Source organism: Mesorhizobium sp. M1406 (assembly GCF_040317555.1).
GTDB lineage: Bacteria > Pseudomonadota > Alphaproteobacteria > Rhizobiales > Rhizobiaceae > Mesorhizobium.
In genome coordinates this window covers 57,224-114,894 of record NZ_JAMYKW010000011.1, presented here as the reverse complement: position 1 = coordinate 114,894, position 57,671 = coordinate 57,224, and the positions used below count along the sequence as shown (strand labels likewise).

50 protein-coding genes and 1 pseudogene (2 of these 51 running past the window's edge) are annotated in these 57,671 nt (G+C 61.2%); 19 read left to right on the top strand and 32 right to left on the bottom strand.

Annotated features, from left to right (window positions below):
- The 4 genes from NKH03_RS12685 to NKH03_RS12670 all read right to left on the bottom strand — a co-directional run.
- Nucleotides 1-332 carry the 5' portion of a rhamnan synthesis F family protein gene (locus NKH03_RS12685; protein WP_352968611.1) on the bottom strand. 2,485 nt of this gene lie to the left of the window's left edge, so 332 of the gene's 2,817 nt are visible here — the first part of the coding sequence; the start codon lies at nt 330-332; its stop codon lies beyond the left edge, outside the window.
- Nucleotides 329-1,717, bottom strand: coding sequence for a class I SAM-dependent methyltransferase (locus NKH03_RS12680; RefSeq protein WP_352968610.1), 1,389 nt, complete (start codon nt 1,715-1,717; stop codon nt 329-331). Before NKH03_RS12680 ends, NKH03_RS12685 begins: the two co-directional genes overlap by 4 nt.
- 19 nt (nt 1,718-1,736) lie before the next feature.
- On the bottom strand, nt 1,737-2,756 hold the full coding sequence (locus NKH03_RS12675) for an NAD-dependent epimerase/dehydratase family protein (RefSeq protein ID WP_352968609.1): 1,020 nt from the start codon (nt 2,754-2,756) through the stop codon (nt 1,737-1,739).
- Between the two features lie 229 nt (nt 2,757-2,985).
- The gene (locus tag NKH03_RS12670; RefSeq protein WP_352968608.1) at nt 2,986-5,028 is read right to left on the bottom strand and encodes a hypothetical protein; all 2,043 of its coding nucleotides are present in this window, start codon (nt 5,026-5,028) and stop codon (nt 2,986-2,988) included.
- A gap of 11 nt (nt 5,029-5,039) precedes the next feature.
- On the opposite strand from NKH03_RS12670, the gene NKH03_RS12665 reads away from it, so the two are divergent.
- Nucleotides 5,040-5,570 carry a hypothetical protein gene (locus NKH03_RS12665; RefSeq protein ID WP_352968607.1) on the top strand — a complete coding sequence of 177 codons (531 nt, stop codon included), beginning with the start codon at nt 5,040-5,042 and terminating at the stop codon, nt 5,568-5,570.
- A 345-nt stretch (nt 5,571-5,915) separates the two neighbouring features.
- Here the strand turns inward: NKH03_RS12665 and NKH03_RS12660 are convergent, their stop codons facing one another.
- On the bottom strand, nt 5,916-6,146 hold the full coding sequence (locus tag NKH03_RS12660) for a hypothetical protein (protein ID WP_352968606.1): 231 nt from the start codon (nt 6,144-6,146) through the stop codon (nt 5,916-5,918).
- 30 nt (nt 6,147-6,176) lie between these two features.
- On the bottom strand, nt 6,177-6,620 hold the full coding sequence (locus tag NKH03_RS12655; RefSeq protein ID WP_352968605.1) for a phytanoyl-CoA dioxygenase family protein: 444 nt from the start codon (nt 6,618-6,620) through the stop codon (nt 6,177-6,179).
- Between the two features lie 89 nt (nt 6,621-6,709).
- On the opposite strand from NKH03_RS12655, the gene NKH03_RS12650 reads away from it, so the two are divergent.
- The gene (locus tag NKH03_RS12650; protein WP_352968604.1) at nt 6,710-8,266 is read left to right on the top strand and encodes an ISL3 family transposase; all 1,557 of its coding nucleotides are present in this window, start codon (nt 6,710-6,712) and stop codon (nt 8,264-8,266) included.
- Between the two features lie 538 nt (nt 8,267-8,804).
- On the opposite strand, the pseudogene NKH03_RS12645 reads toward NKH03_RS12650, so the two are convergent.
- Together NKH03_RS12645 and NKH03_RS12640 are read right to left on the bottom strand one after the other, a co-directional pair.
- Nucleotides 8,805-9,103, bottom strand: a pseudogene (locus NKH03_RS12645) (glutathione S-transferase family protein); the annotation flags it as partial.
- Between the two features lie 48 nt (nt 9,104-9,151).
- Nucleotides 9,152-9,910 (bottom strand): SDR family NAD(P)-dependent oxidoreductase, encoded by a 759-nt coding sequence (locus NKH03_RS12640; protein ID WP_352968603.1) that lies wholly within the window; start codon nt 9,908-9,910, stop codon nt 9,152-9,154.
- A gap of 168 nt (nt 9,911-10,078) precedes the next feature.
- Between NKH03_RS12640 and NKH03_RS12635 the strand changes: the two genes are divergently transcribed.
- A complete protein-coding gene (locus tag NKH03_RS12635; RefSeq protein ID WP_352968602.1) occupies nt 10,079-10,942 on the top strand; it encodes an AraC family transcriptional regulator in 864 nt (287 codons plus the stop codon).
- 44 nt (nt 10,943-10,986) lie between these two features.
- Here NKH03_RS12635 and NKH03_RS12630 read toward each other — a convergent pair whose 3' ends face one another.
- The 3 genes from NKH03_RS12630 to NKH03_RS12620 form a co-directional block, all read right to left on the bottom strand.
- Nucleotides 10,987-11,601, bottom strand: coding sequence for a TetR/AcrR family transcriptional regulator (locus NKH03_RS12630; protein ID WP_352968601.1), 615 nt, complete (start codon nt 11,599-11,601; stop codon nt 10,987-10,989).
- A 143-nt stretch (nt 11,602-11,744) separates the two neighbouring features.
- Nucleotides 11,745-14,855: an efflux RND transporter permease subunit gene (locus NKH03_RS12625; protein ID WP_352968600.1), complete on the bottom strand. Its 3,111-nt coding sequence runs from the start codon at nt 14,853-14,855 to the stop codon at nt 11,745-11,747.
- Between the two features lie 2 nt (nt 14,856-14,857).
- Nucleotides 14,858-15,922 (bottom strand): efflux RND transporter periplasmic adaptor subunit, encoded by a 1,065-nt coding sequence (locus NKH03_RS12620; protein WP_502913511.1) that lies wholly within the window; start codon nt 15,920-15,922, stop codon nt 14,858-14,860.
- A gap of 129 nt (nt 15,923-16,051) precedes the next feature.
- Here NKH03_RS12620 and NKH03_RS12615 point away from each other — a divergent pair, with 129 nt between their 5' ends.
- The 8 genes from NKH03_RS12615 to NKH03_RS12580 all read left to right on the top strand — a co-directional run bounded on the left by NKH03_RS12615 (nt 16,052) and on the right by NKH03_RS12580 (nt 22,770).
- Entirely contained in the window at nt 16,052-16,630 is a 579-nt protein-coding gene (locus NKH03_RS12615; RefSeq protein WP_352968641.1) for a TetR/AcrR family transcriptional regulator, read from the top strand.
- A gap of 46 nt (nt 16,631-16,676) precedes the next feature.
- Nucleotides 16,677-17,945, top strand: a complete 1,269-nt coding sequence (gene fabF / locus NKH03_RS12610) for a beta-ketoacyl-ACP synthase II (RefSeq protein ID WP_352968598.1) — start codon at nt 16,677-16,679, stop codon at nt 17,943-17,945.
- 178 nt (nt 17,946-18,123) lie between these two features.
- Nucleotides 18,124-19,116 (top strand): cell division protein FtsZ, encoded by a 993-nt coding sequence (gene ftsZ / locus NKH03_RS12605; protein WP_352968597.1) that lies wholly within the window; start codon nt 18,124-18,126, stop codon nt 19,114-19,116.
- Between the two features lie 128 nt (nt 19,117-19,244).
- A complete protein-coding gene (locus NKH03_RS12600; protein WP_352968596.1) occupies nt 19,245-20,105 on the top strand; it encodes an alpha/beta fold hydrolase in 861 nt (286 codons plus the stop codon).
- Between the two features lie 157 nt (nt 20,106-20,262).
- Entirely contained in the window at nt 20,263-20,832 is a 570-nt protein-coding gene (locus tag NKH03_RS12595; RefSeq protein WP_352968595.1) for a TetR/AcrR family transcriptional regulator, read from the top strand.
- Between the two features lie 49 nt (nt 20,833-20,881).
- Nucleotides 20,882-21,856 carry an oxidoreductase gene (locus NKH03_RS12590; protein WP_352968594.1) on the top strand — a complete coding sequence of 325 codons (975 nt, stop codon included), beginning with the start codon at nt 20,882-20,884 and terminating at the stop codon, nt 21,854-21,856.
- Between the two features lie 57 nt (nt 21,857-21,913).
- A complete protein-coding gene (locus tag NKH03_RS12585; RefSeq protein WP_352868753.1) occupies nt 21,914-22,264 on the top strand; it encodes an MbcA/ParS/Xre antitoxin family protein in 351 nt (116 codons plus the stop codon).
- 8 nt (nt 22,265-22,272) lie between these two features.
- Nucleotides 22,273-22,770, top strand: coding sequence for an RES family NAD+ phosphorylase (locus NKH03_RS12580; protein ID WP_352968593.1), 498 nt, complete (start codon nt 22,273-22,275; stop codon nt 22,768-22,770).
- A gap of 299 nt (nt 22,771-23,069) precedes the next feature.
- On the opposite strand, the gene NKH03_RS12570 is transcribed toward NKH03_RS12580, so the two are convergent.
- Genes NKH03_RS12570 through NKH03_RS12560 form a run of 3 tightly spaced genes read right to left on the bottom strand, consistent with a single transcriptional unit; the run spans nt 23,070 to nt 27,367 of the window.
- A complete protein-coding gene (locus tag NKH03_RS12570) occupies nt 23,070-24,287 on the bottom strand; it encodes an efflux RND transporter periplasmic adaptor subunit (protein ID WP_352968592.1) in 1,218 nt (405 codons plus the stop codon).
- A gap of 3 nt (nt 24,288-24,290) precedes the next feature.
- Nucleotides 24,291-26,654 carry an ABC transporter permease gene (locus NKH03_RS12565; RefSeq protein ID WP_352968591.1) on the bottom strand — a complete coding sequence of 788 codons (2,364 nt, stop codon included), beginning with the start codon at nt 26,652-26,654 and terminating at the stop codon, nt 24,291-24,293.
- Between the two features lie 5 nt (nt 26,655-26,659).
- The gene (locus NKH03_RS12560; protein ID WP_352868763.1) at nt 26,660-27,367 is read right to left on the bottom strand and encodes an ABC transporter ATP-binding protein; all 708 of its coding nucleotides are present in this window, start codon (nt 27,365-27,367) and stop codon (nt 26,660-26,662) included.
- 309 nt (nt 27,368-27,676) lie between these two features.
- Here NKH03_RS12560 and NKH03_RS12555 point away from each other — a divergent pair, with 309 nt between their 5' ends.
- The 4 genes from NKH03_RS12555 to NKH03_RS12540 all read left to right on the top strand — a co-directional run bounded on the left by NKH03_RS12555 (nt 27,677) and on the right by NKH03_RS12540 (nt 30,984).
- Nucleotides 27,677-28,315 (top strand): CBS domain-containing protein, encoded by a 639-nt coding sequence (locus NKH03_RS12555; protein WP_352968590.1) that lies wholly within the window; start codon nt 27,677-27,679, stop codon nt 28,313-28,315.
- A 26-nt stretch (nt 28,316-28,341) separates the two neighbouring features.
- The gene (locus tag NKH03_RS12550) at nt 28,342-29,703 is read left to right on the top strand and encodes a glucoamylase family protein (protein WP_352968589.1); all 1,362 of its coding nucleotides are present in this window, start codon (nt 28,342-28,344) and stop codon (nt 29,701-29,703) included.
- A gap of 352 nt (nt 29,704-30,055) precedes the next feature.
- Nucleotides 30,056-30,634 carry a hypothetical protein gene (locus tag NKH03_RS12545; protein WP_352868769.1) on the top strand — a complete coding sequence of 193 codons (579 nt, stop codon included), beginning with the start codon at nt 30,056-30,058 and terminating at the stop codon, nt 30,632-30,634.
- Nucleotides 30,635-30,636: 2 nt separating this feature from the next.
- Nucleotides 30,637-30,984, top strand: coding sequence for a hypothetical protein (locus NKH03_RS12540; RefSeq protein ID WP_352868772.1), 348 nt, complete (start codon nt 30,637-30,639; stop codon nt 30,982-30,984).
- 137 nt (nt 30,985-31,121) lie between these two features.
- On the opposite strand, the gene NKH03_RS12535 is transcribed toward NKH03_RS12540, so the two are convergent.
- From NKH03_RS12535 to NKH03_RS12485, 11 genes are all read right to left on the bottom strand, one after another.
- Complete coding sequence (locus tag NKH03_RS12535) at nt 31,122-31,568, bottom strand: pyridoxamine 5'-phosphate oxidase family protein (protein ID WP_352968588.1); 447 nt, start codon at nt 31,566-31,568, stop codon at nt 31,122-31,124.
- 63 nt (nt 31,569-31,631) lie between these two features.
- Nucleotides 31,632-32,198, bottom strand: a complete 567-nt coding sequence (locus NKH03_RS12530; RefSeq protein WP_352968587.1) for an MFS transporter — start codon at nt 32,196-32,198, stop codon at nt 31,632-31,634.
- Nucleotides 32,143-32,910: an MFS transporter gene (locus NKH03_RS12525; RefSeq protein WP_352968586.1), complete on the bottom strand. Its 768-nt coding sequence runs from the start codon at nt 32,908-32,910 to the stop codon at nt 32,143-32,145. Before NKH03_RS12525 ends, NKH03_RS12530 begins: the two co-directional genes overlap by 56 nt.
- Nucleotides 32,907-35,327: a heavy metal translocating P-type ATPase gene (locus NKH03_RS12520; protein ID WP_352968585.1), complete on the bottom strand. Its 2,421-nt coding sequence runs from the start codon at nt 35,325-35,327 to the stop codon at nt 32,907-32,909. Before NKH03_RS12520 ends, NKH03_RS12525 begins: the two co-directional genes overlap by 4 nt.
- Before the next feature lie 46 nt (nt 35,328-35,373).
- Nucleotides 35,374-36,801, bottom strand: a complete 1,428-nt coding sequence (locus NKH03_RS12515; protein ID WP_352968584.1) for a multicopper oxidase family protein — start codon at nt 36,799-36,801, stop codon at nt 35,374-35,376.
- Between the two features lie 89 nt (nt 36,802-36,890).
- Nucleotides 36,891-37,559, bottom strand: coding sequence for a methyltransferase family protein (locus NKH03_RS12510; protein ID WP_352868784.1), 669 nt, complete (start codon nt 37,557-37,559; stop codon nt 36,891-36,893).
- A gap of 2 nt (nt 37,560-37,561) precedes the next feature.
- Complete coding sequence (locus NKH03_RS12505) at nt 37,562-37,867, bottom strand: DUF2933 domain-containing protein (RefSeq protein WP_352968583.1); 306 nt, start codon at nt 37,865-37,867, stop codon at nt 37,562-37,564.
- On the bottom strand, nt 37,864-38,328 hold the full coding sequence (locus NKH03_RS12500) for a hypothetical protein (protein WP_352968582.1): 465 nt from the start codon (nt 38,326-38,328) through the stop codon (nt 37,864-37,866). The genes NKH03_RS12505 and NKH03_RS12500 overlap by 4 nt, the downstream gene beginning before the upstream one ends.
- Nucleotides 38,329-38,347: 19 nt before the next feature.
- Nucleotides 38,348-38,626, bottom strand: coding sequence for a DUF5676 family membrane protein (locus NKH03_RS12495; protein WP_352968581.1), 279 nt, complete (start codon nt 38,624-38,626; stop codon nt 38,348-38,350).
- Nucleotides 38,627-38,638: 12 nt separating this feature from the next.
- Nucleotides 38,639-39,376: a CopM family metallochaperone gene (gene copM, locus NKH03_RS12490; protein ID WP_352968580.1), complete on the bottom strand. Its 738-nt coding sequence runs from the start codon at nt 39,374-39,376 to the stop codon at nt 38,639-38,641.
- A 28-nt stretch (nt 39,377-39,404) separates the two neighbouring features.
- Nucleotides 39,405-39,782: a hypothetical protein gene (locus NKH03_RS12485; RefSeq protein WP_352877509.1), complete on the bottom strand. Its 378-nt coding sequence runs from the start codon at nt 39,780-39,782 to the stop codon at nt 39,405-39,407.
- 465 nt (nt 39,783-40,247) lie between these two features.
- On the opposite strand from NKH03_RS12485, the gene NKH03_RS12480 reads away from it, so the two are divergent.
- The 3 genes from NKH03_RS12480 (at nt 40,248) to NKH03_RS12470 (ending at nt 45,223) form a co-directional block, all read left to right on the top strand.
- Complete coding sequence (locus NKH03_RS12480) at nt 40,248-42,668, top strand: phosphoketolase family protein (RefSeq protein WP_352968579.1); 2,421 nt, start codon at nt 40,248-40,250, stop codon at nt 42,666-42,668.
- Nucleotides 42,669-42,719: 51 nt separating this feature from the next.
- Complete coding sequence (locus NKH03_RS12475) at nt 42,720-43,934, top strand: acetate/propionate family kinase (protein WP_352968578.1); 1,215 nt, start codon at nt 42,720-42,722, stop codon at nt 43,932-43,934.
- A gap of 287 nt (nt 43,935-44,221) precedes the next feature.
- Nucleotides 44,222-45,223: a TerC family protein gene (locus NKH03_RS12470; protein WP_502913510.1), complete on the top strand. Its 1,002-nt coding sequence runs from the start codon at nt 44,222-44,224 to the stop codon at nt 45,221-45,223.
- 88 nt (nt 45,224-45,311) lie between these two features.
- Here the strand turns inward: NKH03_RS12470 and NKH03_RS12465 are convergent, their stop codons facing one another.
- From NKH03_RS12465 to NKH03_RS12450, 4 genes are all read right to left on the bottom strand, one after another.
- On the bottom strand, nt 45,312-45,863 hold the full coding sequence (locus NKH03_RS12465; protein WP_352968577.1) for a L,D-transpeptidase: 552 nt from the start codon (nt 45,861-45,863) through the stop codon (nt 45,312-45,314).
- A gap of 89 nt (nt 45,864-45,952) precedes the next feature.
- On the bottom strand, nt 45,953-46,597 hold the full coding sequence (locus NKH03_RS12460; protein WP_352968639.1) for an invasion associated locus B family protein: 645 nt from the start codon (nt 46,595-46,597) through the stop codon (nt 45,953-45,955).
- A gap of 7 nt (nt 46,598-46,604) precedes the next feature.
- Nucleotides 46,605-46,778: a hypothetical protein gene (locus tag NKH03_RS12455; RefSeq protein ID WP_352968576.1), complete on the bottom strand. Its 174-nt coding sequence runs from the start codon at nt 46,776-46,778 to the stop codon at nt 46,605-46,607.
- Between the two features lie 473 nt (nt 46,779-47,251).
- The gene (locus tag NKH03_RS12450) at nt 47,252-50,053 is read right to left on the bottom strand and encodes an autotransporter family protein (RefSeq protein WP_352968575.1); all 2,802 of its coding nucleotides are present in this window, start codon (nt 50,051-50,053) and stop codon (nt 47,252-47,254) included.
- A 1,111-nt stretch (nt 50,054-51,164) separates the two neighbouring features.
- Between NKH03_RS12450 and NKH03_RS12445 the strand changes: the two genes are divergently transcribed.
- A complete protein-coding gene (locus NKH03_RS12445) occupies nt 51,165-51,737 on the top strand; it encodes a recombinase family protein (protein ID WP_352968574.1) in 573 nt (190 codons plus the stop codon).
- 343 nt (nt 51,738-52,080) lie between these two features.
- On the opposite strand, the gene NKH03_RS12440 is transcribed toward NKH03_RS12445, so the two are convergent.
- From NKH03_RS12440 to NKH03_RS12430, 3 genes are all read right to left on the bottom strand, one after another.
- Nucleotides 52,081-52,617, bottom strand: a complete 537-nt coding sequence (locus NKH03_RS12440) for an invasion associated locus B family protein (protein ID WP_352968573.1) — start codon at nt 52,615-52,617, stop codon at nt 52,081-52,083.
- Nucleotides 52,618-52,693: 76 nt separating this feature from the next.
- The gene (locus tag NKH03_RS12435; RefSeq protein ID WP_352968572.1) at nt 52,694-52,948 is read right to left on the bottom strand and encodes an autotransporter outer membrane beta-barrel domain-containing protein; all 255 of its coding nucleotides are present in this window, start codon (nt 52,946-52,948) and stop codon (nt 52,694-52,696) included.
- Nucleotides 52,945-57,671, bottom strand: the end of a protein-coding gene (locus tag NKH03_RS12430; RefSeq protein ID WP_352968571.1) for an autotransporter-associated beta strand repeat-containing protein. The gene runs 5,359 nt beyond the window's last position; only the last 4,727 of its 10,086 coding nucleotides appear in the window; the start codon falls outside the window, past its right edge; the stop codon is at nt 52,945-52,947. Before NKH03_RS12430 ends, NKH03_RS12435 begins: the two co-directional genes overlap by 4 nt.

Genomic DNA, 57,671 nt, shown 5'->3' with positions numbered 1-57,671 from the left:
AGCCGCAAGTCGGATGCAACCTGCTCGGCTTCGCGCCTGTTCGCGGGCAGCGCCCCCCCCAACAGAGCCGAGAGTTCTAGCCAGACATACGCAGGCGGCCTGAACATCCCTGCCGTCTCGTAGAAAGGGCGCAAGAAATCGCCGTTGAATCGCGCATTAGGCTCCAATCCAATCCGCCAGCCAATTTCGGCATAGTGCCCCACCGGATCCCGCAGTTCCGGCCGGTTAAGGGAGGAACGATAATAGTCGGCATCTACGAACCCCGTCATTTCCAGCATTGCGATGAATTCATGGCGAATTTCATCAGCTATAACGCTATCGCGACTATTCATTGTGTGCGTCCCGGCCCAAGAATACGATTACGGACAAAGGCGCGGAGCGGGCGAGGAAAAAGCCGCGACGCGCCAACTATCCCAAAGCGTTTCAGAATGACGATGAGGCGGCCGCGCAGGCCAAAGTAGCGTTGCTCCCATTCGGCAGCCCTGCTTTCCAATTCCGCAACCCGGGCTTCCCATTCAGCATTTTGCTGTCGTAGACGCGATCCAGCGAGGAGGTTGGCGTGGCCCCGGAAAGACGTTCTCAACACGTCTCGCTGCACGGCTGTCACGGCCAGTTCGGAGCGCACTTGCATCAACTCGGACCGTAGCCGCTCGAGTTCAGCCGAGGATGCGGACGCTGAAGCTTGAATTTCGGTTGCCGCCGCATCAAAGGTCCCGGTGGGGTGCTGCTGGTCCTTGGCGATTTCGGCGGCGCTGCGCAGCCCCTCGACACTGCTCCCCGACTGGGCCAAGGCCAAAGAGGCTTCTGCTTTTTCGGCCCGTTCGACTTGTGCCTTGATGGTTTCACCAGCCGTTTCAATCTCGCTGCGAAGACCGGAAGCTAGCAATTCCGTCTGCCCCATGTAGCTGCGAAGCTCCGCCTGGGCGGCTGCGCCACTCTCTGCTCGCGCCAGAATTTCGCCGATCTCGCTTGTTTCGATGAACAACGAATTAGGAACGCTGGGAAGTTCCGATTCGGACGCAATCGCAATATTGTAGGGCGGCCGAGGCAAGCCGTGACTGACCTCGTAATGCTTCTCTCCTCGTCGCTCGAACGTTAGCGTTCTCGATATTCCAGCCTCGTCATCTGCGATAAGCGTTGATCCGAGCAGCGGTCTCTGAAGGAGTATCAAGACATTGCGAAACGTCCCCTTCAGCAGGGCCTCGAACTCGACACGCGAGAGTTCGTGCACATGATAGGGATTGGCAGGGCTTCCGACCGGAGAATAAACATCTCGTTCAGGAGATGAAAGGATGAGAAAACCGGCTGGCCGCAAAACGCGCCTAACCTCGGCGATAAACAGATCATGTTCAAGGAAATGCTCAAGCGTTTCGAACGATACGACCACGTCGACACTCGCATCTTCCAAAGGCAGCTTGCGAGCGTCTCCTTGCTGGTAGCGAAGGTTGGAAGCGACGTAGCCCCTCTGGGCGTGCGCCACCGCGTCCTCGGACAACTCGATACCGACAACCGATCGCGCGACTTGGGCCAGAAGAGCGGAGCCGTAGCCCTCACCTGAGGCCACATCGACAACATCAAGGCCGCGGCAAAGAGCCCGGGCAAGAAAATAGCGGTGAAGGTGCTCGACCTCCACCTGACCCGCTGTAGCGGTTGTCAACCGTTCGCCGGTCCACTCCAGTGCTTGTTGCGGCAGGACCCGTTCGAATATCTCTCCCATTGATTTTCTTTTCCCTGGTCTAATGTGCCGCGCCACTTACCGCTGACCTGTCACGATGCGTTGCGCTACCTCCAAGATCCGCGAGTGTCTGGCTCAAGCCTTCGGAAAAGGAGAGAGTGGGTCGCCACCCCAGCGTCTCCCGAATGAGCGAGATGTCGAGCACGCTCACTGGAACATCAAATTTCCGACCGCGCTCATAGCGAACGTCCAATCTAAGTGAGAGTTTTGATTCAAGTTCGGCGATGATCCCGTTGAGGCTGACCCCCTCCCCGCTCCCGATGTTGAATACCTGATGGCCGTCGAGCGGCGCCGCGCATGCCAGCGCAACAAGGCCTGCGGCGGCATCGGAGATGTGAATGAAATCACGTATGACCTCGCCATCGCCCCAGACGATTATTGGCTGATGCGACAATGCGTGATGCAGGAACGTCGTCACCGCACCGAGGCCTTTTGCCAAATTCTGCCCTGCTCCAAAAGGATTGGCCAGACGCGCCACACGACAGTCGAGCCCGTAGAGGGCTCGATAGGTGCCCAGATACAGTTCAACCGCAGCTTTGCCGGCCCCGTAGGCGGTTATTGGGTTTAGGCGGTGATCTTCATGCACCGGAACGCGCAGCAGTTTGCCGTAAACCGTGCCGCCGGACGACGCGAAGATCAGCCGCGGCGCCTGGGCGCCTTTTTTTCGAAGCGCATCCAGCAAAGCCAGCGTTGGCGCCACATTGGTCGATAGATCAAGGGTGGGGTCGTTGTTGGCGCTGGCAGGAACGGACGACCATGCATAATGGTGGATGACCGTGACTCCTTCGATCAGGCTATCCCATTGCGCGTTGGCAAGATCGAAACTACGCCATGCGATTCGCTCGTCAAGCGCAGGCGCAAATGTCGGCTTCGAAAGAGAGCGCCCGGCCAGGACAACTTCATGCCCGCGTTGCACCAGGAGTGCAGCAACATGTCGGCCAATGAAGCCGCTTCCACCAAGAATCAGATGGCGTTCGACGACGTTGGGCTTTTCTACCTGAGATGACATGCGGATGTGCACTGCCGCTCCGAGTACCGTTGACTGCGATTGCGCGAACCAGAATAGTGAACCGCAATTTTTGACGGGCAGAAGTTGTAGCCCTGCCCAAGCAGGGCCGTACCCCGACTTCGCCAGCACGTCAAAGCATATTGGTGAAGGATAGACATTATCAGAGCCGTCGCGCGTTCTACCACGGCGCGTCACGGCTTGCTGTCTCGAAAAAGACCGTGAAGGCCTGTTTTCCGGCGCGCTACTTTTCAAACCGGAACAGCAGCCACTCGCCGGCCTTCAGGTCCGCTTTGGCCCCGGTCGGGTCCCATTGCGGCGGGCGACTGCTGTTTACCAGATACCATCGTATCCCGGCTTGTTCCAATAGTGAGGCGGCCTTGTCGTAGCTGCTTGCCTCCTCGACGGACTTGAGGAGAAGCAGCCGCTGCTGAACCGTTTTCGCGAAGCTGTCCGATCTTAGCGAGTATACTTTCACTCGACTTACGAAGGCCGGCATGCCCGTCAGAGCAGTGACCACGGTTGCTTGATCCGCGAGCGTGACTTCCGGGTCAGGCCTGTCGAAGGTAAGAACATCACCAGCGCCTGCGTGAATACGAAGGTGCTCGGCGAGAGAAAAAAGCGCGGGGTCGACCCGGGTATTGAAAAAGTCCACCGCCCATGCAAATCGCGGCGTCGACATTTGTTGGCCAAAGAGCATGGGAACGGCAATAGCGATGACCGCCGCCAAGCAGGAAACGAGATTTGCAAAGGTCCTGTTCGGGGGAAATAACTGTCTCCAAAAATCGACGACAGCGAGGACGGCCCAGGGCACGATCATCGCATAGACGAGCACAAAGCCACGATGTTTCAGTTCGGTGATGTCGCCAGTCCAGGGAGTAGGTGCCAGAACTGTGACTGCGACAAGCGACAGCACGAACAGGCCTGGAATGAAATCCGTCAGCTTTCCCTCACGACCGACGAGCTTCTGCGCGACATACGCGGCATAGATGAGCAACGGCGCGCCCAAAGCGCTGAGTAGCAGCACAGCGATGCCAAAGATGGCGGCAAGGACGACACTGTGGGCCGTCAGCTGCGTGTAAACGACGTCCGTCCGCACCATCGCGTCCTGACGCTGGATGATGTCGAGGTATGAAAGCAGATTCAAGCGATAGCCAAGCGCTTTCCTCAGTGGGACAGCCAGGATGAAGGTTACGAGAAGGATAAGCGCAAGGGCGATAGTTGCGAGCTTGACGAGTTGCGTCTGCAACGAAGCGCCGCCTGATCGAGCGAAAGTGACCGCCGCCCACACCGGGGCGAAGAGCATCGCGCAATGGACGCGGAAAAGAATCGTACAAAGCCCCAGGATCGCACTGCCCACGAGCAGGAGTTTTCGGGGCTGCGATGCCCACCGCAGGAGCAGGACCGTGGCTGCGGACACGATTCCGATCCCGTAACCCGATCCTGGTACGGTTACCAGGAGCCAGTGAAAGCCGAAAAAACCATTCCCGAGCCAGTAGAACGACGGATCAGGAACAGCGGTAACAGCCGCAACGCTGGCTATGGCAAGCGCTCCGCCGCGTAGTGCCATTCCGACCGCAGCGACGCCAAGCGTCAGCATGAGGAAGGAAATCCCCAGCCAGCTTGAAACCGCCACCTGCAGCGGAATGGCGTTTGAAAGGTTGGCGAAGGTCGCAGGCAGGACATAACTGCCGAAGTGATAGAATCCGGGGGCGACATCAACCACGGAGGCGAGCCCGCGCCCGAATGCGGCATAGGGCCCGAGCCTGGCGATCTCCCCGGCGTGAATGAGATAGTCCGTCCATGCCGGAAAACGGCCTGTTGCCAACAGGACGTCGACGGCTCGGCTGGTTGGCAGCGCCCATGCGTAGGAACTGGCGCAACACAGCAGCAGGAGGCCCAGTTCCTCGAGGCGGGTCACGCACAGGCCCGTGCGTGCAAGGCCGGGAAGGACACAGACGGTAACGGCGAGACTCCACGCGGTCATAACGCTCCCGGCGGTGAAGCCTGTCCAGGTGATTGGCAGCAGCAGCGCCAGGCTGGTGGCTGCGATCCCGATGACGGTCTCAAGCAAAAGGGCGCCCGGAAGATCCCTTGCCCGAAGGAGACCAAGCGCCAAAGAACCTGACCAGATCGTGGCGGTGCACCACCACCACAAGGTGAGCCATTCGGGGAGACCGCGGACCCCGCTCCGATCGAGTGCGCCGGCCGTGGCAGCCATCGCCAACCCGGAAAGGACCCGCGTGACAAGCGTTGCCGGCTCCTGATCTGATTTTGCTGCGCGCATTGGTTGCTCTGTTGATCGTCGATGTGTCGACGCGCTACCTGTCACGCCGACGGCTGTCGGACAAGACCACAATCGGAGTCGGCGCATTGCGTCCAATGCCGGATATGCCCGGCAAGCTTTGCCTGCCGTACATCATGGCTGAACAAATTTGCCTTTGCATATTCATCTTTTGCACTGGCTTATTGTTGATTAGACGGGGCGCATATAAGCCGATTTCAATACTTGCGCACGCGCGATTGTTGCGCGATTGTCTGGTGAAATCTGGGAGGCAAATCATGCGCGCGATACTCGGAATTCTTGGTGTTCCACAGATTGGCGGAGGCATCTTGATCTACTTGTTCGCCAAGTCCGAAATCCGTGAGATCCTGGGCTCGGTCTCGTTCGGTATGGGCGTCATGGCGGTCGGCCTGTCGGGCGTGATTGCTTTGCTCGAAAAGCAGTTGGCGATTTCGACGAGCCAAGGAAGCCTAAAGCGTGATCAGGTTAGCGACCTGCCGCCGATTCGACATCCTTCTTATTTTGGTTTTGAGCGCGATGGCTAGGCTCTACCGTCTGGTGTCCACCGCACTGGTCCTGTGCCCCCTTGACGGCGTCGACGATGCCGAGGGGGTGTGCCCATCTGCTGGATTCGGCACTGCCTCATGCCGCTTGCGGATTGCATGACTGTGAGTTGGTGAAGCTTTCCGATCTCGAGCTGCGCATCATGCCTGGATGAATGGATACGTCCCGGGAAGGACGGGCTGATTGTCATCCGGTGGACGCGTTCTTCCTATCGGCTTCTTCTCGCCGTAGGCCTCCGCCGACGTCCAGCGAGCTAATCAGTAGTGGCAGACGCAGGGCTGTGGTGTCCGCCTGCCTCACTCGCGCAGCAGTTCGCTTTGCAGCATCTACTTCTTCGCTCGCGCGCCGAACCACGAGTCCACCGAGCGATGTTCGTCCAAACCAAACCCGAGAATCTGCTTCTGATCCGCGCTTAGTCCCGCAAAATCGGATAAGACTGACGGAAGATGGAGCTGCTGCCGCAACATTGGAATCGTGAAGACGTGGTTCACACCGCGCCGGTTCCTGTCGGTGTGGTTGGTCGATCCGGCGTGGTAGAGCATGCAGTCCAGAATCATGAATGTCCCCCGCGGCACGGTTACCTGAACCTAACGCCGCCGCACCGTCTCGTCCGAGGGAAAAGCCTCGTGATGATGGCTGGCGGGTACGACCCGGGTGGCACCATTTTCGGTTGTGAAATCATCAAGCGCGAACAGGGCATTTATTGCAAGTGGCCTTGAACTGACGAAGTGCTGATATGGAAGGTCGCGATGGAAGGACGCCTGTCCATATCTGCTCTTGTTGGCGCGATTGATAAGCCCGTTGATCTGATTGATGATGTAGTAACCACCGAGCATCCTTGAGAGCAACTGCGCCAGTCGTTCATTGAAAGCTATGGTCATGAACGCCGGAGCGTATTTGGGAAGGACGCGGATCGTGTCCCGCTCGCCGATCGTCGAAAGGTCGTACCCGGCGGTTGCAGCTTGTTCGGCGTATGTCACTTCAGCCACGTCAAAGTCATTGGACAGCGCGTCCAGTTGCTCGCCCGCCAACTGTCAAACGGCTTCCAAAACTGGCTCTGACTCACATTTGATGATTTTCGCTGCTGGCGTTGTGCTGTTTTCTGAGGGGAATCAGCACCATGGTGAGAAATTTGCGTTTGTCGTCGTTGATCCCGGCGGGATTAGCCGTCGAGGCCATCGCCGAGAGCGAAGGAGTGATTGCCGTTACCGCCCGCTCAGGGGCGCCAGCGGGACCTTGCCCTCTTTGCCGCAGAGTGTCGCACCGGATCCATAGCCGCTATCTTCGACGAGTTTCGGATCTTCCCTGTGCCGGGATGAAGGTAGAGCTTCACCTCGTCGCCCGCCGCTTTATCTGCGATGCGCCATTGTGCCGTCGACGAATCTTCGCTGAACGCTTTGACGACTGCGTTGTCGCCGAGCGATCCCGCCGGACCTCGCGATTGGAGTGTATCGTTCATCATCTTGGGCTGGCGCTCGGCGGCCGGCCGGCGGCCAGTTTTGCGAAGCGGCTGATGGTCCCGGTCAGTAATGACACGCTGCTGCGGGTGGTGCGGCGACGGGCCTGTTTGCAAACAGATCCTCTCAAAATTGTCGGCATTGATGATTGGGCCTTCCGTCGCGGCCATCGTTACGGCACGATCGTCTGTGATCTGGAGCGGCGGCGGATAGTGACGCTGTTGCCTGATCGTGAGGTTGCCACCGTCGAGGCCTGGCTCGCCGACCATCCTCAGATCGAAACCGTCTCGCGCGACCGCGGCGGCGGTTACGGTGAAGCGACCGCGAAGGCGTTGCCCGAAGCGGTTCAGGTCGCCGACCGCTGGCATCTCATGGAGAATGCGAGTGCGGCTTTCCTCGACGCCGTCCGCAAGTCGATGCGGACAATCCGAATTGCGATCGGCGCTACGACGATTAATCCCGATCTGCTCACCTACGCGGAGAAGCGGCAATACGAAGGCTATCTGCGGCGTGAGGAGACAAATGCGGCAATCATGAAACTTGCCAGCGAAGACATCCCCATCAAGGAGATCGTGCGTCGCACCGGCCACAGCCGTAAGCTGGTCCGTCAAGTGGTCCGTGGCCAGCGGACCGATATCTTCCGCGCCCGCCAGAGTTCACTCGAAGCCTGGCTGCCCTTCCTGGACGGGCAATGGAAATCTGGTTGCCACAATGCAAGCGAGCTTTGGCGACGGCTGAAGACAAAGGGCTTTCGGGGACGTCTGGGTGTCGTCAGCGAATGGGCAAGGCGACGACGACGCGCCGAACAGGCATCCGATCAGCAACTCCACAAGGTGCCATCAGCCAGAACGATCGCACGGTTAATGACGACGGCGCGCGATCATCTGAACAAAACCGACACAGTGATGATCGCCGTCATCGAGGCGGGTGTGCCCATGCTGGTGGAAGCACGCAATCTGATCGCTGGTTTCCATTCCATGATCCGCAAGAAAGTCGCCGATGAGCTCGAGCCGTGGATCGCCGACGCCAGCAAAAGCCTCATTGCGTCTTTCGCCAATGGCATCATTCGCGACCGCGCTGCCGTCCGCGCCGCGATCACCGAGCCATGGTCCAACGGGCAGACGGAAGGACAGATCACCAAGCTCAAGCTTGTAAAACGGCAGATGTACGGCCGCGGAAAGCTTGACCTTCTCCAAGCACGTTTGATCGGTGCTGCCTGAAAGAAAATATCATCGAGAGTGCGTCAGACCCAATTTTGCACGCCGATTCACACTATTGTGCCGACAACGCTCCACCAGCCCAATCAAACAGACCCGCATACGACCGCTAAATCCACACCGTCGGAATTCGTTCGTGGGACCTTCTGGGCAATGCCGACGATGTTGGTTCCAAGCCGCGCCAACTCTGGACTCAAATTCCGACCATGAAAGCCACCGCCAAGCACGCAAACTAACAGGAGGCTCGGAACTGACGTCACGACACGGGAGGGACGCGCTAAAGAGTCGATGTCTGGTCAAATTTCTCCCAAAATCGAATCTGATATCCGAATTTCTCCCATAAGCGCATGCAATTCCGGCGGGGGCGCGACCCAAAAAGTTCGAAGAGCTTCCAAGAACCCCAGCCAAACTGGATGCCCTGTGGATAATTTCATCTTGGTGGCATCGCTCGACGCAGCAGCCGGCAATACTGTTTCCACAGCGCGCGCGTGCCGACAGCATCGCGTCCATCAGTTCGGTCGACAGCAGATCGTCCGCCACCGAGGGTCGCCGTGCCGAACTCGATCCAGCCCCGATGCCGGGCACGGGACAGCGCATCGACCGAATACAGCGTTGCGCCGACCATGCTTTCGAAGAGGACGGCGTCCGGCCCATCCGCCTGGCCTACTTTGAGCAATGGCACCTTGCCGGTCGGCGAAAGCGCCAGAAACCAGTCGGGCTTGGCCGCAAGATCGACGTCGATCTTGTCGACCGACACGCCTTTTCAAGAAGGACAATCGCCGCCCGTTGAACGAACGGGCAAAGCGGGTGGCTGATGAGCGTGAGGCTGGTGTCGGGCATGATGGTCTCTCGAAGTGCCGGCAAGGAACGGGCGATGTTGCGCTGGCGCTACAGCAACTGCCCGCCCGAAATGTCGAAGGTCGTGCCGTTCGCCCAACCCATATCCTCCGACAGGATAGCGGCGACCGCGCTGCCGATGTCGTCCGGCAGGCCGACGCGGCCCAGTGCGATGCCCTGCGCCACATAGGCGTTGACATCCTCATTGTCGCGCACCGCACCACCGCCGAAGTCGGTGGCGATGGCGCCGGGCGCGATCGCATTGACCCGGATTCGGCGCGCGCCAAGCTCCACCGCCATAAATCGGGTCAGCACCTCGACCGCAGCCTTCATCGCCGCATAAAGGCTGTAGCCTGGCAGCGTGAAGCGCACGAAGCCGGACGAGACGTTCAGGATGCGCCCGCCGTCCTCGATCAGCGGCAGCAGCTTCTGGGTCAGGAAGACGGGGCCGCGCAGATGCGTGCTGACCAGCGATTCGAATTGCTCTTCGGTCGCCTCGGCGAAGTTGGCGAAAAGACCGTTTCCGGCATTGTTGACCAGGAAGTCGAAGCGTTCGCGACCGAAATCAGTCTTCAGGGTTTCGGCCACCTTCCCGGCAAATGTCGGGAAACTCGTCGTATCGGTGACGTCGAGCGCCAGCATGGCGGCCGTGCCGCCCAGCGCCTCGATCTCCTGGCGCAGCGCGTCGGCTTCCGCCGCGCGGCTGCGGTAGGTGCCGACGATGTGGACACCGTGTCTGGCGAGATGCAGCGCCATGTTGCGGCCGAGGCCGCGGCTGGCGCCGGTGATAAGTGCGATTTGCTTGGTCATGGTCTGCCCTCATTGGATGGTCACGGTGCGAAGCGGCGCCGCCAAGGCACCCTCCCGATGTCCCAAAGGTAGGCGACGCCGGCTCGACGAACCGGCCCGATACGCTCAACATCTTGCCCGATTGTCTCAATCGCTTGCCTGGCGGACTGACGATGGTATGGTCTGACGATGACAGACCATCTCAAGCCGCATCTCGACATCGCGCTGCGCCACGCGCCATCAGGGATAACCATCACGCCGATCCCGCGGCTGGAGATCAACGTGGGACAGGCGACCACCGGCAAGGCACCATGCCTGTACCGCTCGATGATCTGCTTCATCCTGCAGGGTTCGAAGCACGTAGCGATCAACGACGATCTTTTAAGCTACGATCCCGCGCACTACCTCATCAGCGCCCTCGATCTGCCGCTGATCGGCCAGATACTGGATGCCGATGACGGCCAACCCTATGTCGCGGTGTCGCTGGTCCTGGACCCTGCCATTCTGGCCGATGTTGCGTCGACCATGCCGCAGGTGCGCGACATTGATCCCCAAGGGATCGGCATAGCGATCAATCCGATGACGGCGCCGCTGCGCGACACCTTGCTGCGCCTGCTGTCGTTGCTCGACACCCCGGCCGATATTCCCGTTCTTGCTCCCATGGCGGAACGTGAATTGCTCTATCGTCTCCTGCAAGGTCCGCAGGGTCGCCTGTTGCGTCAGATCGCGCGGCCCGAGGGTGCGCTGGGCCGTATCCGGCGAGCGGTGGGATGGATAAGGGACAATCAGAATACTCGTTTGCGCATAGAGGCGCTATGCGATGCAAGCGGCATGAGCCGCGCCAGCCTGCATCGCCATTTTCTGGCAATGACCGGTCTCAGCCCGCTCCAGTATCAGAAACAGCTTCGGTTGCAGGAAGCGCGGCAGTTGTTGCTCGCTGGCGACCATAGCGCATCCGATGTGGCCTTCGCGGTCGGCTACGAGAGCGCCTCGCAATTCAGCCGCGAATATCTCCGGCAGTTCGGCGCACCGCCGGCGCGCGACGTTCGTTAGATCAGGCAGGCGATCGGGGAGCCGGCGTTGGCCTAGCCGGCATGTTAGGCCGACTTGCCAAGAGCTTTCAGGCAAAATCCAATCTGCGCGCGCAAGCCCATTTCAGTATCCTCGCCATGTTCGAGGCAGCGCTCGATCAGAATCGGATGGAGGAACGGCGTGCACGCGGTGTGGACGGCACGCGCCGCCGCAGCGGAATCATCGATGTTGAATTCGCCCGATTCGATGCCCTCGCGGATGACGATCCCTAAAGTCGTTACCATGTCCTCGATATACGCCTTGATGATCGCCCAGTTCTCCTGCATGGCGGCGACAATCAGGTCGTGCATGCGCTTTTCCTTGACCAGCGTCATCTTCTTGTGGTGGTGAACGGCGGTCAGTAGCTGGCCGAGTTTCTCCCCGGCTGGCGCGTTCGTGCGTGCGATTGCGAGGGCGATGTCAGCTACCTCGTTCAAAGCTTGGCCGCAGATGGATTCTTTGATTGCGTCCCTCGAGGGGAAGAAACGGTAGACGTTCGCCGTGCTCATGCCGAGTTCGGAGGCGATATCGGCAACCGAAGTCTTATGGTAGCCGATGCGGCGAAAGTGCTCCTCCGCCACCTCCAGAATGCGCCGGCGCGCCTCGTCGGGATCAATTCGCGTTCGAACCGGGCGATTCATTGACGTCTCCAGAGCTGATAAATCCACCCTTCGAGGCTCGCTTGGACGTTCATCGGTAGACGGTAAGATCGTGCAGCTGGCTTGCAAATCTCAGGCAAAACCAGCGGGCGAGAACTTGAACCATCTTTTCCGACAACAGCGCCCTATTCGGCCGCCATCGCTGTTTGCAATTCCGGTTCTTCGGTCGACGCTTCATGGGCCTCATCCGCGGTCGGCTTGATCCGGAACCACGCGGCATAAAGAGCGGGAAGGAAGAGCAGGATCAGCACCGTGCCGGCCGCCGTGCCGCCGATCAGTGTGTATGCCATCGATCCCCAGAACACGGAGTGCGTGAGGGGGATGAAAGCCAGCACGGCGGCGAGAGCGGTCAGGATGACGGGCCTCGTGCGTTGCACGGTGGCCTCAATGACGGCGTGATAGTCGTCAAGACCGGCAGCACGGTTCTCCTTGATCTGTTCCGTCAGGATCAGCGTATTGCGCATCAGGATGCCGGCCAGTCCTATGAGGCCCAGAATGGCGTTGAACCCGAAAGGCTGGTTGAAGGTGAGCAACATCGGCACGACGCCGACGAGGCCAAGCGGTGCCGTCAGCACGACCATGAACATCGTCGAGAAGGATCGTACCTGCAGCATGATGACGATCAGCATGGCGGCGATCATGGCCGGGAAGATCTTGCCCAAAGCAGTGTTGGCCTTGGTCGCCTCCTCGATTGATCCACCCATTTCGATGCGATAGCCGGCCGGAAGGGAAGCGATCAGCGGCTGCAGGGCCGTCATGATCTGCTTGGAGACCTCTGGAGGCTGCGTTGCCTCATTGATATCCGAGCGGATCGTGATGACCGGCAGACGATCGCGGCGCTTCAGGATCGGCTCTTCCAGGCGGACCTCCGAATGACCGATCTGGTCGAGGGGAATCTGGCGGCCGTCCCGGCTCATCAGCGAGAAATCCGCCAGACGCGACGGATCCAGCCGCTCAGCCCCAGCGCTGCGCGCCACGATCGGGACATTGCGAATGTCCTCGCGGACCTGTGTGACGGGAATGCCGGTGAGCAGGAACTGGAGCTGCTGGGCCACCTCCGCCGGCGACAGCCCGATGAGGTTCAGTCGATCCTGGTCAGGGATGAAGCGCAGTACGGGCGTGCGGTTGCCCCAGTCGCGATTGGCCTGCCGCACGTCCGCGACGCCTCGCATCGCATCAAGTGCTCTTTCGGAGATGGCATATAGTTGCGCGGGATCAGGTCCCATGACCCGGAACTCGACAGGGAACGGCGTGTAGGGTCCGAACACAAGCTGCGTGACGCGGACATTGGCCTCGGGCGCGAGCCCCTGCGATACCGCCTCCCGGAGCCGGTGCTTCAGCGCCTCGCGTGCCTCCGCGTCCGGTGTCAGCACGACGATCTTGGCAAAGGCAGGATCAGGCAGTTCCGGTGCCATGGCAAAGAAGAAGCGCGGAGCGCCCTGACCGACGTAGCTCGTCACGATCCTGGCTTCGGGCTGGTTGCCAAGCCAGTGCTCCAGCTTCTCCACTGTGGCGGTCGTCGTCTCGATGCTGGTGCCTTCCGGCAGACGAACCTCGACCAGCACTTCGGGGCGGTCGGATGTCGGGAAGAACTGCTGTTTCAGGCTGCCCATACCGACAACCGAAAGCGCGAAAACGATGGCGACGACACCGCAGGTCACGAACTTGTGGCGCACGGCAAAGATGATGAGCCGCCGCAGGCGCCGATAGTTCGGTGTGTCGTATATGGCGTGAACACCGCCTTCGATCGGCTGGATCGCGGGCAGCATCTTGACGCCAAGGTAGGGCGTGAAGACCACCGCGACGATCCAGGAGACAATGAGGGCAAACCCCACGACCCAGAAGATGTTGCCGGCGTACTCGCCGGCCGTCGAGCGTGCGAAGCCCACGGGCAGGAACCCAGCGATCGTCACCAGCGTTCCCGACAGCATCGGCGCCGCGGTATGGCTCCAGGCATAGGCCGCCGCCTTGATGCGATCCATGCCCTCTTCCATCTTCACCACCATCACCTCGATGGCGATGATGGCGTCGTCCACGAGAAGGCCGAGCGCCAGGATGAGGGCGCCGAGCGTGATGCGATCGAAGAACCGGCCGGTCTCCAGCATGATGAGGAACACGGCGGCAAGCGTCAGCGGGACGGCGGCCGCCACGACGATGCCGACGCGCCAGCCCATGCTGAGCAGGCTGATCAGCAGCACGACGCCGAGCGCCATCGCGAACTTCAACATGAATTCGTCGACCGCCGAGGTGATGTTGACGGCCTGGTCGGACACCTTGTCGAGCGTTATCCCAAGCGGCAATGTCCGTGCGATGGCCGCCGTCCTGTCCTCCAGCGCCTTGCCGAGCGCGCGACCGTCCCAACCCTCCTGCATAACGGCCGCGAGCATGATGGTGGGCTCGCCCTGGCGTCGGATGAGATAGGTGGGAGGGTCCTCGTAGCCGCGGCGGACCTCGGCAACGTCGGAAAGCTTCAGCGTCCGCCCCCCGGCAACGATCGGCGTGTCGGCGATAGCCTGGACACCGTCATAGGCGCCGTTGAGCCTGATGAAGACCTGCGGCCCCTGAGTATCGATCGAGCCCGCCGGCGTGACGGTGTTCTGCCTTTGCAAGGCCGCAACGATATCTTGCGCGGACACGCCGAGGGTTGCCAGCTTGGCATAGGAGAACTCGACGAATATCTGCTCCGGACGTTCGCCGAGTATGTTGATCTTCTTGACGCCGGGCACGTGCAGAAGATCCTGGCGAATGGTCTCAGCCTGCCTGGCCAGCTCACGCATCGGCATGCCTTTGGCCTTCAGCGCATAAAGGGCGAAACTCACATCCGAATATTCGTCGTTGACGAAGGGACCGTAGACGCCGGGCGGCAGGTTGCGGGCTTCATCCCCGAGCTTCTTGCGGGCCTGGTAAAATTCTTCCTGCACGGCGGATGGCGGCGTGCTGTCCTTCAGCGTGACCGTCATATAGGCGTATCCCGGCCGCGTGGTCGTCTCGACCCGATCGTACCAGGTGAGCTCCTGAAGCCGCTTCTCCAACGGCTCGGCGACAAGGTCCTGCATCTCGCGAGCCGTCGCGCCCGGCCATGCCGTTGTGACCGTCAGGGTCTTGATGGTGAAGTTGGGATCCTCCGCCCGCCCGAGCATGAGGAAGGCGTAGGCGCCGGCAGCCACCAGCAAGAGGATGAAGAACAGGGTGACGGCGCGTTCGCGAACGGCGATCGCGGAAAGATTGAGGTTCATCGTCAGTTGCTCCCGCTTTCGGAAGCAGTCCTGACGCGGGCCCCCTCCTGCAGGAGATGAGCGCCGAGCGAGACAATGGGAACGTTGGAGTTCAATCCGGAGATCACAGCGGTTTCGCTGGTTACACGAACAAGCTGGACGGGCTGAAAGTGTACGGTTGAGGTGGCGCTGTCCAACACCCAAACGCCGGTCTTCTTGCCGTCGTCGAGCACTGCCCCCAGTGGCACCTGGACCTCTGGCTGTTTCACCTGGCTTGCGAGCCGAATGGTTACCGTCGCGCCAAGCGGTGCCGCGGCAGCCTCACCGTCGAGCACATAGCGCGCCTCATACGTGCGGGTCTGGGCATCGGCGGAGTCCGACAACTGCCGCAGATGCGCTGAGTAACGACGCTCATCGCCACCATACACGCTGGCCTCGGCCGCCGAGCCGATCGCCGGCCGAATGGTTTCGGGGAGCGCGACAATTGCTTCGCGCGGGCCTGCCTTGGCGGTCCGGATCACTGGCTGGCCGGCTGCGACGACCTGCCCCGGCTCGCCAAGCGTTTCAACCACCGTCCCATCCGCGTCCGCCAACAGGACTGCATAGGCCGCCTCGTTCTCGGCGACCCGTGCGTCGGCTTCGGCGGCGGCGAGTTGCGCTTGGGCTGTTTCCATCGCAGCCTTAGCCTGCTCGTAGCGCTGCGGTGTAATCCACCCACTGCCAAGCAAACTGGCGTATCGCCGTTCATCCGGCTGTGTCTGAGCGACTGTCGCGCGCGCTGCCGCGACGGCATTGCGTTTCGCCGAAAGCGCAAGGCGCAGATCGGTATCGTCAATCCGCATCAGCGGCTGACCGGCTTTAACTTCCTGACCGACATCCACCAACCGTTCCACGATCTTGCCTGGAACCCGAAAGCCGAGATTGCTCTGCACCCTCGCCGCGACGATGCCGGTGAAGCCACGTTCCGACCCGGTGACCGGCGCTGCCGACACAAGCCTGACGAATGGTGCTTCCTGCCTTGGATCGGTCACCAAAGAGGCTTCCTGCGCGGGAGTGGCAAGCGTGACGAATGCCGCCGCCCATGACATCGCCGTCAGGGTCGATCCCAATACGAAAACGGTTCTCTTTTTCACGCTCGTCGCCTCATCTCGAAATAGATTGCATTCGACCTCTATACCGATTATAGATTACGAACGCAATCAAAAAGGAGAGCGATGATGCGAGTGAGCCGAATTCAAGCCGCGGAAAACCGCGAGACCGTCATCAATGTGGCAAGCCGGCTTTTTCGCGAGCGCGGTTTTGACGGCATCGGCCTCAAGGATCTGATGAAGGGTGCGGGGCTGACGCAGGGCGCCTTTTACAAGCAATTCGCGTCAAAGGAGGACTTGGCAGCCCAGGCGTCCAGGCGGGCGATGGAGAGCGCCACCCACAGGTGGTCGGCCGCAACCGCGGCAAACCCTGAGAATCCGCTCGACGCAGTGATCTCATTCTATCTCAGTATGGACCATCGCGGAGAAAGGATGGACGGCTGCCCGGTCGTTGCGCTCGGCTCGGATGCTGCCAGACAGGGCGCCGAGGTGAAGGCGTCATTCGAGGCCGGAATCAGGGAATACCTCGAGATGCTCGGCCCTTGGGTTGGCGAGGCCGACGACGAAAAACCCGGCGATAAGGCCATGGCCATTCTCTCGACAATGGTCGGTGCCGTGCTCCTCTCGCGGGTCGTCAACGACCCCGACCTCGCGCAGGCCTTTCTGAATGCGGCAACCGATCAGGTTCGCGAAGCAGTCGCCGCTTGAACGGCGGCGGCAGCGCTGCCCGCGCACCCAAGTGACAGGAGAATCGATGCGACGGATTGTTGTTACAGGCATAGGGGCGGTCACGCCCCTTGCCGCCAATGTCGAAGCGTCATGGTCGCGGCTGCTGGCCGGTCGCTCGGGCATCCGTAGGCTTTCGGACGACGTCGTGGGAGACCTGCCGGCGAAGATCGGCGGCGTGGTTCCCTCCTTGGAAGAAGACCCCGACGCCGGCTTCGATCCTGACGGCATCCTGTCCGCGAAGGACCAGCGCAAGGTAGATCGATTCATTCTCTTTGCGCTGGCAGCGGCGGAAGAGGCGCTTGCGCAGGCGAAATGGAAGCTTGCCTTGGAAGCGGATCGCATGCGCACAGCAACGGTCATCGCTTCAGGGATCGGCGGCTTCCCCGCCATCACCGAGGCGGTGCGCACAGTCGACCTGCGTGGCGCCCGCCGCCTGTCGCCCTTTACGGTGCCATCCTTCCTGGTGAACCTCGCGGCGGGCCACATCTCGATCCGTCATGGCTTCAAAGGTCCATTGGGCGCGCCGGTCACGGCGTGCGCGGCCGGCATCCAGGCGATCGGCGATGCGGCTCGTCTCATCCGCGCGAATGAAGCCGACATCGCCGTATGCGGCGGAACCGAGGCATGCATGAATGTCGTCGGCCTCGGTGGTTTTGCAGCGGCACGCTCTCTTTCGACCTCCTTTAATCACCGTCCTGATCAAGCCTCTCGTCCGTTCGACGTATCGCGGGACGGCTTCGTCATGGGTGAAGGGGCCGGTGTCCTGGTCATCGAGGAATTGAGCCATGCGCTTGCGCGCGGCGCCAAGCCGCTCGCCGAGCTCGTCGGCTATGGCACGACGGCGGATGCGCATCATGTCACCTCCGGTCCCGAGGATGGCGATGGCGCGCGCCGTGCCATGGAGATCGCGATTGCGCAAGCAGGGATTTCGCCGCGCGAGGTTCGTCATCTCAATGCGCATGCGACCTCCACGCCAGTCGGCGACCTGGGTGAGATCGAAGCGATCAAGAGCGTATTCGGGCGCGATTTCGCGATAGCTGTCAGCGCAACGAAATCGGCGACCGGACATCTGCTGGGCGCGGCCGGCGGGCTTGGTGCCATCTTCTCGATCCTGGCGATCAGGGACCAGGTGGCACCGCCGACACTCAATTTGAGCGCGCCCGATCCGGCCGCCGACGGCATCGATTTCGTCGCGAACGAGGCCCGACCAATGGAGATAGACTACGCGATCTGCAATGGCTTCGGCTTTGGCGGTGTGAACGCCAGCGCCTTGTTCAGGCGCTGGACGGGATGATCCGACCGGCGCGAGCACCGGAGCGACCGGTGATTGAAAACTTTACCGCTGACCGCTTGGCAATCCGGCCGCTTGCGCTCGCGGCCCTATTCCCTGCCGGAAACGGAAGTTTCCGGGATTCGTATGTTCCGTGCATCCCCGGCAAGGCTGATGGGCGTGCATCTTATGGAGATTCGCGATGACTGCCATCCCCAACATCATTGAGCTGAAGCCAAGGATCACCGTGATCGGCGTGGGCGGAGGCGGCGGAAACGCCGTCAACAACATGATCCTTCAGAATCTCGAGGGCGCGGAATTCGTCGTTGCGAACACCGATGCCCAGGCGCTTGCCATGTCGAAGGCATCGCGCCTAATCCAGTTGGGCGCCAACACGACAGCGGGATTGGGAGCCGGCTCCCTCCCCGAAGTCGGCCAGGCGGCCGCTGAGGAATCGATCGATGAGATCATGGACCATCTTGCCGGCACCCATATGTGTTTCGTGACGGCGGGCATGGGAGGCGGAACTGGAACCGGGGCGGCACCCGTCATTGCCCATGCCGCACGTCGGGCCGGCATTCTCACCGTGGGTGTCGTCACCAAGCCGTTCGTCTTCGAGGGCGGGCACCGGATGCGGGCGGCGGAACAAGGTATCGAGCGCCTCCGCGAGTGCGCGGACACGGTTATCGTCATCCCGAACCAGAACCTTTTCCGGGTCGCCGATGCGAAGACGACCTTCGCGGACGCCTTCGCCATGGCGGATCGCATTCTCTATGCGGGAGTAGGCTGCGTCACCGACGTGATCGTCAAGGAAGGGTTGATCAATCTCGACTTCGCCGACGTGAGAGCTGTGATGCGCGATATGGGGCGCGCCGTGATGGGCACCGGCGAGGCGACCGGATTGAACCGCGCAAAGATCGCCGCGGAAGCCGCGATCGCAAATCCGCTTCTCGATGAAGCGTCGATGCGAGGTGCAAGAGGCGTCCTTGTCTCGATTTCCGGCGGACCAGATATGACGCTGTTCGAAGTGGACGAGGCGGCGACCCGCATCCGTGAGGAAGTCGACGCAGACGCCGACATCATCGTCGGCGCCACATTCGACGACGCACTCCAAGGAAAGTTCAGGGTGTCCGTCGTTGCGACCGGGCTCCGGCAGACGGCAGAGGTGATCGAATTCGGGCGGAAGTTCGCATGAAGGCGACATTAGACGCCATCGTACCGGCTCGCCACGGCTCGCACTTTCATCGACGCCGACAAAAGTTGGGCGAAGATCGCCCAGGGCCCATTCGAGAAATCCTCCAATAAAATAAAAGAGAGAGATAAATGCTAACCTCCTCGTCCATAATCGAACCAAGCCTCTTGCAAATATCGGACACGCTCAGTCTGCGTTATGAAAAGACCGGCAATGGGCCGCCATTGGTCCTTATGCATACGATCCGCACACAGCTCGAGTACTTTCGCGATTTGGCGCCCCTGCTCGCCGAGTCTTACACGGTGTATGCCATCGATCTCCCTGGACACGGTCATTCGCCGATCGACCCACTCGCGCGCTTCGATGAGCCGTATTTCAGGCAGAGCGTCATCGGCTTCATCGAGAAGCTGAACCTCACCGGCGTCACACTTGTGGGCGAATCGATCGGGGGTGCATTGGCTCTCACGGTCGCGGCCGCAATTCCGCAGCGGGTCGAGCGCGTCTTCGCCAGCAATCCTTACGACTACGAAACCCGTTACGGAGATGGGCTCCGACGTGGCAACTGGTTCGCGAATTTCATCATCGGAAGTTTGCAAGTCCCAGTTCTGGGCCCATTCAATGCGTGGATGGAAAACAAGATCGTGCTCGGGAAAATAATGGGCGGCGGATATCACGATCCGCGTAAACTTCCTTCCGACCTTCTGGCCGAGTTCGGCCGGGTGGCGCAGCGCCCTGGATACAGGCGCATCGCGCGCAAGGTGCTGGCAGGGTGGCGATCCTGGAGCAAGGCGCGGGACCAGTATCGGCTCGTCTCAGCGCCCGTGACGCTGATCTATGGCGATGGCGACTGGTCGCGCCCGAACGAAAGGGAGCGAACCCGGGCACTGCTCCCTGACGCGCGACTGTTTACGCTCAAGAATACTGGACACTTTTCAGCAGTCGAAAATCCATCGGAGCTAGCGTGCATCATACTGGGGACCGGCGCCCTTTGAGCCGTTCCAGCCGAGTGGTCATGCCCTTGGACATAGGGTCCGCTCCGTGTCGCCATTCGCAGTCTCTACCTCATCTGGCTCATGAAGGGTTGACCAGTCTCATGCCATCCCCCTATATAGTTGAGTATCTACTCACTCAATATCGCTAGACGGAAATATGGCGCGTCCCCTCAGTGAAGAAAAGCGACAGGCACTGCTCGATGCAGCGGCCGAGTTCGTGGCCTGCCTGGGCACAGGCGCGTCCACGGCCAAGATCGCAAAGGCGGCTGGCGTTTCCGAGGGGACGCTGTTCACTTACTTTCCAACCAAGGACGATCTGCTCAACCAGCTCTTTCTCGAGATCGAGGCCAACTTCACAGAGACGATGCTGGCCCCATATCCGGCGGACTCCTCCGCCAAAGACCGACTATTCGCGGTTTGGAACCGTCTGATCGACTGGGGACTGGGTCACGCCACAGCGCGCAAGGCCCTTCGCCAGTTGAAGGTGTCGGATCGCGTCACAGCGGAAAGCCGGAACCGGTGCCACGCCATGCTGCGGGATGCGCGGACGATGGTGGAGGAATGTCTCGCCGGCCATGCCGCGCCTGACAGGATCGCCTTCTACATCGATACCATTCTCTTCGACTTGGCCGACATAAGCATCAACGCGGTCACGGCCAGACCCCAGGAAAGTGACGCCATCCGGCAGGCCGGGTTCGACCTGTTCTGGAAGGGGTCCGCCGCCTGAGTTTTAACTGATAAATGAGCATGTAGGCACTCACACATAAGGATCGAAAATGTCGAATAGTAAGGGTTTTACCGAAGCCGACGTCCCCAAACAGACGGGAAAAAGCTTCATCGTCACAGGCGCCAACGCCGGCGTCGGGTTCGAAATCGCGCGGGTGCTTGCCGCCAGTGGCGCGCGCGTCCTGCTTGGCTGCCGCGAGCAGACCAGGGCGCTGGATGCCATCGCGCGGATCAAGCGGATCACGCCGAACGCCGATCTCGTCTGGTTGCCGCTCGACCTCGGTGACCTCGACAGTGTTCGCGCCGCAGCCGAGATCGCCGCGAAGGAGCCACGGATCGATGCGCTCATCAACAATGCCGGGATCATGAACCCGCCGCTGACGCGCACGAAGCAGGGGTTCGAATCGCAGTTCGGCGTCAATCATCTCGGCGTGTTCGCGCTCACCTCGCTGCTCCTGCCTAAACTTGCGGAGACCCGGGGAGCGCGGGTGATCGTGACCTCCAGCGTCGCGCATCTGAAGGCCAAGATCGACTGGGACGACCTCAACGCCGACAAGAGCTACATCAAGAACGATCGCTACGGCGCCAGCAAGCTGGCGAGCGCGCTGTTCTTCTTCGAACTGGATCGCCGCCTGCGCGCGGCGAAGTCGCCCGTCACTGCAATCGGCGTTCACCCTGGCATCGCCAGCACAAGTCTTGGCCGTCACATGGGATTTGTCCAGATCGCAGGCCCAATCGTCGGCCTGTTGCTCAACAGCGCCGACAAGGGCGCGTGGCCGGCACTTCTGGGTGCGACCGGCAAGGTGAAGCCCGGAGGCTATTACGGTCCCACCGGCTTTGGCGGAATCCGCGGTGTAGCCGGCGAGGCAAAGCGCGCGCCGCATGCCGAAGATCCCGCGCTCGCGAAGCGGCTCTGGGACGTCTCCATCGCCATGACCGGCATTGATCCAGGCTTGCGGCTCACACCCAATTCGCCGTCGCCAGCTGCGGCATCGAGCATATCGACAACATCATGCTCCCATTGAATGCCGCCAGATTTGACGCTATATCGTGTCATAATATGCGTCGATAGGAAGCAGCTGATGGGCTTAATTCAATATTCCGACAACGGGTTTTTCGTGCCGCGCAAGATCGCGGAGGCTCTGCGAACGACCAGCGAGGAAGTTGCGAAGACTGCCGGGCTTGGCAAGGACGCCGTCCAGCGCAAGGACCGCGTTCGGTCGGACAAAACCCAGCGCCGGCTGCGCGAAATGGTGGAGATCGTAAATAAGGTCGAGCCGCGCCTCGGCTCGGCTCTGATGGCCTATGCATGGTATCGATCCGAACCGTTGCCCGGCTTCTCCGGGCAGACGGCCATGCAACTGGTTCGTAGCGGTCGGGCTGACGAGGTGCTCGACTATATCGACGCCGTCGATGCCGGCATCCACGCCTGACCCGGTGAATGCGGTATCGAGGCAAGCTCTATCGGGCGCTAAACCCCATTTACGCGCGCGCGCCGCTTTCGGGTCGCGGTGCTGAGCTTTACGGCGGTCGGTTCAATCCGAAGGGTACTCCCGCACTCTATACATCCCTCTCCGTGCTGACCGCGCTGCGGGAAGCAAATCAGGTCGGCAATTTGCAGCCGACCACGCTAGTCTCCTACGACGCAGACATCGAGCAGATATTCGACAGCCGGGACGAACAGGTGCTTCTGGCCGAGAGTGTTGATGCCGGCGCGCTTGCTGATCGCTCCTGGCGCGACCAGATGAAGGCGACCGGTGAGGCAGTGACGCAGGCATTTGCCCGAAGACTGATCGGCCTTGGCTATCACGGATTGCTCGTCAGGAGTTTTGCGCTGGGCGCGACCGCGGACGATGTCAATCTCGTGCTCTGGACGTGGGGAGATGCCCCGCCCTCTCGCCTGACTCTTATCGACGATGAGGGTCGGTTGTCGCGGTGAGCTGGTACGGCGGCCCGCAAGATCGGTCTCCTCGGCGGCATTCTCACCTGTGCAGTGGAGCTCGGGATCATCGAGCGGCACCCCGTGCATGGCGTTCGCACCGAAGGACAGCGTCAACGCCCGCCGTCTCAGCGAACAGGAGTATCGCACGCTCGGCGACATTCCAAGGCGGTCGACGACGGACAAGGCTTGCGGAAAGAACGAACTCCTGCCGTTGTCGGCACAAGAATTAGTCTGAACGGCTTTCGAAAATCCGGCCGAAGATATGCCTGAGAGTTACGCCAATGTTGGCGTTCAGCCTAATGTACACCTCGCTCCGCTACGGACACGCCGTCCATGACTCTATCACTCGGATGCAGCACCACGCGATCGCCTGCGACAATGCCTGACAGAACCTCCGCTGTCCGGTTGTTTCGCTGACCGATCTTAATGATGGTCGCCCTTGCACGGCCGTCCCTGACCGCGAACACCGCCCAGTCATCCCCCAGTCGGAACAGGGCGCCCACCGGCACGGTCAGGACGCCATCGGCTTTCCAAATCGTGACATGCGCGATCACCCGATAATCATGTCCTAGCGCCGACCATTTCGCGGGAGGGTCGGTGAAGTCGATGGTCGTGCGGACGCGTTGTTCCTCGATGCCAAGTGCGGAAACCTTGGTGAACCCGGCTGGATCGACTCGTTCGACGCGACCCTGGACCGCCGGCCCACCCCAGTTGTCTATCCAGACGGGTGCGCCAGGCTTGATCCGGACCGCATCGGTCGACAGCAGGTCCGCGACGATTTCGAGATCGAGTGGATCGCCGATTTCGATCAGGGGTGCACCAGCCTGGACGGCTCCTTCGCTCTCCTGGATGATGTTCAGCACGCTGCCGGTTACGGGAGCGCGCAACTGTATGCAGCAGGCCGGATCCGGCTCTGGCGCGGCGTCGGACTGTTCACCAAGCCGGGCTGCAACGCTGTCACGCTCGTTGCGGCGAACCTCCAGTTGAGCCTTCGCACTGGCCAGCGCTGCGTCATTGGCTTCGACGTCGAACTTGGCTCCGTCGAGGGCCTTGATAGAGATTGCCTCGGTGCGCGCAAGCGCTTCGGCCCGCCCGAGCTCCGTTCGCGAAAATACAAGTCCGGCCTTGATCCGGGCTATTTCGGCAGCTGCAAGATTTATCGCGGCATCGGCCGCAGCCAGCGCCGCCCGCAGTTCTTCATGCGTGCGTGCATCGTGAAGGCTCGGCAACGTCGGTTGCATCACCGCCATGACCGTTTCGTCCTTGGTGACGTGGTCTCCGATGTGGCGGGGTGGAGAGATCCGTAGGACCTTGCCGGCGATCGGGGCTGACACTGTATAGACGTGACGTACGCGCGTTTTCGCTTCGTCGTCGATCGTGACTTCCATGGGACCTTTCGTCAGCGTTGCCAGATCCACTGCAATCGGCCGCGGCCATGCGAACCAGACGGCGCCGGCGCCCAAGATGGTCAACGCTGCAATGCCCAACGTTCGCTTCATCCAGATCGTGTGCATGGTTCAATCCCGTGTTTTGAGAACGCTGACAAGGTCCAGCTCGTTGAGCCTTCGGCGAACGACGAGCGCGGAAAGCACGGCCGCGGCGATCACGATCGCGCTGGCGAAGACGTAGGTGGACTGCTCAACGATCAGGCGTACCCGCATCAGCTCGCCGGCCAGGTTCTTCTGCATGATCCAGGCAAGACCATAGCCAATGAGCCATCCAGGCGGCTGCGCGATCAATGTGAGCAGGGCGAGTTCCAACAGGAGGATGCGCAACACTTCACCCCGGGTGAAGCCAAGGACGCGCAAGCTGGCCAACTCCCGCGCCCGTTCGGAAAGCGAGATACGTGCGCTGTTGTAGACGACACCGAACGCGATGACGGCAGCCAGCCCGGTGTAGATGCTGGCCATTGTCGTGATCAGAAGGGCAACCAGCTTGCGGAAATTCGCAAGCGACACACGCTGCAGAGCCAGGCCGCCGACAATCGGCAGGTTCTTGATGGCGGCATAGAACGTTTCCCGGCTGTTCTGGTCGAGGCTGACATTGATGCTGTTCACCGACGGCGCTTCGCGCATCAGGCGCGCGAGCGTCTCTGAATCCATCATCCCGCGGATGCCGAAGTAATCTTCGACCATGGCTGCCACAGGAACGACAACGGTCCGCCGCGTTCCTTCGAGGAGGTCGACTTCGACGGAATCGCCGACCCTCACACCGAGAATCTTGGCAAGCATGCTTGAAATCGCCAGGCCCGCTTCCGGCAGGACGACCGGCTGCAGGTCGACATCGATGATCCGGTTGAGATCGGCGTCACGCGGCCTGCCGCTGATCATGATCCGGCGCTCGATGTTTCCGCTCCTGATGCGGACCGGCACTTCGCGGTAGGGCTCGGCAGCGAGGACGCCCGGAAGCCGCGCGATCTGCAGGACGACGTTCAGCGGGCGTTTTTCCACGAAGCTCACGGTTGCGTCCTGGCGGTCGGCCAGGAAATACGTCACATCGATCAACTCCTCCATCGCATCGCCGGTGAAAAGTGAAACAATCAGGATGGCTGTCGCCAGTGCAATTCCAAGCGTCGTGAACAATGACCTGACTGGATGGCGAGTGATGTTGCGCAACATCATCGTGGTCGGTTGCGACATGAACCTGTCGACGCCGGAGCTCGCCGGCAGGAGTCGCCGATAGCGCGGAGGCGCCGGCGCCTGCATCGCTACGGCAGGCGCCAATCGCACGACCTCGCGAAGCGCGCGCACCGCCCCGATGATCGCCGCTACGAGGCTGAGCGCGGCGGCAATGACGTAAAGGTCCGGGCTCTTGGTGAAGACGAGGAACGGAAAATGGAAAAAGTCGCCGAACAGACTGGTGATGCGCATCCCCAGCCAAGTGCCCGCCGCGCTGCCCATCACAATGCCGATCATCACGATAACGACGACGAATTTGAGGTAGTGCATGACGATGCCGGCATTGTTGTATCCCAGCGCCTTCATCAGCCCGATCTGCTCGCGCTCCAGCACAACGAGCCGGCTGAGGGTGAGATTGACCAGAAATGACGACACCAGAAGGAAGATCGGTGGCAGCGTCCGGCTCATATTGTTGAGCATATCGAGTTCGTGGTTCAGCCAGGCGTGCGAAGTCTGGTCCTTCCGGCCATAGGCCGCTCGGCCACCATAGCGCTCGAGCATCGCGTCGAGGCGCATCATGACCTCGCTCTCGGATGCGCCCCGCAGCAACTTCAACGAAACCGAGGAGAACGCATCATCGAGGTCATAGGCGCTGGCGAGCGCTTTTTCCGACATCCAGATGAGGCCGAAGCGGCGGTCGTCCGGCATGATGTCGCCTGGCCCGACCGCGTAGATAAACTCGGGAGACAGCGCGATCCCGACAATCGTCAATTCGCGCTTTCGGCCGTTCAATATTGCCGAGAAGCGGGCCCCGGGCTGAAAGCCATGGGACAAGGCAAAGCCTTCGTTGACGACCACCTCTTCGGCTCGTCCAGGCTCCGGCATGCGACCAACACGCATGTAGAGCAGGTTGAGCGAAGCCTCACCGATCTCCGGCAGGGAGATGACTTCACCCGTGGCCGGCTCCAGATAGTCTGGTATGTCAAGCAGCACGAGCTTGGCTATCCGCGCGTCGACCGAAGCAACCCCGGGAATCTCGGCAATCTGGTCGACAAGCGTCCTTGGCGCGCGGCTCACCGTGGCAAAGACGTCAGCAAACCGGTAGCGTTCGTAGTATGCGGTGCGCGTCTCGTCGAGAGAACGGTAGGAGCCGACCGCGAGAATGAGCGTCGCCACGCCTCCGGCAATGACGAGCGCAATCGCCAGCGCCTGCGCCCAGAGCCGGCCGAAATCGCGAAGAAGCTTGATGTCCAGCGCGCGCATCCGGATCACCAGACAAGCTCGGCGGCAGTCCGGCGCACCTCGTTCTTGGCAATTCTGGAGATTTGGCCATCGGCAAAAAACAGCACACGGTCGGCGACATCCTGGATGCTGGCGTTATGCGTGATGATAAGTGTCGTGGTGCCAAGCTGCGCATTGATGCTGAGCAATGCCTCGATCACCCGGATGCCCGTTTTGGAATCCAGCGCGCCGGTCGGCTCGTCGCAGAGCAAGACATCGGGACGCTTGGCGATGGCGCGGGCAATGGCCACCCGCTGCTGCTCGCCACCGGAGAGCTGAGCCGGGAAATGGTGCATCCTCGGTTCAAGTCCAACCAGCGCCAGGGCCTCGTCCGGGCGCATCGGATGATCGGAAATCTCCGTGACCAGGGCGACGTTCTCATAAGCAGTCAGGCTGGGGATCAGATTGTAGAACTGAAAAACAAACCCAATGTGCTGCCGTCGATAGGCAGTCAGCCCCCGATCGTCGAGGTTGGTTAGCTCCTGGTCCCTGAAGAACAACTGTCCGCTCGTGGCATGGTCAAGCCCGCCCATGATATTGAGCAGGGTCGATTTCCCGCTGCCCGACGGGCCAAGCAGGACGACCATCTCTCCCGCCGAAATCTCTAGGTCCAGCTTACGCAACGCAAGCACCTGCGTCTCACCCGAGGTGTAGGTTTTGGTCAGCGCTCTTGCGGTGAAGATGGTGTCAGCCATGGCTGCTGGGAATCGGATGTTCGAGGCATTTGTCGCGTCGGCGCTGAGATGAATCCGCGGGTCGCCGTGCCACAGTCACCCGACGAGGTGCGCGCGACATTGATCCAAATCAAAACAGGGATTCGAAGGCCGTGACGTGTGTCGGCACCCCAATCGAAAAGTATTGGAAGTGACGGTTCAAGTCGCCCGAACACGTTGATTCTGGACCGGTATTGATTTGCCTCAAAAAAGAAAGGGGGCGGCTACGCTACGATATCACGAATTGGCGCTCGGCGCCCGTTCACTCGAACTAAACTGGGATGAAGGCGGATGAAAGCAAAGGATGTAATGACTGCAAACGTCGTTACGGTGTCGCCTGACCACAGCGTAAGACACGCAGCACGGATCATGCTGGATCATCGCATCAGCGGCATGCCGGTCCTCGACGATGACAGCCGCCTGGTTGGGATTGTGAGCGAAGGCGATTTCCTGCTCAGGTCGGAACTCGGTGCCGCGGCGCCAAGCGAGGCGCGTGGCTATGTGAAGAGCCACAGCTGGAAAGTGGCGGATCTGATGACTCCGGATGTCGTCGCGGCCGAGGAGGAAACCCCGATAGAGCGAATTGCCGCGCTGATGCGGGAGCACGGCATCAAGCGCATTCCGGTCATGAGGGGGCGGCGCCTGGTCGGCGTTGTCAGCCGTGCCGATCTTTTGCGCGTCGTCATTGCGGCGAAATTCCACGATGATACCGCGGCAGGTGACGATGCGATCCGGCGCAGCATTCTTACGCGGTTGCAAAAGGACGCAGGCTTCAAAGGAGACGCGATAACCATTACGGTCAGCGATGGTCTGGTGCATTTTTCGGGAATGGTCTCATCGCAGAATGAACGGGACGCTGTCCGCGTGGTTGCCGAAGGCGTCAGGGGCGTCAAAGGTGTGTTCGACCACCTGTACCTGGCCCATCCGTGAACAGCGGGCCGGGAAGGTATATAGCGATGCGATCGCATCCTCCCGAAGCCCATCATCTAGTAAACAACTCTGCCATACAAGACGATCTGGCGACCCTGCAGCGCGAGACATTCGACTATTTCATTCATGAAGCGAACCCCGCCAACGGTCTCATTCTGGACAAGACCGAAGCGAATTGGCCCGCAAGCATCGCTGCCACCGGTCTTGCGCTGGCGTGCTACCCAGTGGGAGTCGAGCGCGGATTCATGACGCGAAGCGCGGCCGCGGAACGCACTTTGACAACATTGCGCTTCTTCTGGAACAGTCCGCAAGGACCGGAGCCGGACGCCACTGGATATCGCGGCTTCTACTATCACTTCCTGGACATGCAAACCGGCCGGCGAGCCTGGCAATGCGAGCTGTCGACGATCGACAGCACATTCCTGCTGGCGGGCGCGCTGGCTGCCGGGGAGTATTTCGACGCCGACACCGAGGCGGAAGCCGAAATCCGCACCTTGGCGGAGGTGCTCTATCACCGAGCCGACTGGCGCTGGGCGCAGGATGGGGGAGAGACCGTCACCCATGGTTGGACACCCGAGCACGGATTCCTGAAGTATCGCTGGGAAGGTTATGACGAAGCGCTCCTGCTCTATGTCCTGGGGCTAGGTTCGCCGACACACCCCTTGCCCTGGAGCAGCTACACGGCCTGGACCTCGACCTTCAGATGGGAGCACTGTTACGGCTACGACTATCTCTATGCGGGACCGCTGTTCATCCATCAGCTCTCGCACGTATGGATCGATCTTCGGGGCTTGCAGGATGCTTTCATGCGCAGCAAGGGAAGCGACTATTTCGAGAACAGCCGACGCGCCACCTTCGTCCATCAACGTTACGCAGTCGAAAATCCGCGTGGATTCGAGGGTTATGGCGAACACTGCTGGGGCATCACCGCAAGCGAGGGTCCTGGCCCTTCCACGCTCAAGCTGAACGGCATCGAGCGCCGGTTCGAAGGCTATGTCGGGCGGGGGGTCCCGTATGGTCCCGACGATGGCACGCTCGCTCCGTGGTCCGTCGCCGCCTCCTTGCCGTTTGCTCCCGAAATCGTCCGACCGGCGATCAGCTTCTGTATCCACCAGGCCAAGCTCAAGGCCGCCAATGCCTATGGTTTCAAGGCGGCCTTCAATCCCACGCATCCGGGAACATCCGGAAACGCCTTTGGATGGTGGGTTTCGCCTTGGCATTTCGGCCTCAACGAAGGCCCCGTCGTTCTGATGATCGAGAACGAACGCAGTGGCCTGTTGTGGCGATTGATGCGCTCGTGCCCCTATATCCGAAGCGGTCTGCAACGGGCAGGGTTTGAAGGCGGCTGGCTGAGAGAGTTCGATCAGGAGTCGACGCCAAACGCTTAATCGGCATGGACTGAGTTCGCGTGGATGCGACCAAGGCTGAGAAATAGGCGAGCGTTACGTGGCGTTTCCTTTGGAAGAGCGTTCCCGAACAATTCGACGCTACTCTCGGCCAGCAAGCCGTCGAGGGAAATCGCATTCGACGGATGCGGAATGGGGCCCGTCCTCACGACCCTTTCAGCACCGGCCGCCAACAGCTGCGCGTAGGCGTCTTGGATTACGAAGCAGGGTAGTGGCAAGTTTGTTCAAATAAAGCTTCAAAATAATGTTATCGGATATCGCAAATTGATTTCGATCAAAGCGGAACGTCCCCATCGGCCTTTGATCAAAGCTTGTCAACGCAGGAGATGACGTCATGGAAATCTCTTTTCGTGATCTTATGACAGTATTCCACGGCATGGGATTTGGGGCGCTATTTATGCTAGCGTTTTCGGCAGCGCTTGCAGAACTCTATCGAATGTCTGCGCCTGGAGCCCCATCCATCCCAAGCGCCAGAGAACACAATCTGCTTTTGCTTTATCTCTCGGTAATGGTCATCCTTGCCTGGGGGGCGGTGCTGTCGGGTGCTTACATTGTGTATCCATGGTATCGAGCGGCGGTGCCCCCAGGGGTTACCGATCTGGCCGATTATCCAAAGTTCCTGCTCACCTCCAGCCCGAAAACATCCGCTTGGCATAGCTTGGGCATGGAGTGGAAGGAGCATGTGGCTTGGCTTGCGCCAATTGCAATGACCATGGTCGCCTATGTCTTCGCCAAATACGGACCGGCTTTGGCCAAGCAGAAGGAAATCCGTACGGCCGTCATCGGCTTCGCGGTCGTTGCCTTCGTTGCGACTGGGGTCGCGGGCGCTTTCGGAGCGTTTCTTAACAAATATGCTCCGGTTCGTGGTGGCGCGATGATCGAGATCATCGCCGGTGAACAGGAGGGCGAATAGTCATGGCCAATATCAAGACTATCAGGACTGACGAGATTCCCAACGGCCCAGGTGCGGCCGCCATCTTGGCCGCCGGAATTGGGTGTGCTGCGATGGGGATTTTCGCCCTGGGCGGGGATGCCTTTGCATCACTCAACCACTTCTTCACCTTCTACACGCCCACAGGTGCCCTATCCGGCGTCTCGACCAGCGCGGTCGTCGTCTGGCTAGTCGCCTGGTTTGTCCTTTCGCGCAGGTGGGCCGGGAAAAATGTGGAAATGGGAAAAGTAGTTTCTGTATCCTTCGCCTTGTTGGCGGTGGGCGTATTGCTGACCTTTCCGCCTGTCATGGACCTCATCCAGGGTAGGTAGAGAGAGAGAAAATTGCCTGAGCTCGGCGCGGGCTTGGTCCGTCACGTCGAAAGTGGGCCGGGCCCGCGCAATTCATGGCTTCCCCCGTGCCACCGGCCACACGCATCGCGTTCGCGATGCATAACAATGGAAACAGCCTATTCACTTGCTTCCCGGCCACTCACCTCTTCTATGAGGATCCGGAAGAAAACGTGCGGCAAGCTATCTGACACGGGAGGCATGACGGGCTTGAGCGCACCAGGCTCCCACCAGTCCACGTGCTTGCTCAACACTGACCACGCGTGATCGCGCTGAAGCTTGTGGCCGATCTGATCAGGCAGTTCTTCAAAGCGGCCGTCGACAATCACGCTTCTCCATCCGCGTCCCTGGGTGTGTTCGATGATCTGGACGCACACCACAGAGTTGGCCCGCAACCAGTCGATCTTCTTGCCCGACAAAGAGAATGCATAGAGGTGGTTGTCGGCATAGGCGTAGTTGAAGCAGACCACGTAGGGTTGTCCGTCCTTCGCGCATGCCAAGTGGCCGACGCGATTGGCTGCCAGCATTTTCGTGCATTCCAAAGTGGAGAGCGTGCGGATCAGCATCGATGCGACCCTCCTATTTTCTTACATTTCACATCTTGGCAGTTGCACTCGCAATGACCTGGATCAAACTGCTGCGTCCGTTTGGTCAGCAGGGGCCGGCCGCGCTTCGTGACGCGCGGGCGCCAATGGCAGCGGCAGTTTCAGGCTTGCGATCGCGGCGAGGCCCATTGCGGCGGCAGCGACGAGGAAGGCTGCGCCTTCCAGGCGGTGTGAACCGAATAGCAGGCCGGCAGCAGCGGAGCCCACTGACAGCCCGAGGCTGACCGCTGCCGACTGGATCCCGAGTTCCATACCTTGGCTTCGTGCGCTGATGCGCGACACCCAGTAGGCGAGCAGGGGGCTGATCACGCCGGCCGACGCCGAAACAACGGAAACCGCAAGCAGCATTTCCGTGAGTCCGGCAAGTGTCGGCATAACCGCCAGACCGATCGCCATCACCAGGAAGGCAGGCGCCACAAGCAGCCTCGTCGCTGCCGGTTTGACGAGCGGCGAAAAGACGAGGCCCTGGACCGCAAACATCACAACGCTGCATGTCGCGAACATGAGGCCGAGCGCGGCTGGACCCATTGCGAGTTCAACGTTTCGCAGCGTGAGCCCGACCTCGAATGCACCAAGCCCTGCCGCGGCCACGGCGGCAAGAGCGAGCAGCCGTATCTCTCCAGATAACGAACATTGAGGATCCGGGTTTGCTCGTCTCAACACGGGGGCCGGGCAGCATGTGTCCAGGCAGCACAGACCACACGCCAAGAGCTGCCGCCACAGCGAGGCCGGACGCAAGGAGGAAGGGAATGGTCTGTGGCGGGACAGCCGCCACGCCCAAGTCAAGTTTCAGTTCTGCCACGAGCCCGCCGAGCATCGGCCCGACCAGAAAGCCCGCGATCGATGCCATGCTCATCCAGCCGAATATTCTTGTGCGGCGATCATCCTCACCTTCGGTGTCGGCAATGAACGCAAGAGCGGTTGGCCCCACGGCAGCCGCGAAGCCACCATTCAGGATCCGCCCGATATAAAGAACGCGCAAACTCGGTGCCAGCACCGACGCCGCCAAGGTCACGGCAAAGCCGATCAGGCCGATGACAAGGACAGGTCTGCGCCCGACCAGATCCGACCACTTCCCCCAGAGGAAAGCGGCGACCACTGGCGCGGCGACATAGGCAGCGGTCAAAAGGCCAATCTGCCGCGCATTGAATGCCGGGTCGGTGGACCCGGCAAGCCGCTCGACCATCATCGGCAGGACCGGCAAGACAATTCCGTAGCCGAGCGCAACGACAAAGGCCGAGGCCAGGATCGCGCCCAGGCTCCATCGAGACGTGGGCAGGCGAGCTTGCATCGGCACGCTCATGCCAGCGAGCCGCGCGGGTGCTGATGAGCGACGCCTTCGGTCGTCGATGCGGCGGCAGGTCGAATGCCTTCTAGCCTGGTTCGCTTGAGCAGCAGGGCGTTGATGGCCACGAGAGCCGAACTGCCCGACATTGCCAGCGCCGCTAGCTCGGGGCTCAGCAGGAACGGGTAGAACACGCCCGCCGCGATCGGGAAGGCGATGAGATTGTATCCGACCGCCCACCACAGGTTCTGGTGCATCTTGCGCAGCGTGGCGCGCGAGAGCGTCATCGCCCCGACCACATCGTAGGGATCGCTCTTCATCAGCACGATGTCGGCGCTTTCAATGGCGACGTCGGTGCCTGCGCCGATCGCAAACCCGACGTCCGCTTGCGTCAGGGCTGGCGCGTCGTTGACGCCATCGCCGACCATGCCGACCTTCAGGCCTTGCCCTTGCAGTTCCTTGATCTTTTCCGCCTTCTGCCCTGGCAAGACATCGGCCAGGACGATGTCGATGCCGAGTTCGTCAGCGATGCGCTTGGCGGTTCCAGCGTTGTCACCCGTGAGCATCGCTACGCGCACGCCCTGCTCGTGCAATTTGGCAATCGTAGCAATGGCCGTCGGGCGTGGCATATCGGCGATCGCAATGAGCCCGAGCAGCTTGCCGGACTGCGCCACATGGATAACGGTGCGGCCTTCGCCCTTGAGCGTTTCGGCCTTGTCGCCGAGCGCCGGAAGATCGATGTTCTGCTCGTCCATAAGCCGTTGGTTGCCGACGAAAACCTGGCCTCCAGCGATCGCGGCACTGGCGCCCTTGCCTTCGATATTTAGAAAGCCCGAGACCTCGGGAAGCTTCATACCCTTGGCCTGCTCGACGATGGCAACGGCAAGCGGGTGATCCGACCCCTGATCCACGGCGGCCGCGACTTGGAGAACCTCGTCTGACGAAACGCCGGCAGCGGGGACGATTTCGACGACCTTCGGCTGCCCCATCGTGAGCGTGCCGGTCTTGTCGAAGACGATCACGTCGAGCTTGGTCGCCTCCTCGAGAGCGGCTGCGTTCTTGAACAGGATCCCGTTTGACGCGCCAAGGCCGGTGCCGACCATGACGGCCATCGGCGTGGCGAGGCCAAGAGCGTCGGGACAAGCGATGACGAAGACCGTTATGGTCAAGGTCATCGCGAACAGCAGGGGCTGACCGAGCCACCAGAACCAGACGGCGAAGGTCGCAAGCCCGATGATGATCGCGGCGAGCACGAGCCATTGCGAGGCACGATCGGCGAGCAGTTGGGCCGGCGCCTTCGAGTTCTGGGCCTCCTGGACCAGCTTGACGATCTGGGCAAGGGCCGTGTCGGCACCCACCTTGGTGGAGCGATAGCGCAGCATCCCGCTCTTGTTGATCGTCGCCCCGATGACCTTGTCCCCGACCTTCTTGGTCACCGGCATCGACTCGCCCGTCAGCATCGATTCATCGATCGTCGATGTGCCCTCGATCACCTCGCCGTCGACGGGAAGCTTGTTGCCGGGTCTCAGGACCACGATGTCGCCGAGCACGACGTCGGCGGTCGCAACCTCGACCTCCTTGCCATCACGGAAAACGGAGGCCTTGGGCGGGGCGAGGTTGAGCAGGGCCCTGATCGCGGCCGACGCCCCGGCACGGGCGCGCATCTCCAGCCAATGTCCGAGCAGAATGAACACGAGCAGCACGCTCGCCGCCTCGTAAAATTGCTGCCCCTCGAAGAAGAAGGTCGCGCCGACGCTGAACAGGTAGCCGGTGCCGACGCTCAGCACCACCAGCACGGCCATGTTGAGGACGCCGTTGCGCAGGGCCCGCCAGGCGGCCACCAGGAACGGCCAGACCGGGTAGAGGATCGCGGCGCTGGCGAGGAAGAACATCGCAAGGTCTTCGCTGAGGCCGAAGGGCGGACGCAGCCAGGGCTCGCCCAAGCCCATCGGCTCCATGGCGAAAATCGGCAGCGCGAAGACCAGGCTGATGAAGAACCGGTTGCGCATGTCCTTGACCATGCCCTGCATGTCCATGCCGGCGCCGTGTCCCATCTCATGGGCCATGGCGTCGTGCGCTACCTCGGCCGCAGCCGTCGCTTGGTCCGTTGGAACCGGATGCATCATGGCAGCGTGCTCCAAGTGATCATGCACTGAGGTCGAGCGCGGATGCCCTGGCGGAACGGTTGAAGCGTCGGGAATACATAGATGGCGCGGCACGGACTCGCCGCGGCAGTGGAAGCCGCAGGCCTCGATTTCCCGCGCAAGTGTCTGCGGGTTCGTCCGCTCTTCGTCGAACTCGACGGTCGCTGTGGTCGATCCTGCGTTCATGGCAACACCGGCGACGCCCGGCAGAGCCGCCAGACGTTTTTCGACCGCCGCGAAATCCATCATGCCGACAAGGTCGCGCACTTCCAGATTGACCTTTTTCATCATCGTTCTCCGTGCCGCGGTTCGGGGCGATCGCACCGTCTGAATTGTTTCAGCCTCGGTAGGCAAAGGTCGACATCATGCCGCTCGCCATGTGGTAGAGATGGTGACAATGGAAGGCCCATTTGCCGGGATTGACAGCATCGACGGCGATGGTGATCGAGCGCATCGGCGGCACCAGCACGGTGTCGCGAACGGCGCCCCGGAAGCGCTGCCCGTCAATCGCGACCACCTGAAAGTGATGGCCGTGCAAATGCATTGGGTGGGCCATCATGGTGTCATTGCGCAGCGTGACCTCGACGCGATCGCCCTTGTCCACAACGATGGGAGCACTGATTTCGAGTCCCCAGCGATAGGCAGCCATGCCGCCGGTCAGCGCCATCTCGAACGTCTTGTCGGCAGGGCGCGATGCAAGCGGCGCGATTGCCCGAAGTTGCGCCTCGAGCGTCAGGTCCAAAACCGGGGCGTCGACATCAGCCGCCGTCCCTAGCTTGGCTACCGCGGCCCCCGCCGGGCGCAGGACAATTCCGGTTCGTTCCTTGCTTCCCTCGCGCAGCGCCAAGATCGGAAAGGAGGAGCTGAGGTCGCGCGGCAACCGCAGGCGCACGTCGATGCGATGCCCCATCGTCATCGGAAACCGCCGGCCTCTGACGGGTTCGACAGGCTGACCGTCGACCGCGATCAGTTCCCCTTCAAGTTCCCCGAAATCGATTGTAAACGCCGTCGCCGTGGCGCCGTTGATGATCCGCACCCGCACGCGTCCGCCCCGTTCGACCGTGACAATCTCGGGGTCGTTCAGGGACCGGTCATTGGCCAGATAGGCGTCATAATCGATGTCATTGATATCCATCACCATGCCGCCATCTCTCATCCCTGCCATGGCGTCGGTCTTCGCTCCCGACATATCCATGCCGTCCATCGGCATGGAGCCGGTATTCTTACTCTGCAGCCCGGCCAGCAGCTCCTGAGGCGATGAGAACGAGAAATCGTGGAGCAGGATGACAACCTCCTGCTCGTCTTTTGCGTCATCGGCGGGATCGGCGACGATGAGCGGCGCCGCGAGCAGCAATTGTTCCTGCAACGTATGGGCGTGCATCCAGAAGGTGCCGGGCTCGCCGACCGGAAAATCGAAACCGCGATCGGCGCGAGCGCCGATGAGCGGCAGTGGCGCGTCGGCAACCCCGTCGCTCGGCCACGGCGGCGTCAACCCGTGCCAATGTATGATAGTCGGCTCGGCAGTCTCGTTTCGAAGCAGCACGTTGAAGGCTTCGCCCGCCCGCAAGCGCAGGCCAGGCGCGCCGTCGGCCCTTTGCAGGCCGAAGACGCTTGCAGCTTTACCGTTCACCTCGATCGTGCGGCGCGAGATGCCAAGCATCTGGCCGCCCGGCTGGCTGGCGGAGGCTGCCGAGAGCAAGCTCGATGGGATTGCAAAAACTGCGGCGCCTGCCACCGCGCCCTTCAGGATATCTCGACGTTTCATAATGATTTCCTCGCTTCGATTGGGAGTTTCGTTGTTTCGTTCAGCGCATAAAGATCAGGTTCAAACGCGTCGGCGATGAGCCGGTGCGATCAGGGCGCACTGCGCCCGCCGGCCGAACCGAACAACCTGGTCACATGCGGAAAAAAGGCGGGCACACGGGCCGCGTAACGGTCGTATGCGTCGCCGAATTCCTTTCTCGCTTCACGCTCTTCGATGAAGGAAAGCCGCACATACATGCCGACCAGTATAGGGAACATCGCCAGCGTCAGCAGCGTCGGCCATTGCACGAGGAATCCCGCCATGACGAGGACGAAGCCGACATATTGCGGATGCCGGATGGAAGCATATGGGCCGTCCGTTGCGAGGCGATTGTGATGCTGCGCGTCGTAAAGCACTCGCCACGCGGTCGAGATCAGCATGAAACCGGCGCCGATCAGGATGAAGCTGAGAACGTGAAACGGGCCGAAATGCGGATTGAGACGCCAGCCGAACATCATTTCCGGAAGGTGACCGGCGTCATGCGAGAACCAGTCGATGCCGGGGTATCCTGACTGCAGCCACCCCGAGAACAAGTAAATCGTCAGGGGGAAGCCATACATCTCGGCAAACAGTGCCACCAGGAACGCGCTGAATGCACCGAAGGAACGCCAGTCGCGGCCGGTCCGCGGCTTGAAGAAGCTGAATGCGAACAGGATGAAAACCGCCGAATTGACTATGACCAGGCCCCAGAGGCCGTAGGCGGGAGATTGCTCGACCATCGTCATGCTCCTTTATGGTGGGTGGTGCTGTCTTGCGCGCCCGGCTCGGGTTCCTTGTGCCTTGGATGACCGCTGTGACCGCCATGCCCGCGGTGAAACATGTGAAGCAGAGGACAGGCGAGCAGCAACAGAAACGGCAGGACACCGAAGGTATGCACCCGGTGCTCAGTGAGAAGGAAAAACGCGGCGATCAGCAGGAAAGCGATCGTGACCAGGCCGGTTTTCGAGGCCCAAAATCCGCCTGCCTCCGGTTCTGGTTCGGACCCGGTCGGGGGACCGGACATGCGGTGAACGTTGTTGGTATTCATGAGATAGGTTCCTTTGTTTGTGATCGATTGGAGCTTTCGAGCCCATACGCGATGAGGCTGACGGCCCAGACCAGCGCGCAGGCGAACAGGGGCCACCTGAAGTCGGAGCCGATCGTGAAGTTGACCACCGACATCAAGCCGATGGACGACGCTCCTCCGATCAGAGCGCCGGCCACCGCGACCGGATGGCGCGCGCGGAACGCGGTGATTGCCAGCGCAACCAGGAGAACGCCGGTGGCCAGAGCGTAGCCGCCGAGCACCCGGAAAACCTGCGTCAGCCACATCGCGAGACGTGGACCGATGGCTTCGAGCTCGGCGGCCGAGAGGTTGATATAGCGGACGTCCTCGGGCAGCAGGGGTGGCCTGAGGGCGATGAAATACAATCCGATCCCGGCGATGATCATCCCCGCCAGAGCAAGAGTGACGGACGACGTCGTCCATGGGTTGACTGAGGCTTTCATGGGCTGAACCTTGACTTGCCTACCGGCGCCCTGTGGCGACGACATTGTGGATCGAGGCGTAAACGACACCCGCCAGCAGCCCGACGATGCCAAGCCCGAGAACGCCGTAGAGAACTCGGACGGGGCTCATCGGCGCCGTGGACCTGACCGCGCTGAGGTCGAGCCCGTGCATGATGGCGCCGAAGAAATCGAATGTTGCCTCTGGCCAGATAGCGACGGCCAAAGCGCAGAGCATGCTCATCAGGGCCGACGTCACGCCCAGCGCAATGCCGACGGACAGGACGCTGAGTTTGTCCATATCTTCCTCCTGTCACTTCGCATGTTGCTTGAGCCATTCCTGCATGGCGGCGATCTCGGACTGCTGAGCCGTGATGATTTGATTGGCCCAAACCTTGACCTGATCATCCTTGCCGTATTGCAGGACCGCCCGTGCCATATCGATGGCGCCCTGGTGGTGAGGGATCATCGCCTGGACGAACGCGACATCGGGATCGCCGGCCTCGATGCCCCGCATCATCGGCGCGTCCATTCGTTTCATCGCCTCCATATAATTTCTGGAGGCCTCTGACATGTTGGCGGCGTCCATCGGCATGTTCGTCATGCCGCTCTGACCCTGCATCATCCCGCCTTGCCCACCCTGCATCATTCCGCCCTGCATCATCTGCTGCATCATCGGCATCATTTGCTGCATCATGGGAGCCATCTTCTCCATCATGGGCATCATCTTCTGCATCGTGGACATCATTGCCGTGCACTGCTCGGGCGACCCGCCAGGCATCGCCTCCGTGGCCGGTGCCGTTGTCGTGGTTTGTGGTGCGTCGGCCGCCGGATGGTGCGGATCTGTCTGAGCAAAAACCGCACCCGAAAGGGTTGCGCATACGGCAAGCGTGATCAATCGAAGGTGGGTTTTCATGGCTGTTTCCTTGTCGTTGATGTGAAAACCGACAGGCGAATTCAGGATGCGCAAGGCAGCCCGGATCGCCGCTACCGGTGTGGTTTCGCGGATCGTTCGCTCGTTATGGGGACTTGATGGCACTGCTGGATTCAACAGTCCCGAGCACCCCGACGGCGCGATATCAGGCGAAGGTCTGGGGAGGTCGCAGGAGGGCCTCGGGGTCGATGCCCGTTGCCTGAAAAGCCTTGCCCGGCATGAAGCGGACGGCAACCGGCGCGTCGTGAAGAACGCCGCATTCGCCGGCGGAAATGCCTGCAGCACAACAGCCGGAGCCGGTCGAGTGCACGCAATCCAGGCAGCCATCACATGGCGCGCGATGGTTGTCTTGGTCTGTCAACGCGATGTGACCCATCACCTTGTGCAAGGCGCTCGTCGTGAGCGTCGCAACGTCAGTTGTGACGCCGGCATCGGCGCCAATTGCAGAAGCGGCAACGGCACCGCCCGCGATCAGGAGGATCACGGCCACCCATAACCGAAGCTGAGCCAACGCGATTTTCATGCATTCAGTCTAGCCCAACCGTGCGCCACCACTTTGATGCAAATCAATGCCGCGGCTCTGGGAGAGCGCCTAGTTTCAGCGAGCCTCTTTTCCCAGCTCTTCCTTGGGGAATGAACTGGAGCTGAAACCATGTCGGCAAAGCCGCGTTCCACCGAGACTCCCGTCGGGATAGAATCGCCGGCCGACCCTTCGTATTCATTTCGGCCTCATATGAGCGCTTCGTCATGGACGACGCTTGGTTCGAAAATGGACTACGAGTGCGAAGCAGGCGAAGCTCGTTGGGTTGGCCCCAAGTTCGGATTCCATGGAACCGAAGGAGCACGCAATCCCGACGATCGAGCATCTAGAAGGTCAACCGAACAATGACGGACTGAATGGTGCGCGAACGCGTCCATTCGCTAGGGTTCGATAAGCGCGGGCGCTTCGCGATCCGGCGGCATTCCCAACCGGCAACGAGAGACAGGCATGACCCAGCACAAGACAATACCTATCCCCACCAGCCGGTTGTCCGAACACGAACTGAGTGACATCGATGCCTATTGGCGCGCCGCCAACTATTTGACGATTGGCCAAATTTACCTGCTCGACAATCCGCTGCTTCGCGAGCCACTACGGCTGGAGCACGTCAAGCCGCGCCTGCTCGGTCACTGGGGAACGTCTCCGGGCCTGAGCTTCATCTATACCCATCTCAACCGCGCCATACGGCTTCGAGACACGAACGTCATCTATGTCTGCGGTCCCGGCCATGGCGGCCCGGCCATGGTGGCAAACACCTATCTGGAGGGCACCTACAGCGAATTAAATCCCGACATTTCGATGGACGAGCAGGGAATGCGCAGGCTGTTTCGACAGTTTTCATTTCCAGGCGGGATTCCTAGCCACGCCGCTCCCGACGTGCCGGGTTCGATCCACGAAGGAGGCGAGCTGGGCTACGCACTATCTCATGCCTGTGGTGCTGCCTTCGACAATCCTGATCTCGTCGTGGCCTGTGTCGTCGGCGACGGCGAGGCGGAGACCGGACCGCTTGCCACCGCATGGCATTCGAACAAGTTTCTCAACCCGGCACGCGATGGTGCGGTGCTGCCGATCCTGCATCTGAACGGCTACAAGATCGCCAATCCCACCATCCTGGGCCGCATTCCCGAAGAAGAATTGCGAGCGCTGTTCGTTGGCTATGGCTATGAACCGCTGTTTGTCGAGGGGCATGATCCGGTATTGATGCATGAGCTGATGGCGACCACGCTGGACGATGCGCTGGACCGTATCCGCGCGATCCAGCACGCCGCGCGCGCTGGTTCGGCGCCGGCGTCGCGACCAAAATGGCCGATGATCGTGCTGCGCAGCCCCAAGGGCTGGACTGGGCCGAAAGAGGTTGACGGGCTGAAGACCGAGGGCTTCTGGCGCTCGCACCAGGTTCCCTTGTCAGGCCTTGCCGAAAACCCGGCGCATCTGAAGCTGCTTGAGGAGTGGCTGAGAAGCTATCGACCTGAGGAACTGTTCGACGATGCCGGCGTCGCCATCGCATCGATCCGTGCCACCACGCCCGCGGCCACGCGGCGCATGGGATCCAACCCGCATGCCAATGGCGGCCTGCTGCGCAAGTCCCTCGATCTGCCCGCGCTGCACGACCATGCGGTTGCGGTCGAACAGCCAGGTGCGGTGAAAGCGGAGTCGACGCGGGCCATGGGCAAGTTCCTGCGTGGCGTGATGGAACTGAATCAGGCGGCGAAGAACTTCCGCATCGTTGGTCCCGACGAGACCGCCTCGAACCGGCTTCAGGACGTATTCGAAGTCACCGAGCGCGCCTGGATGGAGAAGATCCTGCCCGAAGACGTTCATCTCGGCCGCGACGGCAGGGTTCTGGAAATCCTCTCCGAGCATACCTGCCAGGGCTGGCTTGAAGGCTACCTGCTGTCCGGGCGGCACGGTCTGTTTTCCTGCTACGAGGCGTTCATCCATATCGTCGATTCCATGTTCAACCAGCATGCGAAATGGCTGGATGCCTCCCGACACATTCCGTGGCGGCGGCCGGTCGCCTCCCTGAACTACCTGCTGTCGAGCCATGTCTGGCATCAGGAACACAATGGCTTTAGCCACCAGGATCCCGGCTTCATCGACGTCGCCCTCAATAAGAAGGCCGACATAGTGCGCGTCTACCTGCCGCCGGACGCCAACACCTTGCTTTGCGTGACCGATCACGTGTTGCAGACATGGAACCGCGTCAACATCATCGTCGCTGGCAAGCCGCCGTCGTGGCAGTGGCTGTCAATGGACAAAGCCATCGTCCATTGCAAGACAGGGATCGGCATCTGGGACTGGGCATCGACCGAGAATGGCGAAGAGCCGGACGTGGTCATGGCGTGCGCCGGCGACGTTCCGACCCTCGAAACGCTTGCGGCCGTGCAGATCCTCCGGCATCACGTCCCCGAGCTCAGGATCAGGGTGGTCAACGTCGTCGACTTGATGACACTGCAGCCCAAGGAGCATCATCCGCACGGGCTGCCAGATCGCGATTTCGACGCATTGTTCACCGCCGACAAACCCGTCATCTTCGCCTATCATGGTTATCCCTGGGCCATTCATCGCCTGACCTATCGGCGCACCAACCACGACAACATCCACGTGCGTGGCTATAAAGAAGAGGGCACGACGACGACGCCCTTCGACATGACCGTTCTGAACGGCCTCGACCGGTTCCATCTCGTCAAAAGCGTGCTTGAACGCGTTCCGGAACTCAAGAGCGTTCAAGTCGGTCTTAAGCAGGCGATGGACAGCAAGCTGCTTGAACATCGAGCCTATATTCGCGCCCATGGGCAGGATATGCCGGAGATACTTGATTGGAAGTGGGATCAGGACCTGGATGTGGTGCAAATCCGCCCGGCTTGAGCCGATGCCGCGTCTTCATCGAACTGCGTTTACAGCACATCGGACGGCCCCATGACTGACGCTATCCTCGTCCTGAACGGCGGCTCCTCCAGCCTGAAGTTCGCTGTCTTCGAGGCACGCGACGGCCTCCCCCCGCTGCTGCGCGGCAACATTGCCTCGCTTGGCGGACATCCGCAACTGAATGCCGAGGCCGCGGGTGACAGGCCGAAGATCTTCAGGAGCCTGGGCGATGGACCGATCGATATCGGCGAAGCATTCACTGCCGTAGCCTCCCTCCTCGCCGATCGTGAACTCCTGCGCCGCATCGACAGCGTGGGGCACAGGATCGTTCATGGCGGCCGCGACTTCACCGAAGCGACGCTGCTCGATGCGCCCGCGCTCGACGCACTCGCCCGGCTCGAGCCGTTGGCGCCGATCCATCAGCGGATCAATCTCGAGATCGTGGCACTGGCTGCCGACCTCCTCCCGCAAGCCATGCAGGTCGGATGCTTCGACACAGCGTTTCATGCGACCCGCCCGAGCGTTGCGAAGATCTACGGCATTCCACGCGCGATGACCGAGGCGGGTATCGTTTCCTATGGCTTTCACGGCTTGTCCTACAGCCACATCGCTTCGCGGCTGCGCGACCGCTATGGCGCTGGCGCCGGCGGCCGGGCAATCGTCGCCCATCTCGGCAGCGGCGCCAGCGTGTGCGCTATGGACGCCGGACGAAGCATTGCGACGACGATGGGGTTTTCGACGCTGGATGGCCTGATCATGAGCACGCGTTGCGGCGCGCTCGACCCGGGGATCGTCCTTCATCTCCTGCAAGACTGGAAGCTGCCGACCGACGAACTGGTCACGCTTCTCTATGAGCAGTCCGGCCTGCTCGGCGTGTCTGGTATATCCGGAGATATGCGGACGCTCATCGGCTCGGACGATCCTGCCGCCGCCGAGGCCGTCGATCTATTCGTCTATCGCATCGGGCGCGAGATCGGATCGCTGGCCGCTGCCCTTGGAGGGCTTGATACGGTGGTGTTTACCGCCGGCATCGGTGAAAACGCGCCATCGATCCGGGAAAAGATCGGAGTTGCTGCCGGCTGGCTTGGCGTCGGTATCGATCATGACCAGAACCGAAGAGGCGAGGAGATCATCAGCCTTGCCAATTCACGCGTCGAGGTTCTTGTAATCCCTACCGATGAAGAGAGAGCCGTTGCCAGCCAGCTACTCTCTGTGCCTTCGCCGAGGCGGACAAGCTTTGCCCTGCCATCGCAGAGGAGACACTGACATGCTTCCAGTCTCCGGCGTGGCGGAAGCCGCGATGGGCGAAGCCGCCGTCACGAGACAGCCGGAAGAAGCTTCCGGCCCAATACCGGCCCCAATAAAAGTCCCGCCGGACCCTTGATCGCCAGAAAATGAATCCCAAGTGGGTACCAACCCGCTGGTCCGGGCCCCTCTGGTGAGAGCCTCGTACTCTTGCGATGTCGGACCGATTTTCTGACAGCTCGTTCCGACAGGGGATTGCCCTTGAGTTTCTCATTTTTTTCGTCGAGTGGCTAGGAACGCCGCTGTGGATGTGGTCGGGCTTTTTTGTCCTCGTCATCGCTATTCTGTCGCTCGACCTTGGAGTTCTTCACAGGCAGGACAAGGAAATCGGCGTCGGCGAAAGCGTGATGCTTTCCGGCCTCTATGTCACGCTCGGGCTCGCCTTCGGTGGCTGGGTATGGTGGTATCTCGGCTCCGACGCCGGCCTCGCCTATCTGACAGGCTTCGTCGTCGAAAAGACGCTGGCGCTCGACAATGTCTTCGTCATTGCCCTGATATTCTCATTCTTTGCCGTGCCGCGCATCTACCAACACCGGGTGCTCTTCTGGGGCGTCCTCGGCGTCTTGGTGCTGCGGGCCATCATGATCGGTGTCGGCGCGATGCTGGTCGCCGAGTTCGCTTGGGTTCTTTATATCTTCGCCGCATTCCTGATTATCACCGGCATCAAAATGCTGATCGTCAAGGAGGCAGAACCCGACCTGTCGAAGAACGTCCTCCTCCGCTTCATGCGCAATCGCTTTAACGTCACCGACGAACACCACGGCGAACGGTTTTTCGTCAAAAAGACAAATCCCGGGACGGGCCAGGCGAGCTGGTTCATCACGCCGCTCTTCATGGCGCTGGTGATGGTCGAGGTGGCCGACGTCATATTCGCCGTGGATTCCGTCCCTGCGATTTTCGCGATCACAACCGATCCGTTCATCGTCTACACCTCGAACGTCTTTGCGGTCCTCGGCCTTCGCGCCCTCTATTTCGCGCTTGCGGCGATGATCCACCGCTTCCGCTACCTGAAGCCCGCACTCGCTATCGTTCTGATCTTCATCGGCTCGAAGATCTTCGTCGCCGATCTCCTGGGCCTTGAAAAGTTCCCGGCCGCCTTCTCGCTCGTCATTACCTTTGCGATCATCGGCGCCGGCGTGGTCTGGAGTCTTGTCAAGACGCGGGATCAGCAGCGACAGTCTGCGCGACCGGGGCTGCAAGGACGAACACCGTTAGCCAAGGAACAGCAAGGAAACAGATATGATTTCTGACTTCATCAGCTGGATTTTTGCCATGCTCGTCCGTGTCGACTCGCGTCCGACGGCCTGGTATCCGTTCGTTCCCCAGGGCGGGAATATCCTACAGGACAACGACAGTGGCGCCATTGGACGCTCTGTCATAAAGGTCGATGATATCCTCGTTGAGCATGCGGATGCAGCCGGAGGACGCCTCGGTTCCAATTGTCCACGGTTCTGACGTGCCATGGATACGGTAGAGGGTGTCGACGCCGTTCTGGTAGAGGTAGAGGGCGCGGGCTCCCAGGGGGTTGTGCTGACCCGGTTCTATCCGCCGCGGCAATTGCGGTGTCTGCGCGTGCATGTCATCGGTGGGATACCAGGCTGGCCACTCGGCCTTGCGGCCGATGACCGCCTTGCCCGACCAGGCATGACCCGTTGCACCCACAGCTATCCCATAGCGATGGGCCTTTCCGTCCGAACCGACAAGGTAAAGAAACTTGTGGCCGGTATCGACGACGACCGTGCCCGCGCTGTATCCGGCTGGCGCGGCCACGATGGTGGGCTTGAGGCTGGGATCAAACTTGCGTCTGTCGACGATCTTCACTAGATGGGCTTCGTTCGCATAGGCCCGCTGGCGGCTTTCCAGCTCGCTCTTGGAAAGACCAGGATCCATCAGTCCTGGTGTCGAACAAGAAGCAAGGATGGGCAAAGCTGCTGCGAGCGATATCCAGGAAGCTGCAATCCTTTTTAATGCCATTTTAGCTATTCGTCCCGTGCGGACAGGGCCGCCAGGCGGTCGAGGCCCTGGGCAAATCCCTTGAGCGAGACGTCCAGCTTGACGGGTTGACCTGTGTCGGATGCCGTCATGGCGACGCTTAGTTTTTCATTCGCCCGCAACGCTTCCTCGAACTCCCCATTGGCGGCGATCGGTGCGACACAACCCTGCGGCAGGCAGGTCTTGTAGGATGTCTTGACATAGACATCCTCCTTGATCAGCAGCGACAGTCCCGCTTGCAAATCAAGACCAAACGGCGCGATGACTGTCCCCGACAGCGGCGGCTTGTCCTTGCCGTTCCGGTTGAACACGATCAGCAAAACCCTCTGGCCCGTCTTGTCCTGGCGCAGTTCCTGCGATAGCTGACAGGTGCTTCTTGGCTTGGCGGCAGTGCCGCCTTGTTCCTGATTTTGAACCAGTGCGCATTGGATCACCCAATTGCCATAGGTCTCCGACAGGGCGGAAGGCGCGGCATCCTGAGCGAAGGAATGGCTTGGCATCATAACCGGTGCGCAGGCCAGTCGCGCAAACAGGACAAACGCCTTTTTGCGCGATCGTGCCGTGCGCCCGGGAGAGATCAAGGATCGGCCAGCCCCCGAACATCCAGCCATCCGATCCTTATGCACGGCCATGGTCACGTCAAAGGCCTTTCAAAAGGTTGGCGGCAGCAAGGGCGACAAAGGCAGCGACGAGCAGCCAATAGCTGTAGGCGCCGATCACGGGAACCAACAGGCCAAAGACCGGCAACAGGGACAATACGGCCAGAAGGACTGACAGGATGAAGACAATCTTGGTTGGTGCACTCAATTCCATTTTCGTATCCTCTTGTGGTTGTGCGTGTTCCCTTTTTGGCAACACAGGGCTGGGTTGATTTTTCAGAGGCTCCGCCCAGGCCGGCGGGAGCCTCGACGACCGGCAATCCCCGTGCCTGGGTAGTGGGGAAACAGGAAATGCTCGGTCATCTGGTGTTTGCCGCCTTCTCTCAGACCGGTCGGTGCCCCTTCGGTCAGGAATTCCAGTTCTGCACGTGGCAATGCGTTCCCGATGTCCCCCGCTAGCCCTCTCGCCTTGCCTTGCCGCGGATAATTCTCTTCAGCTCGGCCTTCCGGCGTTCAATGCCCTGCTCCTCAGGGGAGCAAAGGCAAGCCAGAACCCGGCACGATCTCGCTCTGCCGCCTGAGACCAAGGCCCGTTTCCTTGGCAAGCCGCGGGACCCCGTTGCGTACCGTAAGTCTCGGGTTTCCCGATGAATAATGTCGGGAAACTCCGTTATCTGTCGCAGCCTCCTAGAACCTGAGACGGAAGCCGGCGGTGCCGTTCAGGCTGTAGCTGTCGGCAAAGCTTGTCAGGCTGGTCTTGGCCGACACCTCGCCATAGAGCGAGTACTTGTCGTCATGCCAGTTGTAAGAACCGCCAAGACCGACGCTGCCCCAAAGCTTCTCCGGCTCATGCACGAGCTTGGTGCCCGACACATCCACCGAGGAGCCGTCGAGGAACTCGTAATAGAGATTGGAGATCCCGTAGAGATGCGTCCGGCGGGTCTTGCCTTCCTTGTCTTGCCAGCTCTGCTCATGATCGAGCGAAAGCCCAAGGCGTCCATTGAGGCTGTCGCCGTCCGACAGCGATACCCGCTCGCCATTGGGGCCGGTGAAGCTGTCGAAGTCGACCGCCGAATAGACAAGCTGCGCCTGCGGCGTCAGCGTCCAGTTCTCCTTGAGCTGGATGCGCTTGCCGCCCTCCAGGCTCAGCGCATAGCCGAAGCCGTCATTGCCGTCGGCAAGGCCGCCCAGAAGGTTCGAGTTAAGATCGCTGTCATACCAGGTGGCCTGCGCCTGCGCATCGACGTAAAAGCCGTTCTGCTGGTACCAGGTGGCCGTCAGGCCAAGACCATAGCCCTTGGCATCGATCGAGCCATTGCCGAAGACCGACTTCACATCGGCCGAAGCCTCGCCGTAATGCATGGTGATGCCGCCGATCAGCTTGTCACCGGCCTTGTTCTCGTAAAGCTGGCCGTCAACCCCCGCCTGCAGGCGCCACTGGTCGCTGTCATAATCGGTGCGCGAGGTCGACGTATCCGGCTCGAAGTGGCCATGGGCGGCTTCGATGCGCGTCCAGATGGCATTGCCCTCGATGACCGCCCGCCCTCCAGCTCCGGCGTAGTAGTCGGCCTGCTCGTCCGTCACCGTGCATTTGAAGTCCTTTGCGGCGTCCTTGCAGAACACGCTCTCCGCCGGAGCCGGGGCCGGCTCGTTCCAGTAGCGGTTGCCGACACGCTGCTGCAAGGTCGGCAGCCCGTTCAGGCCGAGCAGCACCTGCGGATAGGCCTCGTACACAGGCACACCCGGCTGGTACAGCGGCGGAAGGTTGGGATCCGTCGGATCGATTGGAGTACCCGGGTCGATGTAGATCGACCGCAGATACCAGTTGCCGTCCTGGCCGGCCAAGCCATTTTGCCATAGTCCGTAGCCATAGGCGCCGGCGATGACCTGGCCTGCCGGGTTGGACAGGGTGAATGTGCCGTTAGAGGCACCATCGACATCGACCAGGAGAATGCCGTCGCTGAGGGTCGCTGCTCCCGGACCGCCGACATTGGTGACGAAGATCGAGCTGGTGCCCGCAGTGTCACCGATAACATGCAGGATATCCGACGCCGAACCGTCCGTGCCGAGATAGGTGTCGAGATTGATCGTACCGCCATTGCCAATATAATTGCCCGAGGCGCCGGCGGGGCCGTTCGGGTCTACTGCCACGGTCAGGATATCGCCGACAGTGCCGTTGTCCAGCCGGATCAGACCGGCATTGCTGAGATCGCCGGTGATTGTGAAGGCGCTTTGGCCGAACGACAGCGTGGCACCTGACTGTACGATCAGGCCGAGTTGGTTGCCGCTGACGTCGACCCCGCCGCCGACCAGAAGATCGGTCCCTTGCAGGGCAAGGCTCGTGCCGGAATTAAGTGCAATCGTTTCCCAATTGACCAGCGTCGAACCATCCATCGACCGGGTGCCGCCGTCAAATGTCAGCGTGTCAACGAAACCGTCAGTCGTATAGACGTCATCACCGCCGTCGAGCAGCGTCACGCCAGCAATATTGGCATTGCCGCGTACGGTTGCGAGGTCGGACCCGTTGCCCATTTGAACCTGTCCGCTGGTCACCGAACTGCTCTCGAGGATGAGCTGATCATCGCCATCATTGGTCAGGACGTTGCCGGCAATCGTGCCGGAGCTGGTGATGACTGTCTGACCGTTGCCCTCCCAGATGGCCGTCCCCGAAGCAGCGGTAACGGTGGACCCGGAGGCGATATTGATCGTGCCCGTCTGCACATTGACTGCAGTGCCGTCGTTGACACGAATACCTGCACCGCTGCCGCTGCCGCCGGTCACACTGCCGGCATTGACGTTCACCACATACCCGCCGCCGACAGAACTGACCAAGATACCGTTTCCGTCAACACCCGAGGAGGCCACAGCGCCCGTGTTCTCAATCAGTACGCTGCCCGCTCCCGTCGTGCCTCGAATGCCGCTGGATTGCAGGCCGGTGACCGTTATGGCGCCGGTATTGATCGCCGTCGCGTTGCCTACGGCGCCCTGACTAACTGCTGCGGACATGCCATCAGCTGCGATGCCAGTGGTGGATATCGTCCCCTGATTCACAGCGGTGGCGTCACCCGCACCGTAAAGAACGCGGGCTGCCACGCCCGTTGCGAACTGACCCTGAGTGGACGCAGTCCCGTAGTTGGTGGCGACAGCATCGCCATAACCGAAGACGTCCGCAAAGACACCAATGCCATAGGGCGACCCGTTCGTCGTGATGGTTCCACCCGCCTCGAGAGTCGCAATCGCCGTGCCGTGCATTGTCGAATCAAGATTGTCGATATGCGCACCGATACCGGTGGAATATGGACCGTTCGTCGTGATGCCGCCGCTCGAGGTCGCCGTCGCGGTACCATTGCCGCTGGTCACTGCGTAAACGCCGTAGCCGAATGTGCCGTTGGTGGTAATGGCTCCCGTGTTGCCTGCAGTAGCGTTACCGCCTGTTGCAACCGCTTCGACACCAAAATTGCCATCTAGCGCAGCGAGGCCCGTCGTCACGATGGTTCCGTTGTTTATCGCCGTCGCATTGCCGGTTCCCATGGCATGAGCAAGGAGCCCCTTGGCGCCGTCGGTGCCTCGCGTTTCAATATACGTACCTGTCGAAGAACTGACAACTGCATTGCCAGCGCCTGTAGCGCCGGCATAGAGACCGTAGCCATAATTGCCCTGCGTATAGATACTGACCGCACCGACAGTGTTGACTGTGCTCGTGCCTGTTCCCGCCCCGACGTTCGAAACGCCGACGCCTGTAACCGGTGCTGCCGACGATCCTACGGTGCTCGTTCCAGCCACATTTACCGTAAGATCATTGACGGTATAGGAAATCCCAGTCGGGTAAGCCGGAGCACTGCAATTTGCAGTGCCGCCTGCGGCCACAACGCCGCATTCGTCCGCAGCCTGAACCGAACCCATCGCTAGCAGGCCCATAGCCAGCGCACTCGCCGATACCGATGTCAGCCACTTTACGGCTCTATGCGCAGGAATCCCCGATTTTCTCCCGAAGGTTTGCGGAATATCGACATCGGCTCCGCGCCCAACCTGGTGAAAGCCGCGCGACAGCCGTTTCCTGCCCAGTACAATCGAATTATTCACGTCCATTTATGCCCCCCTTGGCGGCTAACCATCTGGATAATGTTGAAGATGTGCGCGCCCCCGCATCATCCAGTGACGGATGCCTATGCATCCGATTTCCGAACTGCTGCTGCAGCCATGTCTATGAATGCTGGCAAATACCTTTGGCCCGGTGTTTCGGAAATCGGAAAGAAGTCGATCCTATTGGCTGACAATGCTGGCGAGTGCCCGCAAGCCCCAACCGTCCCGGGAAGTACCTCGGGCTCAATCGCTCTCTTGAAAAAATGGAAGAGGCCGCGGTCCGAAACAGCGCACGAATACGGCCCGTCGCTCTTTGTGCAACCTGCAACAAAGGGTCCTTTCAGGTAATAACGTACAAACAGCGAAATGGTTACGGGGACTCTATGATTTTACAGCATTTTTTCCCGAGATGCGGCGATTGTCACTCGACGGACAAAACTGACCCTATATTGTCAACTTTGCGGCAACAGCGGGCCAGCAATGACCTCATCCCCGCCCGCCATACGCGGAAAAACTGATGAAAATAGGATACGCACGTGTTTCAACCGAAGATCAGAAGATGGACCTGCAATTGACCGCGCTGGAAAAGGCGGGCTGCGACCAGATTTTCTCCGACCATGGCCTTTCCGGCAAATCCTTTGACCGTCCAGGACTGAAGGCAGCGCTCGAGGCACTCAAGCCCGGTGACAAGCTCGTCGTCTGGCGGCTCGATCGGCTGGGACGTTCATTGATCAAACTGGTCCAACTGATGGACGAGCTCGGAAAGCGGCAAATCGAGTTCCATTCCCTGATGGAGAATATCGACACCAGTTCTTCCGGCGGGCGTCTGGTGTTCCACATGATGGCAGCATTGTCGGAGTTTGAGCGAGCCCTGATCAGCGAACGGACCCGCGCCGGCATGGAGGCCGCCCGCCAGAGGGGCCGCAAGCTCGGGCGCCGCCCTTCCCTGACACCGGACCAATTGCACGAGGCCGCACTATCCATCAGCCGAAAGGGTGAGAAAGTTCTCGCTGTGGCCAAACACTTCGATGTCACCTCGCGCTCCCTGCGCCGCATGCTTCTCCTGGCCTCGTCAAACCAGACGGTATAAGAGATGGCCCGATCAATCCGTAGTGTATTACGTATATTAGATACTACTAATTCCGGCGGTCCGTCATTGGTGGAATAGGGCGGCAAGCGGAAGGTGCGACGTCGTTTGCCTTCGTGTTTCCCCCGCACGTCAAAGAGCCTGCTGGACCTATATTCATTGTTCATCCATGTAGAACGCGCCGGAGACGAGCAGTGGATACGCTAGCGCAAATCATCGTGCGGCAAACGCCTCCAAAAGGCACGCCAAGCGGTAGCTCGGCTACGCCATCGCAAGAACGGAAATGAGAGAGAGAAATTTAGTGTGCAGTTCTTGCACCCGATCTCACGTCGCGCCGCCGTGACGCCTACGTCTTCCCCAGAACCTGCAGCCGGTCGAATGCCGCCGGAAATCCCTTCAAGGAGATAGTCAGGGCTATCTCCTTGGCATCGGTGGATTGCACCTTCACACGCAGCGCCGTACCGTTGCGAAGGGCGGCAATCCGATCCGCGTCGAAGCTGAGCGGCACGAGGCATCCGCCCGGCACGCAGGTGGAAAACCGCAAGGGCTTGTCCTGCTGCCCGTCGTCGATCTGAAGGATGGCGCCGGCATCGAGCTGCAGGCCGAAGGGCAAGACCAGATTGCCGGACAAGGCATCGTCGCCCTGCTTGCGCAATTCGATGGCGAGCACTCGCTGGCCGTTCTGTTGCGCCTGTTCCTGCGAAATGGAGCATACCGGCTGAGGCGCGACGCTTTGGCAGCCGAGCCGCCAATCCTGGTAGGTTTCCTGCAGAGACGATGCTCCACCCGGCAAAGGGGATGCAGGCTGCTCCTGCGAAAGCGCCGACGCGGCCGCGGAAACGACGACCATTGCGGCCAGTGCCGCGGACCAGTATCTCTTCACAAACATCTCCTATCGCGTGGCGAAGACGGCGCCAACCCGCCATACACTGCAGAAACTATCAGCCACACAGGCTGTCTTACCATTTTACGCTGAATCCGAGCTTGGCGCCTATGACATGGCTGTCGCCGAAATCCTGGAGACTTGTGCGCATGCTCCCCTCTCCGAAGACAGAGTAACGGCCGTCCGCCCAGCTCAGCGAGCCACCGAGGCCGACACCGCCCCACAGCGCCTGATTTTCGCTGACCAGCTTCACGCCCGACACATCGACATCGTTTCCGTCGAGGAAGTCGTAGTAGAGGTTGGCGAGGCCGTAGATATGCGTGCGGCTCACTTGCCCTGCGGCATCCGCCCACTGGCCCTCATAGTCCGCGGAGAGCCGAGACGGCCGACAAGGCTGTCGCTGCTGCCGGGCGACACGACGGCGCCGAACGGGTCGGTGAACGCGTCGAAGTCGACCGACGAATGGGCAAGCTGGGCCTGCGGCGTCAGCGACCATTTGTCGTTGAGGGCGATCTTCTGTCCGGCCTCGAGACTCAGGCCATAGCCGAAACCGTTGTTGCCGTCCGCAAGCGTGGTGCCCAGCGTGGCCGACCGGATGTCACTGTCATACCACGTCGCCCGAGCCTGGGCGTCGACGTAGAAGCCACTGTTGCCGAACCAGGTGAGCGTGCCGCCGACGCCGTAGCCGGTGGCGGCGATCGACCCCACCCCATAGATCGAGGAGACGTTTGACGACACGGTTCCGTAGTGGGCCGTGATCCCCCCGATCAGGATACCGGCCTCGCTTTCGTGCAGCAGGCCATCGACGCCCGCCTCAAGCTTCCAGGTGGTCACGTCATAGTTCGTGCCGGTGGTCGACGTCTCCGGCTCGATCTTGGCGTGAGCTGCCTCGATGCGCGCCCAGATTGCCTTGCCGTCGACCGGGCCCTGGCCTGGCAGGTCCGCACCCTCCGGCGTCGCGCCCTCGCCCCACGATCGGTTGCCGATGCGCTGCTGCAAGGTGCCCAGTTCATTGAAGCTCTGCAGCACCCCTTCATAGGCCTCGTACAGCGGCACGCCCGGCTGATAGAGCGGTCCCTGCGGGCCGGTCGGATTGACAAGCGCCGAGCGCAGGTACCAGTCGCCGTCCGCCGGCGCGCTGACACCGTTCTTGTAGAGCCGGTATGCATAGGCGCCACCCACCACCGCCTGATCGCCCTGGAAGACATAATCGCCGACCAGGCTGAAGGCACCGTTGGAGGTCCCGCCAATATCGACCACCTTGATGCCCTCGACGGTTTGCGCCCCGCCGCCGCCGAGATTGGTGATCTTCAGATCGGTGGTGCCCGACGTATTGCCGGTGACCACGAGCCTGTCGGTCGGTGAAGCATCGCCGCCGAGCTGGCTCTCGATCTCCAGCGTGCCGCCATTGCCAACATAGTTGCCGGCAACGGTCAGCGTGCCGGGCACGCCTGTATTGCCGACCGCGATGGTGCCGCCGGCGAAGTTGTTCGTGTCGCACACCGTGCCGGTGCCCTCGAGCCGGCCGCCCGAGTTCACATTGACGGTGCCGCACAGGCTGCCCGAGACGGAAAGTGTGCCACCGTCGATCGAGGTCGTGCCGGCAAAGCCCGAGCTATCCGAGGTGACCGCCATGGTGCCCGTGCCGCTCTTGGTCAGGGTGCCGGCGCCGGTCAGCGTCCCATCCCAGGTCAGCGTCGTGCCAGCGTCGGTCAGCACCGTGCCTTGGCCGAGAAGGTTCATCGCGCGGCCGCTGTTGAAACTCGCCGTCGTGTGCAGCGTGCCGCCGTTGAAAGCGAGATCGCCGGACGCATCACCGAGATTGGCGTCGGTCGAGACCTGCAGCGTACCGCCATTGATCGCAGTGCCGCCGGTATAGCTGTTGCTGGCGGTGAGCACGAGCGTCCCGAGATCGGTCTTGATCAGTTGGGTGTTGCCGGTCAGCCGCGAGGCGATGGTGGCCGTGATGCTGGCTCCGGCCGCGGTGCCGTCGCCGACACGGAGGGTCGATGTCGAGCCGCCGGCGAGGTCAAGCGGACCGCCTTGGATGAGATAGCCGTCCGTGAGGAACTGCATGCCGGAAGCCATCACCTGGCCGAGGCCGTTGTCCACCGTCACCGTGCCCGCCGCGCCTGCGAAGATGGCGAAGGAGCCGTCCGAGAAGGGCGCGTTGACCGCCCCTGTGCTGTCGGCCCAATTGTCGTTGCCAGTCGAGCCCTGCCAGGCGCCGTCGCCGCCATTGACGACGCCGTCGAACTTCGGACCAGCAGCGCCGTCCCAGTAGTTCAGTGTCAGCCCTTCTGTATTGACGAGGTTGACCTGGTTGGCGATTGCCGTCTGGACGAAGTAGTCCGTTGATGGGATCGTTCCGATCGACAGCCCATTGTCGGTCAGCGCACCGTTGTAGCTGAACACCCGGTATACGCCGGGTCCAAATGTGCCGCCGGGCGAAACCGACACGTTGAGCGTGCCGTCGAGCACCAGGTTGCCGCCGACGGTGGTCAGGTCGTTGAGAGCCCCGCCCGCCACCTTGGCCTGGCCGAAGCTGTAGTTCATTGTTGAGCCGCCGCTCAGTGACAGGTCGCCAAGGATGTTCAGCGTGCCGACGCCACCGCCGGCGCCGCCCGGCGACAGTGTGGCGCCATCGGCAACCGTGACATTACCGCCAATGGTGCCGGTGCCGCCCAGCGTGCCGCTGCTGTTGACGCTGGTAAGGCCGGTGGCCACCGCCTGGTTGCCGTTGACGATCAGGCTGCCGGCGGAAACTGTCGTGTTGCCGGAATATGTATTGTCGCCAGTGAGAATGAGCGCGCTGCTACCGGTCTTGGTGAGGGCGCCCGCGCCGCCGATCAGGCCCGACAGTGTCAGATCGGCATCGGTTTCGAAAGTGCCGCCGCCGGCATTGAGCGTAACGCCACGGGCCGAGCCGAACGACGCCATGTTGCGCAGCGTGCCGCCGTCGAAGCTGAGCGCTCCAGCCGCAGCACCCAGATTGCCATCGCTCGCCACCTGCAGCGTGCCGCTGTTGATCGCGGTGCCGCCGGTGTAGCTGTTGGTTCCACCGAGCACCAGCGTACCGAGATCGGTCTTCACTAGCTGGGTGTTGCCGGTCAGGTTCGAATTGACGGTCGCGACGTAGGCCGCACCGGCGGACGTTCCGTCGCCGACGCGAATGGTCGATTGCGGCGCGACCAGCGCGATGTCTTCTCCCTGGATCACATAACCGCCGGTGGCGAACTGCATGCCCGCGGCCCGCACCTGGCCGTTGGTGTTGTCGACGATCACCGTACCCGCGGCGCCGGCGAAGATGGCGAAGCTCGCATTGGAGAACGGTGCGTTGATGTCGCCCGCCTGCTCGGTCCAGTTGTCGTCGCCCGCGGCACGCCAGGTGCCGTTGCCGCCGTCGACAAGGTTGTTGTTCTTGGGCCCGGCATCGCCGTCCCAGAAGTTCAGCGTCATTGCGCTAATGTCGAGCAGGTTCACCTGGCCAGCTATCGAGGTCTGCACCACGTAATCGGGCAAGCTCTCGGAAAGGCCGTTGTCGGTGAGCGTCCCGTCATAGCTGATGATGCGGTAGATGCCCGGGCCGAAATTGCCGCCGGGCGTCTGGGCGACGTTTAGCTGCCCGTCGAGAACGAGATCGCCGTGCACGACCGTGAGGTCGTTGAACGCGCCGCCCACGACATTCGCCTGGCCGAAATTGTAGTTGAGCGTTGCAGCGGCCCCGAGTGTCAGGTCGCCGTTGATCGTCAGCGTCTGCGGCGTCGCCCCGACATCGCCCGGGTTCAGCGCGCCGCCATCCAGCACCGCGACGTCGCCGCCAACCGTGCCGATGCCGCCAAGCACGCCGCCTGCCTCGACCGTCGTTGTACCGGTTGCCGCCGACTGATCGCCGTCGACGATGAGCGTGCCCTCGCGCACATTGGTCGCACCGGTGTAGCTGTTGTTGCCGGTCAGGATCGTGACGCCGCCGCCGATCTGTTCAACCGCGCCGGTGCCCGAGATAAGGCCGGCAAAAGTGTAGGTGTCCGAGCGGTCGAAGGCGAGCGTGGCGTTGTCGAGCACATCGCCGATCAGCGATCCCGAGGTGCCGCCATTGCCAAGCTGCAGCGTGCCGGCGGAGATAGTCGTGCCGCCTGTGTAGGTGTTCGCGCCGGTAAAGATGGTCGTACCGGTGCCGATCTGGTTCACCGTGCCCGTGCCGGAGATTACGCCGCCATAGACCAATGTATCGGAGCGGTCGAAGGCGAGCGCGGCGTTGTCGAGCACATTGCCGATCAGCGAACCCGAGGTTCCGCCATTGCCGAGCTGCAGCGTGCCGGCCGAGATCGTCGTCCCGCCGGTGTAGGTTTCGTCCGCCATCAGAACAAGCGCGCTGTTGCCGGTCTTGGTGAGCGCACCGGCGCCACCGAACAGGCCCGACAGGGTAAGAGCGGCATCGGTTTCGAAAGTACCGCCGCCGGCATTGAGCGTAACGCCGCGCGACGAGCTGAGCGACGCCGTGTTGCGCAGCGTGCCGCCGTCGAAGCTGAGTGCTGAGGCCGCGGCACCGAGATTGGCGTCGCTGGAGACCTGCAGCGTGCCGCTGTTGATGGCGGTGCCGCCGGTGTAGCTGTTGGCCCCGGCCAGCACCAGCGTGCCGAGATCGGTCTTCACCAGCTGGGTGTTGCCGGTCAGGTTCGAATTGATCGTCGCGACGTAGGCTGCTCCGGCGCCCGTACCGTCGCCGACGCGAATGGTCGATGTCGGACCGACTAGGGCGAGGTCGTTGCCTTGGACGAGGTATCCGCCGGTGGCGAACTGCATGCCCACGGCCTGAACCTGGCCATTGGTGTCGTCGACCGTCACCGTGCCCGCGGTGCCAGCAAAGATGGCGAAGCTGGCATTGGCGAACGGCGCGGCGAAGACGCCGGTGTCGTCGGTCCAGTTCTGGTCGCCCGCCGCCTGCCAGGTGCCGTTGCCGCCATTGACGATGCTGTTGGAATGCGGCCCGGCGTCGCCGTCCCAGTAGCTCAGCGTCAGGCCGGCCGAATTGACCAGATTGACCTGGTTGG

Coding starts and splice junctions, on each gene's coding strand:
- NKH03_RS12680 (WP_352968610.1), bottom strand. CDS start 1,717: ATGGGAGAGATATTCGAACGGGTCCTGCCGCAACAAGCACTGGAGTGG.
- NKH03_RS12670 (WP_352968608.1), bottom strand. CDS start 5,028: ATGCGCGCAGCAAAATCAGATCAGGAGCCGGCAACGCTTGTCACGCGG.
- NKH03_RS12660 (WP_352968606.1), bottom strand. CDS start 6,146: ATGATTCTGGACTGCATGCTCTACCACGCCGGATCGACCAACCACACC.
- NKH03_RS12650 (WP_352968604.1), top strand. CDS start 6,710: ATGGTGAGAAATTTGCGTTTGTCGTCGTTGATCCCGGCGGGATTAGCC.
- NKH03_RS12640 (WP_352968603.1), bottom strand. CDS start 9,910: ATGACCAAGCAAATCGCACTTATCACCGGCGCCAGCCGCGGCCTCGGC.
- NKH03_RS12635 (WP_352968602.1), top strand. CDS start 10,079: ATGACAGACCATCTCAAGCCGCATCTCGACATCGCGCTGCGCCACGCG.
- NKH03_RS12630 (WP_352968601.1), bottom strand. CDS start 11,601: ATGAATCGCCCGGTTCGAACGCGAATTGATCCCGACGAGGCGCGCCGG.
- NKH03_RS12625 (WP_352968600.1), bottom strand. CDS start 14,855: ATGAACCTCAATCTTTCCGCGATCGCCGTTCGCGAACGCGCCGTCACC.
- NKH03_RS12620 (WP_502913511.1), bottom strand. CDS start 15,922: ATGTCATGGGCGGCGGCATTCGTCACGCTTGCCACTCCCGCGCAGGAA.
- NKH03_RS12615 (WP_352968641.1), top strand. CDS start 16,052: ATGCGAGTGAGCCGAATTCAAGCCGCGGAAAACCGCGAGACCGTCATC.
- fabF (WP_352968598.1), top strand. CDS start 16,677: ATGCGACGGATTGTTGTTACAGGCATAGGGGCGGTCACGCCCCTTGCC.
- ftsZ (WP_352968597.1), top strand. CDS start 18,124: ATGACTGCCATCCCCAACATCATTGAGCTGAAGCCAAGGATCACCGTG.
- NKH03_RS12600 (WP_352968596.1), top strand. CDS start 19,245: ATGCTAACCTCCTCGTCCATAATCGAACCAAGCCTCTTGCAAATATCG.
- NKH03_RS12595 (WP_352968595.1), top strand. CDS start 20,263: ATGGCGCGTCCCCTCAGTGAAGAAAAGCGACAGGCACTGCTCGATGCA.
- NKH03_RS12590 (WP_352968594.1), top strand. CDS start 20,882: ATGTCGAATAGTAAGGGTTTTACCGAAGCCGACGTCCCCAAACAGACG.
- NKH03_RS12585 (WP_352868753.1), top strand. CDS start 21,914: ATGGGCTTAATTCAATATTCCGACAACGGGTTTTTCGTGCCGCGCAAG.
- NKH03_RS12580 (WP_352968593.1), top strand. CDS start 22,273: ATGCGGTATCGAGGCAAGCTCTATCGGGCGCTAAACCCCATTTACGCG.
- NKH03_RS12570 (WP_352968592.1), bottom strand. CDS start 24,287: ATGCACACGATCTGGATGAAGCGAACGTTGGGCATTGCAGCGTTGACC.
- NKH03_RS12565 (WP_352968591.1), bottom strand. CDS start 26,654: ATGCGCGCGCTGGACATCAAGCTTCTTCGCGATTTCGGCCGGCTCTGG.
- NKH03_RS12560 (WP_352868763.1), bottom strand. CDS start 27,367: ATGGCTGACACCATCTTCACCGCAAGAGCGCTGACCAAAACCTACACC.
- NKH03_RS12555 (WP_352968590.1), top strand. CDS start 27,677: ATGAAAGCAAAGGATGTAATGACTGCAAACGTCGTTACGGTGTCGCCT.
- NKH03_RS12550 (WP_352968589.1), top strand. CDS start 28,342: ATGCGATCGCATCCTCCCGAAGCCCATCATCTAGTAAACAACTCTGCC.
- NKH03_RS12545 (WP_352868769.1), top strand. CDS start 30,056: ATGGAAATCTCTTTTCGTGATCTTATGACAGTATTCCACGGCATGGGA.
- NKH03_RS12540 (WP_352868772.1), top strand. CDS start 30,637: ATGGCCAATATCAAGACTATCAGGACTGACGAGATTCCCAACGGCCCA.
- NKH03_RS12535 (WP_352968588.1), bottom strand. CDS start 31,568: ATGCTGATCCGCACGCTCTCCACTTTGGAATGCACGAAAATGCTGGCA.
- NKH03_RS12525 (WP_352968586.1), bottom strand. CDS start 32,910: ATGAGCGTGCCGATGCAAGCTCGCCTGCCCACGTCTCGATGGAGCCTG.
- NKH03_RS12520 (WP_352968585.1), bottom strand. CDS start 35,327: ATGATGAAAAAGGTCAATCTGGAAGTGCGCGACCTTGTCGGCATGATG.
- NKH03_RS12515 (WP_352968584.1), bottom strand. CDS start 36,801: ATGAAACGTCGAGATATCCTGAAGGGCGCGGTGGCAGGCGCCGCAGTT.
- NKH03_RS12510 (WP_352868784.1), bottom strand. CDS start 37,559: ATGGTCGAGCAATCTCCCGCCTACGGCCTCTGGGGCCTGGTCATAGTC.
- NKH03_RS12505 (WP_352968583.1), bottom strand. CDS start 37,867: ATGAATACCAACAACGTTCACCGCATGTCCGGTCCCCCGACCGGGTCC.
- NKH03_RS12500 (WP_352968582.1), bottom strand. CDS start 38,328: ATGAAAGCCTCAGTCAACCCATGGACGACGTCGTCCGTCACTCTTGCT.
- NKH03_RS12495 (WP_352968581.1), bottom strand. CDS start 38,626: ATGGACAAACTCAGCGTCCTGTCCGTCGGCATTGCGCTGGGCGTGACG.
- NKH03_RS12485 (WP_352877509.1), bottom strand. CDS start 39,782: ATGAAAATCGCGTTGGCTCAGCTTCGGTTATGGGTGGCCGTGATCCTC.
- NKH03_RS12480 (WP_352968579.1), top strand. CDS start 40,248: ATGACCCAGCACAAGACAATACCTATCCCCACCAGCCGGTTGTCCGAA.
- NKH03_RS12475 (WP_352968578.1), top strand. CDS start 42,720: ATGACTGACGCTATCCTCGTCCTGAACGGCGGCTCCTCCAGCCTGAAG.
- NKH03_RS12470 (WP_502913510.1), top strand. CDS start 44,222: ATGTGGTCGGGCTTTTTTGTCCTCGTCATCGCTATTCTGTCGCTCGAC.
- NKH03_RS12465 (WP_352968577.1), bottom strand. CDS start 45,863: ATGGATCCTGGTCTTTCCAAGAGCGAGCTGGAAAGCCGCCAGCGGGCC.
- NKH03_RS12460 (WP_352968639.1), bottom strand. CDS start 46,597: ATGGCCGTGCATAAGGATCGGATGGCTGGATGTTCGGGGGCTGGCCGA.
- NKH03_RS12455 (WP_352968576.1), bottom strand. CDS start 46,778: ATGGAATTGAGTGCACCAACCAAGATTGTCTTCATCCTGTCAGTCCTT.
- NKH03_RS12445 (WP_352968574.1), top strand. CDS start 51,165: ATGAAAATAGGATACGCACGTGTTTCAACCGAAGATCAGAAGATGGAC.